51 protein-coding genes and 1 pseudogene (2 of these 52 running past the window's edge) are annotated in these 57,671 nt (G+C 49.7%); 28 read left to right on the top strand and 24 right to left on the bottom strand.

The window, feature by feature from the left end; translation table 11 throughout:
• From dapB to D6024_RS13725, 5 genes are all read right to left on the bottom strand, one after another.
• A protein-coding gene (gene dapB, locus D6024_RS13750) for a 4-hydroxy-tetrahydrodipicolinate reductase (RefSeq protein WP_121355376.1) crosses the window boundary here: on the bottom strand, positions 1–434 show its 5' portion. The gene continues 283 nt to the left of window position 1, outside the view; the window shows 434 of its 717 coding nt (coding positions 1–434); the start codon lies at positions 432–434; its stop codon lies beyond the left edge, outside the window.
• A gap of 196 nt (positions 435–630) precedes the next feature.
• Entirely contained in the window at positions 631–1,302 is a 672-nt protein-coding gene (locus D6024_RS13745; protein ID WP_121355195.1) for a DUF5683 domain-containing protein, read from the bottom strand.
• A complete protein-coding gene (locus D6024_RS13740) occupies positions 1,295–2,206 on the bottom strand; it encodes a ParB/RepB/Spo0J family partition protein (protein ID WP_121355194.1) in 912 nt (303 codons plus the stop codon). The genes D6024_RS13745 and D6024_RS13740 overlap by 8 nt, the downstream gene beginning before the upstream one ends.
• Positions 2,207–3,512: 1,306 nt before the next feature.
• Entirely contained in the window at positions 3,513–3,926 is a 414-nt protein-coding gene (locus tag D6024_RS13730) for a hypothetical protein (RefSeq protein ID WP_162944757.1), read from the bottom strand.
• A 410-nt stretch (positions 3,927–4,336) separates the two neighbouring features.
• Complete coding sequence (locus D6024_RS13725; protein ID WP_240410032.1) at positions 4,337–5,185, bottom strand: alpha/beta fold hydrolase; 849 nt, start codon at positions 5,183–5,185, stop codon at positions 4,337–4,339.
• Positions 5,186–5,713: 528 nt separating this feature from the next.
• Here D6024_RS13725 and D6024_RS27615 point away from each other — a divergent pair.
• The 4 genes and pseudogenes from D6024_RS27615 to D6024_RS13710 all read left to right on the top strand — a co-directional run.
• Entirely contained in the window at positions 5,714–5,986 is a 273-nt protein-coding gene (locus tag D6024_RS27615) for a transposase (RefSeq protein ID WP_394338469.1), read from the top strand.
• The gene (locus tag D6024_RS27435) at positions 5,944–6,078 is read left to right on the top strand and encodes a hypothetical protein (RefSeq protein WP_262670717.1); all 135 of its coding nucleotides are present in this window, start codon (positions 5,944–5,946) and stop codon (positions 6,076–6,078) included. Before D6024_RS27615 ends, D6024_RS27435 begins: the two co-directional genes overlap by 43 nt.
• Before the next feature lie 26 nt (positions 6,079–6,104).
• Positions 6,105–6,347 carry a hypothetical protein gene (locus D6024_RS13715; protein ID WP_121355189.1) on the top strand — a complete coding sequence of 81 codons (243 nt, stop codon included), beginning with the start codon at positions 6,105–6,107 and terminating at the stop codon, positions 6,345–6,347.
• Positions 6,348–6,859: 512 nt separating this feature from the next.
• Positions 6,860–7,027: pseudogene (locus D6024_RS13710) on the top strand (transposase); the annotation flags it as partial.
• A 300-nt stretch (positions 7,028–7,327) separates the two neighbouring features.
• Here the strand turns inward: D6024_RS13710 and D6024_RS13705 are convergent.
• The gene (locus tag D6024_RS13705; RefSeq protein ID WP_121355187.1) at positions 7,328–8,131 is read right to left on the bottom strand and encodes a ParA family protein; all 804 of its coding nucleotides are present in this window, start codon (positions 8,129–8,131) and stop codon (positions 7,328–7,330) included.
• Positions 8,132–8,146: 15 nt separating this feature from the next.
• Positions 8,147–8,824, bottom strand: coding sequence for a metal-dependent hydrolase (locus D6024_RS13700; RefSeq protein ID WP_121355186.1), 678 nt, complete (start codon positions 8,822–8,824; stop codon positions 8,147–8,149).
• A 114-nt stretch (positions 8,825–8,938) separates the two neighbouring features.
• On the opposite strand from D6024_RS13700, the gene D6024_RS13695 reads away from it, so the two are divergent.
• From D6024_RS13695 to porQ, 5 genes are all read left to right on the top strand, one after another.
• Positions 8,939–10,189: a metallophosphoesterase gene (locus tag D6024_RS13695; protein WP_121355185.1), complete on the top strand. Its 1,251-nt coding sequence runs from the start codon at positions 8,939–8,941 to the stop codon at positions 10,187–10,189.
• A 322-nt stretch (positions 10,190–10,511) separates the two neighbouring features.
• Positions 10,512–11,513 (top strand): hypothetical protein, encoded by a 1,002-nt coding sequence (locus tag D6024_RS13690; protein WP_121355184.1) that lies wholly within the window; start codon positions 10,512–10,514, stop codon positions 11,511–11,513.
• A 61-nt stretch (positions 11,514–11,574) separates the two neighbouring features.
• On the top strand, positions 11,575–12,156 hold the full coding sequence (locus tag D6024_RS13685) for a porin family protein (RefSeq protein WP_162944755.1): 582 nt from the start codon (positions 11,575–11,577) through the stop codon (positions 12,154–12,156).
• Between the two features lie 153 nt (positions 12,157–12,309).
• Positions 12,310–14,706: an endopeptidase La gene (gene lon / locus D6024_RS13680; protein WP_240410031.1), complete on the top strand. Its 2,397-nt coding sequence runs from the start codon at positions 12,310–12,312 to the stop codon at positions 14,704–14,706.
• Positions 14,707–14,770: 64 nt separating this feature from the next.
• On the top strand, positions 14,771–15,799 hold the full coding sequence (gene porQ / locus D6024_RS13675) for a type IX secretion system protein PorQ (protein ID WP_162944754.1): 1,029 nt from the start codon (positions 14,771–14,773) through the stop codon (positions 15,797–15,799).
• A gap of 215 nt (positions 15,800–16,014) precedes the next feature.
• Here porQ and D6024_RS13670 read toward each other — a convergent pair whose 3' ends face one another.
• The 7 genes from D6024_RS13670 to D6024_RS13645 form a co-directional block, all read right to left on the bottom strand.
• The gene (locus tag D6024_RS13670; RefSeq protein ID WP_121355180.1) at positions 16,015–16,644 is read right to left on the bottom strand and encodes a PIG-L deacetylase family protein; all 630 of its coding nucleotides are present in this window, start codon (positions 16,642–16,644) and stop codon (positions 16,015–16,017) included.
• Positions 16,645–16,765: 121 nt separating this feature from the next.
• Entirely contained in the window at positions 16,766–18,235 is a 1,470-nt protein-coding gene (locus tag D6024_RS13665) for an alkaline phosphatase family protein (RefSeq protein WP_121355179.1), read from the bottom strand.
• 193 nt (positions 18,236–18,428) lie between these two features.
• Positions 18,429–19,799, bottom strand: a complete 1,371-nt coding sequence (locus D6024_RS13660) for a methyltransferase domain-containing protein (protein WP_121355178.1) — start codon at positions 19,797–19,799, stop codon at positions 18,429–18,431.
• Complete coding sequence (locus tag D6024_RS26730; RefSeq protein ID WP_162944753.1) at positions 19,799–19,960, bottom strand: hypothetical protein; 162 nt, start codon at positions 19,958–19,960, stop codon at positions 19,799–19,801. Before D6024_RS26730 ends, D6024_RS13660 begins: the two co-directional genes overlap by 1 nt.
• Positions 19,957–21,066: a M42 family metallopeptidase gene (locus D6024_RS13655; protein ID WP_121355177.1), complete on the bottom strand. Its 1,110-nt coding sequence runs from the start codon at positions 21,064–21,066 to the stop codon at positions 19,957–19,959. Before D6024_RS13655 ends, D6024_RS26730 begins: the two co-directional genes overlap by 4 nt.
• 12 nt (positions 21,067–21,078) lie before the next feature.
• Entirely contained in the window at positions 21,079–21,921 is an 843-nt protein-coding gene (locus D6024_RS13650; RefSeq protein ID WP_121355176.1) for a UbiA prenyltransferase family protein, read from the bottom strand.
• A gap of 5 nt (positions 21,922–21,926) precedes the next feature.
• Entirely contained in the window at positions 21,927–22,382 is a 456-nt protein-coding gene (locus tag D6024_RS13645) for a hypothetical protein (RefSeq protein WP_121355175.1), read from the bottom strand.
• 26 nt (positions 22,383–22,408) lie between these two features.
• Here D6024_RS13645 and D6024_RS13640 point away from each other — a divergent pair, with 26 nt between their 5' ends.
• The 5 genes from D6024_RS13640 to D6024_RS13620 all read left to right on the top strand — a co-directional run bounded on the left by D6024_RS13640 (position 22,409) and on the right by D6024_RS13620 (position 29,680).
• Positions 22,409–23,404: a LuxE/PaaK family acyltransferase gene (locus tag D6024_RS13640; RefSeq protein WP_240410030.1), complete on the top strand. Its 996-nt coding sequence runs from the start codon at positions 22,409–22,411 to the stop codon at positions 23,402–23,404.
• A gap of 45 nt (positions 23,405–23,449) precedes the next feature.
• Positions 23,450–24,100 (top strand): TMEM175 family protein, encoded by a 651-nt coding sequence (locus D6024_RS13635; RefSeq protein WP_121355174.1) that lies wholly within the window; start codon positions 23,450–23,452, stop codon positions 24,098–24,100.
• Positions 24,101–24,163: 63 nt separating this feature from the next.
• Positions 24,164–27,172 carry a WD40/YVTN/BNR-like repeat-containing protein gene (locus D6024_RS13630; RefSeq protein WP_205573280.1) on the top strand — a complete coding sequence of 1,003 codons (3,009 nt, stop codon included), beginning with the start codon at positions 24,164–24,166 and terminating at the stop codon, positions 27,170–27,172.
• 69 nt (positions 27,173–27,241) lie between these two features.
• Positions 27,242–28,420, top strand: coding sequence for an acyl-CoA dehydrogenase family protein (locus D6024_RS13625; protein WP_121355173.1), 1,179 nt, complete (start codon positions 27,242–27,244; stop codon positions 28,418–28,420).
• A 231-nt stretch (positions 28,421–28,651) separates the two neighbouring features.
• Positions 28,652–29,680, top strand: coding sequence for a dipeptide epimerase (locus tag D6024_RS13620; protein ID WP_121355172.1), 1,029 nt, complete (start codon positions 28,652–28,654; stop codon positions 29,678–29,680).
• Between the two features lie 61 nt (positions 29,681–29,741).
• Here D6024_RS13620 and D6024_RS13615 read toward each other — a convergent pair whose 3' ends face one another.
• Positions 29,742–31,802, bottom strand: a complete 2,061-nt coding sequence (locus D6024_RS13615) for a M13 family metallopeptidase (RefSeq protein WP_121355171.1) — start codon at positions 31,800–31,802, stop codon at positions 29,742–29,744.
• A 117-nt stretch (positions 31,803–31,919) separates the two neighbouring features.
• Between D6024_RS13615 and D6024_RS13610 the strand changes: the two genes are divergently transcribed.
• Both D6024_RS13610 and D6024_RS13605 read left to right on the top strand, forming a co-directional pair.
• The gene (locus D6024_RS13610) at positions 31,920–32,789 is read left to right on the top strand and encodes a DUF6089 family protein (protein ID WP_121355170.1); all 870 of its coding nucleotides are present in this window, start codon (positions 31,920–31,922) and stop codon (positions 32,787–32,789) included.
• Positions 32,790–32,831: 42 nt separating this feature from the next.
• Positions 32,832–34,760, top strand: coding sequence for a menaquinone biosynthesis decarboxylase (locus D6024_RS13605; RefSeq protein ID WP_121355169.1), 1,929 nt, complete (start codon positions 32,832–32,834; stop codon positions 34,758–34,760).
• A gap of 80 nt (positions 34,761–34,840) precedes the next feature.
• On the opposite strand, the gene D6024_RS13600 is transcribed toward D6024_RS13605, so the two are convergent.
• The 3 genes from D6024_RS13600 to D6024_RS13590 all read right to left on the bottom strand — a co-directional run bounded on the left by D6024_RS13600 (position 34,841) and on the right by D6024_RS13590 (position 40,423).
• Positions 34,841–35,164, bottom strand: coding sequence for a cupin domain-containing protein (locus tag D6024_RS13600; RefSeq protein ID WP_121355168.1), 324 nt, complete (start codon positions 35,162–35,164; stop codon positions 34,841–34,843).
• A 224-nt stretch (positions 35,165–35,388) separates the two neighbouring features.
• Positions 35,389–37,101 carry a RagB/SusD family nutrient uptake outer membrane protein gene (locus D6024_RS13595; RefSeq protein WP_121355167.1) on the bottom strand — a complete coding sequence of 571 codons (1,713 nt, stop codon included), beginning with the start codon at positions 37,099–37,101 and terminating at the stop codon, positions 35,389–35,391.
• A gap of 37 nt (positions 37,102–37,138) precedes the next feature.
• Positions 37,139–40,423, bottom strand: coding sequence for a SusC/RagA family TonB-linked outer membrane protein (locus tag D6024_RS13590; protein WP_121355166.1), 3,285 nt, complete (start codon positions 40,421–40,423; stop codon positions 37,139–37,141).
• 358 nt (positions 40,424–40,781) lie between these two features.
• Between D6024_RS13590 and D6024_RS13585 the strand changes: the two genes are divergently transcribed.
• Both D6024_RS13585 and D6024_RS13580 read left to right on the top strand, forming a co-directional pair.
• Positions 40,782–41,819 carry an ATP-grasp domain-containing protein gene (locus D6024_RS13585; RefSeq protein WP_162944752.1) on the top strand — a complete coding sequence of 346 codons (1,038 nt, stop codon included), beginning with the start codon at positions 40,782–40,784 and terminating at the stop codon, positions 41,817–41,819.
• Between the two features lie 58 nt (positions 41,820–41,877).
• A complete protein-coding gene (locus tag D6024_RS13580) occupies positions 41,878–42,810 on the top strand; it encodes a TraB/GumN family protein (RefSeq protein ID WP_121355164.1) in 933 nt (310 codons plus the stop codon).
• A gap of 68 nt (positions 42,811–42,878) precedes the next feature.
• Here the strand turns inward: D6024_RS13580 and D6024_RS13575 are convergent, their stop codons facing one another.
• Positions 42,879–43,295 carry a nucleoside-diphosphate kinase gene (locus tag D6024_RS13575; protein ID WP_121355163.1) on the bottom strand — a complete coding sequence of 139 codons (417 nt, stop codon included), beginning with the start codon at positions 43,293–43,295 and terminating at the stop codon, positions 42,879–42,881.
• A 65-nt stretch (positions 43,296–43,360) separates the two neighbouring features.
• Entirely contained in the window at positions 43,361–45,433 is a 2,073-nt protein-coding gene (locus tag D6024_RS13570; protein WP_121355162.1) for a TonB-dependent receptor, read from the bottom strand.
• Between the two features lie 295 nt (positions 45,434–45,728).
• Here D6024_RS13570 and D6024_RS13565 point away from each other — a divergent pair, with 295 nt between their 5' ends.
• The 4 genes from D6024_RS13565 (at position 45,729) to D6024_RS13550 (ending at position 48,272) form a co-directional block, all read left to right on the top strand.
• Positions 45,729–46,403: a metallophosphatase domain-containing protein gene (locus D6024_RS13565; RefSeq protein ID WP_121355161.1), complete on the top strand. Its 675-nt coding sequence runs from the start codon at positions 45,729–45,731 to the stop codon at positions 46,401–46,403.
• Between the two features lie 99 nt (positions 46,404–46,502).
• Positions 46,503–47,033 carry a YceI family protein gene (locus D6024_RS13560; protein WP_121355160.1) on the top strand — a complete coding sequence of 177 codons (531 nt, stop codon included), beginning with the start codon at positions 46,503–46,505 and terminating at the stop codon, positions 47,031–47,033.
• A 92-nt stretch (positions 47,034–47,125) separates the two neighbouring features.
• The gene (locus D6024_RS13555) at positions 47,126–47,398 is read left to right on the top strand and encodes a short-chain dehydrogenase (protein WP_121355159.1); all 273 of its coding nucleotides are present in this window, start codon (positions 47,126–47,128) and stop codon (positions 47,396–47,398) included.
• A 139-nt stretch (positions 47,399–47,537) separates the two neighbouring features.
• Positions 47,538–48,272: an acyl-CoA desaturase gene (locus D6024_RS13550; protein WP_240410029.1), complete on the top strand. Its 735-nt coding sequence runs from the start codon at positions 47,538–47,540 to the stop codon at positions 48,270–48,272.
• Here the strand turns inward: D6024_RS13550 and D6024_RS13545 are convergent.
• The gene (locus tag D6024_RS13545) at positions 48,259–49,248 is read right to left on the bottom strand and encodes a YpdA family putative bacillithiol disulfide reductase (RefSeq protein ID WP_121355158.1); all 990 of its coding nucleotides are present in this window, start codon (positions 49,246–49,248) and stop codon (positions 48,259–48,261) included. The genes D6024_RS13550 and D6024_RS13545 overlap by 14 nt on opposite strands.
• Positions 49,241–49,993 (bottom strand): YqjF family protein, encoded by a 753-nt coding sequence (locus D6024_RS13540; RefSeq protein WP_121355157.1) that lies wholly within the window; start codon positions 49,991–49,993, stop codon positions 49,241–49,243. The genes D6024_RS13545 and D6024_RS13540 overlap by 8 nt, the downstream gene beginning before the upstream one ends.
• 289 nt (positions 49,994–50,282) lie before the next feature.
• On the opposite strand from D6024_RS13540, the gene rpsO reads away from it, so the two are divergent.
• The 6 genes from rpsO to D6024_RS13510 all read left to right on the top strand — a co-directional run bounded on the left by rpsO (position 50,283) and on the right by D6024_RS13510 (position 56,123).
• Positions 50,283–50,552, top strand: a complete 270-nt coding sequence (gene rpsO / locus D6024_RS13535; RefSeq protein ID WP_121355156.1) for a 30S ribosomal protein S15 — start codon at positions 50,283–50,285, stop codon at positions 50,550–50,552.
• A 141-nt stretch (positions 50,553–50,693) separates the two neighbouring features.
• Positions 50,694–52,973 (top strand): polyribonucleotide nucleotidyltransferase, encoded by a 2,280-nt coding sequence (pnp, locus tag D6024_RS13530; RefSeq protein ID WP_121355155.1) that lies wholly within the window; start codon positions 50,694–50,696, stop codon positions 52,971–52,973.
• 56 nt (positions 52,974–53,029) lie between these two features.
• A complete protein-coding gene (prmA, locus tag D6024_RS13525) occupies positions 53,030–53,836 on the top strand; it encodes a 50S ribosomal protein L11 methyltransferase (protein ID WP_121355154.1) in 807 nt (268 codons plus the stop codon).
• Positions 53,837–53,904: 68 nt separating this feature from the next.
• Positions 53,905–54,564, top strand: coding sequence for a glycerol-3-phosphate 1-O-acyltransferase PlsY (gene plsY, locus D6024_RS13520; protein WP_121355153.1), 660 nt, complete (start codon positions 53,905–53,907; stop codon positions 54,562–54,564).
• 124 nt (positions 54,565–54,688) lie between these two features.
• Positions 54,689–55,507, top strand: coding sequence for a M48 family metallopeptidase (locus D6024_RS13515; protein ID WP_121355152.1), 819 nt, complete (start codon positions 54,689–54,691; stop codon positions 55,505–55,507).
• A 163-nt stretch (positions 55,508–55,670) separates the two neighbouring features.
• Entirely contained in the window at positions 55,671–56,123 is a 453-nt protein-coding gene (locus D6024_RS13510) for a hypothetical protein (protein WP_205573279.1), read from the top strand.
• A gap of 67 nt (positions 56,124–56,190) precedes the next feature.
• On the opposite strand, the gene D6024_RS26725 is transcribed toward D6024_RS13510, so the two are convergent.
• A complete protein-coding gene (locus tag D6024_RS26725) occupies positions 56,191–56,349 on the bottom strand; it encodes a hypothetical protein (protein WP_162944751.1) in 159 nt (52 codons plus the stop codon).
• Positions 56,350–56,601: 252 nt separating this feature from the next.
• A protein-coding gene (locus D6024_RS13505; protein WP_121355151.1) for an elongation factor G crosses the window boundary here: on the bottom strand, positions 56,602–57,671 show its 3' portion. 1,069 nt of this gene lie beyond the right edge of the window; the window shows 1,070 of its 2,139 coding nt (coding positions 1,070–2,139); its start codon lies off the right edge, out of view; it ends in the stop codon at positions 56,602–56,604.

The raw sequence follows: 57,671 nt of genomic DNA, 5'->3' as shown, positions 1-57,671 counted from the left end.
CCGCTGGGCGAATCCAGTTTTTGCGTGTGGTGCACTTCTTTCAGCGCAACCTCGTAACCGGGCTGTGAGGCCATCAGGCGTGCCAGCAGCTTGTTCACCTGGAAAAAGATATTGACGCCGATGCTAAAATTGCTGGCATGCAGGAAGGCGCCACCTTTTTGCAGGCAATAGTCCTTTGCTTCAGGCAGGTGCTGGTTCCAACCCGTAGACCCGCTTACCACCGGCACACCAAAGTCGAGACAGCGCCGCACATTGGCAAAGGCACTTTCGGGTGCGGTAAATTCAATGGCCACATCCGCAGCGGCCATTTTTTCCGCCGTAAAATCCTCGGTGTTGTCGATGTTGATTTTTAGAACAACGGAGTGGCCGCGTTGCAGGGCGATCTCTTCGATCATGTGTCCCATTTTGCCGTAACCGATAAGCGCTATATTCATTGAATCAGTGATTAAGTTGGGAAATGCTGGCACGAAATACTGGATTTTTTTCCAATTGAAAACACGAAGGCAGGCAAATTGCCCGAATGACCTGTCTCCATAGAAAACCCGGTCTTTTATCAAATGGAAGGAAAGAAGTTTAGTTTGAAAGGGAAAAGGCAGGAAACAGAACCGGGAACGATGCGTGCAATTCGTTCTAGTTCGTGTGATTCCTCTTTTTGTTAAACGCCAGGATGAAACTCAACCCCGTGGTACCGGCCATCTGGCTCGGCCCGAACTTGAGCTTGAAACTGAGATCGGGATTTACGTCGAACAGTTTGAGGTGTGCGTCCACTGTCGCGTCCACAACATTCAATCCCCAAAACACGAGGAAGAATAGAACCGAATAGTCAATATTGCTGCGAAACTCATCGCGGTAAAGCCGTAGCGAATTGGCATCGTAATTCAGGTAAATGGGTTTGATCAGCCAATAATCGGTCGAGTCGCGGAACGGTCCCGGCTTGGTTGGATCATACGCCGGCAGGGCTGCTTTGTATTTTGCCTGGTAGGCAAACCGGAGTTCGCGGTAGGTCTTTAAATTATAGATAAATACGGCAGCCGTGGTGCCAAGCGCTCCATACACCAGCGGTATCTTCCAGTATTTTTTATTGTAGGCCTGTCCCCAGCCGGGGATAAGGGCCGAGCGGATCGTTGCCTTCCGCGGTGAAAACTTTTTTCGCAGCGAGTCCGCTTTAGCCTTGTTGGAAAGCGGGGGAGCGTTTTTCACCAGCGTGTCAACGGGAACGGGGCGCTTCGTGGTGTCGGTTTGCGCAAAACAGGCCGCGCAAACCAGGCAACACAAAACCGTATAAAAGGCCCGTTTAGTCAATGGTCACGTTCATTTGATCCAACAACTTGTTCATCTCTTTCAGCGAATAATATTCAAAGGTAATGGCGCCGGTGCCGTCCTTGCTGTGACGCAGCTTCACTTTCGTGCCGAAATGGGAGGCCAGTTTGTCTTCAACTTTTTTATAAGCCGGTGGCAGTGTGTCTGCGGGTTTTTTCTCTTCCTTTTCCTTGTACAGGTTGCGCACCAGGTTTTCCGTTTGCCGCACCGAAAGTCCCTTGGCCTTGATTTCTTCAAAAATATAAAGCTGCTTGTCGATGGTGTCCACGTTGATCAGGGCACGGGCATGACCCATGCTGATCTCGCCGTTGCGCACCGCGATCTGGATATCGGGCGGCAGTTTTAGCAGGCGGATGTAATTGGTCACCGTGCTCCGGTCTTTGCCCATGCGTTCGGCCACCTGCTCCTGCGTGTACGCCAGTTCCTCCATCATGCGTTTGTAGCTGAGGGCAATTTCCATGGCGTTGAGGTCTTCCCGCTGCAGGTTTTCCAGCAGGGCCAGTTCCAGCAGTTCCTGGTCGTTGGCCTGTCGGATAAAAGCCGGGATGTCGTTTAGGCCTGCCAGCCGGGAAGCCCGCCAGCGGCGTTCCCCCGAAATCAGGCGGTATTTGTTGCCGGGAAGTTTCGAAACCGTTACCGGCTGAATGATGTCGTGTGTTTTGATGGACTGCGCCAGTTCCTGCATCGCCGTTTCGTCAAAATCGCGGCGGGGCTGCTTGGGATTGGTCTCGATGCTGTCGAGCGAAATACGGGCAATGCCGGTGGCGGCTTCCACCACCTGCGGTTTCAGGGCACCGGCGGTGTTTTTCAGATCGGTATCGATGTTCTGTAGGAGGGAACGAATTCCTTTTCCGAGTGCGTCTTTATTTTGTTTTGGTGCGGTCATGCGATGGGTTCAATTCAGGGGCTCAAAGGTAATTGTTCAGCGTGGGTTCAACCAACAGTAAACGTTAATAGTTCCACGGGCCGGCCGGGAAGATACAGCCGGCCGGAAAATTTTATTGTAAACCAAAAATGCCGGCGTGGGATCGACCAGGACAAAGGATGAATCTGTTGGTTAGAATAAAAAAGACCGGGTGATGGGTCCGGCCTTTTAAAAGAATGACAGTCGTAAACCGGTTGGCAGTTTTTTTAAAGGTGTCAAAAAATCCAACAAGCCGGATTGGCCGGGAAACAAGGATAATTCAGGTTAGGGAATGGACAGCCTGTTTCTCACAAGACAGCCATCCGGAACGTCAATGAATGAAACGTGTTTCATTTTTCAGCGCCGGCACAGCAGGTTAAAATCCGTTACAAAGATTTCCGCTCAGGTTTACCCGTTCTGAATAGTGATCTTTTTCCAGTGTTTTGGTAAACGAAAACTGCGTGGTGCCCCATTTGGCTTCGACCAGGTAGGTGTGCCCAATCGTGAGTTGTCCTTCTTGAAAGAACAGTGTCTGTAGACAGGAACGGGAGGCCCTTCTTACAGCCGGCAATCGACTGGGAGGGTAGGTGGGAAGGTCGTGTGAACAAAAGCACTTGCCAGGCTATAGCGGTTTTGTGGCGCCGCGGATCTAAAATTGGTACACGGGTGACACGTTCTGCGGAGCCATGTTGGGATTGAACTATGCCAGCTGCGTGGGGGCAAAGTCAACGTGCAATGTACCGTTAACACTGCGTAAACGCCCGTGTGCCTTCTTACCCATCAATGATCCAAATAGGAATTTGAACGCCGGCCCGGACTTTCCGGGCTGTTTCAGGGTTCACCAATTCGGAAACGGCTTAAATCGGAATGGGTACAGGACTCTTGCAATTCTTTACAACGGCACTGCCAGGCGAAAAGTCAGAAATAACATATTTTTTGGGAAAGAGAAGAACCGGATCTTACACAGCCGTTCGACAGCTTCAGGGAATGTGAGCAAATCCAGCCGGGAATTAAACCGGCTAACAAATGCTTGCTGATGGCCGCGGTGTGTTACAACCGCAAACGACTGCTGAAATGGCCAAGTGGAAACCTCAAAATGCAGGAAAAACGCTTCATCAGTTCCTTTTTCTGCTGTGGGTCCTCCTGACACAGCATGGCCAGAACCACCGGTTAGCTCTCGCTGTTGGCAGATGAAGAGGAAACTACTAATTACCCGATTAAAAGGGCCTAAAACAGAATTTTAGAACTTAGTTGTGCAACGGCCACGGTTGTTGGCTGCATGTACACGTCAATAAAGTCTAACTCCCAAGGATAAACAAATTGAGCCAAAGTCTTCCTTTGTCTTGTTGTCGCGGTTGAAAACATTGATGTAGGAAACTTTGCCTGTGAACTTCTGATTGGGAGAAAAGTAAAAGCCCAATGAGGGTTTTATACCCAATTTTGTTTCTCCACCAAGAAAGCTGGGTCCAGCAACAAAGGAGAGATAAACAGTCTTGATGGGGTTATAAGAAGCGCCTGCAAAAAGATTTACCATTCCACCTAAGTCATTGATTGCTGTTGCGTCTGTGTTTAACCGCGAGACTTTGTCGTCTTCCAGATAAGCGTCAGCCGTTAGATCTATGGTTGGCTTGAACTTCGAAGTTTGTCGGAAAAACAATTGAAGACCTAAACCCATTCCCCACGGATTGTTTCCTTTTGTCACATCGTAAAGGGTCTTGTTGTATTGTCCTTGTATGTACAACGAGGATTTCCGTGTCTGCCCAAAAGATTGTGTCAGTAAGAAGCAGAGTATAAATGTTATTCTGAACTTTTGCATAGTCAGTTTTGTATTGCAGCCAATGTTCGAGTATTGCTGCAGATGTGATATTTATTGCTATGTCTGCCCACAACAGCAGCCGACTAATGAATTAAAAGTACAAGGTAGCGATTAAAGGTTGAGGAAAATTCCGTTAAGCCCGGATGCAGTACAGTAGCGATTTACTGGTGATTATCCTTTCGTTCGCCCCATTGCCAGCAATGCTTTTGTTGGTGGTTCGTGCTTCTGCATCAAAGGCTTAGCCAACTTTTCATTCATTCTATAATCGACTTAAGACTCTTTGATGCCAAATACACTTAGTTGTGTTTCAAAAAGTTATTTAAGTAACCTAAAATTGTCTTCGTTTGCATCATTACGCTAACATGTCCCTGCGATGGAACGATGGCCAATTGTGATTTTGGCATCGGTGCCATATCCGCAGCAATACCGCCGCCCAACAACTGATAAGTCTTCATCAATTCAACTTTATCTAAGCCGTCGTTATCGCCTGAAATAAGTAATACCGGAGAAGAAATATGAGCAATATTGCTATCCCCTACATCAAATGTCACATCTGCAAAAGCAATCATCTGCTTCACAAAGCTTCTCCATTTTGTTTTGTCAGGCGCAACCGCATCATATCCTGCTTTTAACGGCGTATTGTCAAAAAATTCGGGCTTAAAATCTTTAAACGAACTATTTATTACAGGTAACCAACCACTACTTTTATAAGTGGAAGAAATTATAACCAGTTTCTTTAACCGCTTGGGAAATTGCACAGCAAACTGATACGCTACGGAACCGCCCATACTATATCCGGCAACATCGGCACTATCGACTTTTAAGTAGTTCATTACTTGTTCTACATCATTTGCCAGAGTCACAATGTCAAGTTTTCGGTCAGAATATGGGCTGTGACCATGACCTTGCATTTCGATGGCTATCACCTTTCGGGTTTTTGATAACGCAGGAATTACTTGTCCCCAGTTCATTTCAATAGTGTAAAAAGCACCGTGCAGCAAAACGATAGGTTTTCCCTGGCCGTATACTTCAAAGTAAACCTTGGTACCGTTAACCGGAGCATAGCCACTACGGGAAGGTTTAATCTTCTGTCCAATTGCCTGAGATGTCGTAAACAGAGAGATTGCAGTCAAAAAGATCGCCATGAGGCAATTATTAAATCTTGCTAAACTTATCATCGTGTTGTTCAACTTTTTATTTATGTGTTAATGATAACAAAGATTAAACTGAACTAGGGATTAATTAAGGTGATTAAACGTCAAGATTAGGGTGAATTGCGATACTTGCACTCTCGACACTAGGCAATAGGAGTAGAAGACCACCAACGGAAAGCGTATCTATGCAGTGGTGGCATTTCCTGTTCCATCAGTTCTGGTTAAAGTTAAAAAGCTGATTTGAAATTCTATTGCTGGTAACATGCACATCTGTCACCATTGCTAAAAGCCTGTGTGCTTGTTGCACAACTCACATTTTGTGAATAAAGATAGTTGTGAAGGGGGGTGAAGTTGTAACTTTTGGTATGCAAGGAAAGAAGGATTACCAGGGAGTTATTTCTCTTGTTTCAGCTCTCCGACAGGGTTCCCGCAGACAATTTCTACCGCCGGTTAAAGAATGTTTTGGATTTTCGATGGTTGTATAAAGTCACCCAACAGTATTACGGAACAGAAGGCCAGATGTCAATTGAGCCGGTGGTGCTCTTCAATCTCATTTTGGTGGGTTACCTGGAAAATCTAAACAGCGACCGCAAGATCTTTGCTCGTGTCCAGATGCGCCTGGACGTTTTGTTTTTCCTCGGCTATGATCTGCCCTGCATTCCACGATCTCCCGCACTCGCGGGCTCTTTGAAGAAGACGTGTTCAAGGCGCTTTCTAAACAGGTGCTTGGCCTCTGTGTACAGAAGGGCATGCTTTTTGGAAAACGGCAGGCCATCGACAGTGCCTTTGTGAAAGCCAATGCTTCCATGGATAGTTTGGTAGAAAAACAGATCATCGAAGACGGGGAACACTACCTCTTGGAACTGCAGCACGATGAATACTGAAAAAAATTGAGCAGCAGGAGAACGTCATGAAAGATGACCGGGACAGCGACACCATCACCCAGACCCGAAACAAAAGTACCCAGGAGCATCATCAGTGGAAAGAAACCGAATACAAAGGCATGCCGAAGGGAAAATCCACTAAGAAATCCACTGATGATGAACAGGAGCAAATGCGGCCAAAGTTTGTTTCCAATCACACGCACTACTCCACCACTGATCGTGACGCAAGGGTGAGCGTTAAACCGGGTAAGCCCGGGCAGTTAAATTAAAGCATGAACCGCGGTTGACATGTCTTCGCTTGTGATCACCAACGTCGAAGCCCACTTTGCTGATCGCAGGCACAGTGAAGTGTTGTGTTGCCGAAGGTGCTAAAGAATACTGTCAGTAATCTGAAAGAACAAGGATTAACGCTGGAGCAAATCGCCTGCGATTCGGGCTATTCTTCGGGCAAAGCCCTGCAAGCGTGCATCGACCAGCACATCGCCGTCTACATCCCAACTTTGGCCACTACAAACCACACAGCGATGGCTCTGTATTTGACGTCGAGAACGATCGCCATACCTGTGAAGCAAATGGAGTTCATCTACCGTACAAGAAAACGTACCAGGACAAGAAGGGCTACTACAAAAAGCAGTACCGCAGCAGTGCCAAAGAGTGTGGGTAATGCCCCTTCAGAACATCGTGTATTGGAGGACGTGCGGATTACAAAAAAATTGCAGAAACCACCTGCAATCCGTTGTATGATGAGATGCACCAGCGCCTGTAAACCCCATACGTAAAGAAGATGAAAAAGCTCCGGCAAGCCACCGTGGAACCGTTCGTGGGAATCCTCATCAACTTCATGAGCCTGCACCGCATCTGGACCCGAGGGCTGAAAAATGCGAACAAGTTTATGCTGGGTACCGCTGCAGCTTATAACCTTAAAAAATGCCTCAACCACGAAGTATGAAAATCAAGGGAAGCAGCCGTAATGATGTTGAAAAAAGCCCAGGTAAGGCTTTGTTTTCTTGTCTGTTGTTATGGCGCTGCATAAATGTGAAGAGCAGAAAAAAAAGCACTCCGAACTCTCTGTTGAAAAGGAAACCTTCACTCTGGAAACTGGAAGCAGCTCCCTCTGCGCTACTTCTCCGCCGCATCAAAAGGTAGTTGTGCAACTGCCACCTCTGTTGGGCGAAAAAGAAAAAGGCCGGAAGTGATAAACAATCCGGCCTGTAGTAATACGGTAAAGTTCAGATCCCGCAACAGCTCATTAAATCTCGATCGTCCGTTCTTCCTGCGGGATGCGGGTCAGGTTATTTTTCTGCAGGATTTCCTTCGCCAGGTTCAGGTAGTTCATCGAGCCCTTGCTGTTGGCATCGTAAAGTATAACAGGCTTGCCAAAGCTGGGTGCCTCGCTCAGGCGACTGTTCCGGTGAACGATCGTGGCAAATACCAGGTCTTCAAAATGACGGCGCACTTCCGCTACCACCTGGTTGCAAAGACGCAGGCGGCCGTCGTACATCGTCATCAGAATACCCTCGATCACCAGTTCCGTATTCAGGCGGCTTTGCACGATCTTGATGGTATTCAGCAGTTTTCCCAACCCTTCCAGCGCAAAGAACTCGCACTGCACCGGCACGATCACCGAGTCGGCAGCCGTCAGGGCATTCACCGTGATCAGGCCCAGGGAAGGAGAGCAGTCGATGATGATAAAATCATAGCTGTCGCGAACGCCCTCGAGGATATTCTTGAGCACCATTTCCCGGTTGGGATAATTGATCATCTCGATCTCCGCACCCACCAGGTCAATATGCGAGGGAATAATGTCAAGGTTGGGAATATCGGTTTTCAGGATCACGTCCTTGCCTTCCGCATTGTTCACCATGCAGTCGTACAGGCTTTGCGTGACGTTTTGCAGGTCGAAGCCAACGCCGGTGGTGCTGTTGGCCTGGGGATCGGCATCAACAAGCAGGGTCCTGAATTCCAGCACCGCGAAACTTGCCGCCAGGTTGATGGCTGTTGTGGTTTTTCCGACTCCGCCTTTTTGATTGGCAACGCCAATAATTCTTGCCATTGAAAAATGTATGTTTTAGAGTTCGATGGTTTCACCAATGGCGGGAAGAAAAAGTTTCAGTCCCGCATCGGTAAAGGCTCGTTTCACTTTCTCGTGATCGATCTTAATATAGCCAAAGGTGTCGTAATGCACACCCACGATGTTTTGACACTGGATCATTTCCGCCGCCAGGATGGCGTCTTCATAACCCATGGTAAAATTGTCGCCGATCGGCAACACCGCGAAATCCAGTTTCGCCCAGCGGGGCACCAGTTGCATGTCCATGGTGAGGGCGGTGTCGCCGCTGTAATAAAAACTCTTTTCCCCGGTGAGAAGAAAACCCATTGGGCTGGCACCGTAATGCCCATCGGGCATGGCCGACGAATGCACCGCATGGGTACAGCGAACAGTGCCAAAATCAAAGGTCCACTTGCCACCCGTATTCATGGGATGGTAGTTTTCCACACCCTGCTGGTTCAGCCAGAGCGCCACTTCAAACGCTCCAACCACTGTCGCGCTGTTTTGTTTGGCCAGCGTCACGCAATCGGCCGTATGGTCCGAGTGGCCGTGCGAAACCAGGATATAATCGGCGTCTACATCTTCCAGCCGGATATGCTTCGCCAGTTCGTTGGGACTGATGAACGGATCGAACAGAATGCTCTTCCCGCCCATCTCCACGGCAAAACAAGACTGGCCATAATAGGTCAACTTCATAGTACTGAATTGAACGAACGCGACAAAAATACAGTTAATGAAGGCATTATCAGAGGATTAACCTGACAATAATTGCCTTGCCCTATCTTTATTTTTCGTTTAGACACGAACTGTATGCGTAATTCCCCGTTTTTGTTTCTCGTGGCCGGCCTGATGATTCTGTTGGATGTCTATTTTTTCCAGGTGGTGAAAATGCTGGCCGGCAGTGCAGCCCCCCGCACCAAAACCATCCTCTACACCGGTTACTGGATCCTTTCGGTCCTGGTGATCGTGCTGCTTTTCGTGCTTCCCTACCTGCAGCTCGACAACCTGCGCAAGGGCCTGCGCAGCACCGTGTTTGCCGTGCTGGTGGGCCTGTTTATTTTCAAACTCTTCGCCTGTGTTTTTTTCCTGGTCGACGACATGCGGCGTGGCATCCAGTGGCTCTGGGGAAAATTCTTTTTTGCCGGCGCCGAAATGGGCGAGCCGCAGGCAAGTCCCCGCATCAGCCGCTCGGTTTTTTTAAGCTGGCTGGGCATCGCCGTGGGCGGCGGCCTGTTCTCCTCCCTGCTTTATGGCTTTAGCAACAAATACAACTACAGGGTAAAGCGGGTTTCGGTTGCTTTTCCCAACCTGCCGGCTGCATTTAAAGGACTGAAAATCGTCCAGCTCTCCGACATCCATTCGGGTTCCTTTACCGACAAGGCAGCCGTGCGGAAGGGAGTGGACAAGGTGATGGCCCTCAAGCCCGACCTCATATTATTTACCGGCGACCTGGTGAACAACAAGGCCGAAGAGATCGTTCCCTACCTCGATGTGTTTGACAAGCTGCAGGCACCGTTGGGTGTGTATTCCATTTTTGGGAACCACGATTATGGCGATTATGTGCAGTGGGACAGCCCGGAGCAAAAGCACCAGAACATCGAAGAACTGAAAGGCATGCATGCAAAAATGGGATGGCGGCTGCTGTGGGACGAACACGTACCCATCGAAAAAGACGGCCAGCAGTTTGCCCTCATCGGCATCCAGAATTATAGCGCCCTGCGCAATTTTGCCCGCTACGGCAACCTCGCCAAGGCCTACGCCGGCGCCGAAAACTATCCCTTCAAAATCCTCATGAGCCACGACCCAACGCACTGGGATTATGAAGTTCGGCCCAAGTATGGCGATATCGACCTGACACTGTCGGGGCATACCCACGGTTTCCAGTTCGGCGTGGAAATACCCGGCTTTCGCTGGAGCCCCGTGCAGTATGTTTACCGGCAATGGGCAGGCTTGTACAAAGAGGGCAGGCAGGTCATTTACGTGAACCGGGGCTACGGTTTCCTTGGCTATCCCGGCCGGGTAGGCATCCTTCCCGAAATCACTCTCCTGGAACTGGCCTGACAACGTCCCGGGCCAATACGACCATTCCGCAAAAAACATTATCGCGTTAAACTTTGGAATTTCTTCCGGGTCTATCGCTTCGCCGACGAATGCGTTCCGACAACGAGGTGTCCGCAAAATTCTTAATTAACCCGTGACGGAGCGGAGGTATATAAAAGAAATGAGGGAAGAACAAGGTGTTAAAAACAAAAAAGAATTGGATAAAAACGTTTTCTTCCTTTTTTTCGTACACATTCAGGTGACCTGTATACACTAACAAGTAGATGACACGTTATCGGGAAGACAAGCGATCCATTCAAATGAAATACCAAAACCGGCAGACATGTTTTTGAAACGGGCCACCCTATTTTTCTTGCTCTTGTGCGCAGGCGTTTGTCATGCGCAAAAGGAAAAAGACTCGCTGTTGCTCGACACGGCCGTTTGGGATTACGACGAGATCTTTTCCGAACTCGATGCCCTGCTTGACTCACTGACGACGCCACGCAATTTTTCACTCATCAACATTTCCGTTGGCAACAGCTATTTCACCTATGTCGGTGGTGATGGCACAACGCAAACAAAGCGCCAGTTCACTTATTCACCTTCGGTTGGCTTTTTTGCCAAAGGCGGGCTTGGCCTCAGCGCCGCGACCACGCTGGTCGACAACGGTAGGTCGTTTTCACCCTACCAGTACTCGGTAACCGGTTCGTACGACTACCTCAAAGTTCGAAAGATCATCACCGGCCTTTCCTATACCCGGTTTTTTACAAAAAAAGACTTGCCGTTTTATACCTCGCCCTTGCAGAACGAAGTGTATGGCTATTTTACGATGCGCAAACTTTGGTTCAAGCCATCGGTGGCGGCCAGCTATGGCTGGGGAAGCCGGGAAGGCAAGCAGGAGCAGGAAACCCAAATCGAAAACATCCTCCTGGCAAGGAAAGGGTATACCCGTGTGAATACAAGAGAGCAGGTGGCCGACTTTAACCTGACAGCATCGGTGCGCCATGATTTTTATTTTTTGGATCTTTTGTTCAACAGGGATTACCTGCGCATTACGCCGCAACTATCCTTTACCAGCGGCACGCAGCAGTTTGGATTCAACCAGACCGCCAGCACCTACGCCGTTCAGCGGGTCACGGGTCGAAATGTTTTGTACAACACACAGGATGTTTCCTTCGACAACAACCTTTATTTCCAGCCCCTGTCGTTGACCGCGTATGTAAAAACGGAATATTCCAGGGGCAAACTTTCCCTGCAGCCGCAGGTTTTGTTTGATTATTATTTTCCCGCAACAAAGAAGGCGTTAACGACTTCCTTTCTTCTCAACGCAAGTTTGTTGTTTTAACATTGGAGGTTGGTTAACAAGTTGCGGCATTATCCTTGAAATGAGTTTAAAAAATCTGTTTATGAAACACAAGTTACCGCTCGTTCTGGCCGTGCTTCTGATTGCACAGGCTTCGTTTGCCCAATTCGGTTTGGGAGTTAAGGCTGGTGCCAACATTACAAAGATTGATGGGAAATCATTTAAAGACGAATTCCGGTATGGGTATCATTTGGGAGCGTTTGCCAACATTGGCCTGGGCGGCCGGTTCAGCCTGCAACCCGAGGTGTTGCTGAACCAGTACAATACAAAAACCGATTCCAGTTTTAAAAACATCTACCAGAATGCACTCAGTGGTGACAATAACATCAAGCTGAGTTACCTGTCTATCCCGCTTGTGTTAAGTTACAAGCTGGGCAGCCTCCTTTCATTACAGGCGGGTCCGCAATTCGGCATCCTGCTCGACCGGAATAAAAATCTGTTGCAGAATGGCAAGGATGCCTTCGACAAAGGCGATTTCTCGATGCTGGGTGGCGCCCAGATCGGTTTGGGCAAGATCAAGGTCACCGGTCGCTATTTCGTTGGCTTGAACAACATCAACGACATCGACAACCAGGATAAATGGAAGAACCAGGGCTTCCAGGTATCACTTGGACTGGGCCTGTAAAAAATATCTCTCCTGAAAATCCCTCCAAACAGGAGGGATTTTCTTTTTCTGCCAATGCGGCACTACTTTCGGGTGTGGCACTACTCTTGGGGTGACGGCTACCTCTTTGTACTTTCGCAGGCCGGTGAAAACCGGCGCACTAAAAAAAGCAACGTGAAGAAATTTTTCAACGCACAGGAAGACCTTGACTTTATCCCCATCATGCCGCTGAACGAATCAGAGAGTGATGGAGCCGAAATAGACGTACCCGAACAACTAAGCCTTTTACCCCTTCGCAATACCGTTTTGTTTCCCGGAGTTGTGCTGCCTATTACGGTAGGCCGCGACAAAAGCATCAAAGCCGTGGGCGATGCCTACCGCGGCGACAAGCTGATTGGTGTGGTGGCGCAGAAAGACAGCAATGTCGAAGATCCGCAGGCCAAAGACCTGGAGAATATCGGCACGGTTGCCAAGATCATCAAGCAGATCCAGATGCCCGATGGCGGTACCACCATCATCATCCAGGGAAAGAGCCGGTTTGCCATCGATACGATCATCGCGGAAGAACCGTATTTCAAGGCAAAGATCTCGCAGCTCAAAGACGATGAAATGTTGCCCGATCCCGATTTCGATGCCTACGTTGCCAACATTAAAGACATTGCCACAGAGATCATCCAGCTTTCGCCCAACATTCCAAGCGAAGCGTCGGTCATCCTTCGCAATATTGAAAACGCCACATTCCTCATTCACTTTGTTTCGAGCAACCTGTCGATCGACATCCGCGAAAAACAGGAATTGCTGCAGTTGAACAACCTGCGTGAGCGGGCAGAGTTGCTGATGCAGTTCCTGCAAAAAGAATTGCAGTTCGCCGAACTGAAAAACAAGGTCACCAACAAGACCCGCACTGAAATTGACAAGCAGCAACGGGAATATTTTCTGCAACAGCAGCTCAAGAGCATCAAGGAAGAACTGGGCGGCGATCACAACGAACGCGAAGTAAAGGACCTGCAGAAAAAATCCGAAACCAAGAAATGGCCGGAGGCAGCACGGGAAGCGTTTAAAAAAGGAATCGAAAAGCTGGAGCGCATGCATCCCACCACGCCGGATTATTCTGTCGTGTACAACCATCTCGACCTGATGCTCGACCTTCCATGGGAAGAATACACCGAAGACGTTTATGATCTGAAAAAGGCCAAAGAGATTCTCGATGCCGATCACTATGGCATGGACAAGATCAAGGAACGAATCCTCGAATACCTTGCCGTGTTGAAGTTGAAAGGCGACATGAAAAGCCCGATCCTTTGTTTTTACGGACCTCCCGGGATCGGCAAAACCTCGCTGGGCCGGAGTATCGCCAATGCAATCGGGCGGAAATATGTACGTTTAAGTCTTGGCGGCATTCACGACGAAAGCGAGGTTCGCGGTCACCGCAAAACCTACATTGGTGCCATGCCGGGCCGCATTATTCAAAACATCCGCAAAGTGAAATCCTCCAACCCGGTGATGATCCTCGACGAGATCGACAAAGTGGGTTCCGATTTCAGGGGCGATCCGAGCAGCGCTTTGCTGGAAGTGCTCGACCCGGAGCAAAACAATACCTTTTACGATAATTATCTCGAGCTGGAATATGACCTGAGCAAAGTGCTCTTTATTGCAACGGCCAACAACCTGCAGTCGATTCAGCCGGCCTTGCGTGATCGCCTTGAAATCATTGAACTCAGTGGTTACGCAGTGGAAGAAAAAATCGAGATCGCCAAGCGTCACCTGATTCCCAAGCAGGTGGAGGCGCACGGTTTGAAATCTTCGAAATTTCGCATTGGCGACAAGGTGCTCGAAAAGATCATCCAGGATTATACAAGGGAGAGCGGCGTGCGGGAACTGGACCGCCATCTTGCATCCATCATGCGCTACCAGGCAAAACAGCTCGCCATGACCGGTGCGCTGAAATCCGTGGTAACCGTTGAAGACATTGAAAAAATCCTGGGCAAGCCCCGCTTCAGCAATGAACTGTACAAACAGGCCGGTATTCCCGGCGTGGCCGTAGGACTTGCCTACACGCAGGTGGGTGGCGATATCCTGTTTATCGAAGCCATTCTGAGCGATGGCAAACCGGACCTGCGCCTGACAGGAAACCTGGGCGACGTGATGAAAGAAAGTGCGGTGACCGCGTTGTCCTACCTCAGTGCCAATGCCAGGAAATTTGGAATCGATCCCTCCCTGTTTGAAAAGAAAGCAGTTCACATTCATGTTCCCGAAGGAGCCGTGCCCAAAGATGGTCCAAGCGCCGGCGTCACGATGCTGACGGCCCTCGCCTCGGCGTTCACCGGCAAAAAAATCAAGCCTTATCTTGGAATGACCGGGGAGATCACGCTGCGTGGCCAGGTGCTTCCCGTGGGCGGCATCAAGGAAAAAGTGCTCGCTGCCAAACGGGCCGGCCTGAAAGACATCATTCTTTGCTGGCAGAATGAAAAAGACATCGAAGAGATCAACCCCGACTACATCAAGGGGCTGCGTTTTCACTATGTCAAAATGATGAAGGAGGTGCTGGAGATCGCCTTGTTGAACTCCTAGCGAAACTTGCACAATTAAGCAAGGGGATTTATCACTAATTTTCTTTTTCATGAATCCTCCGGCATTGATCAGGACTTGTGGGCTTTCCTTTCTCATCGTTTTGGTTTCCCTGAACGGGTGGGGACAAACACTGGGAGGGAAGGCGGCCTACGCATTTCTCAACCTGCCTTCATCACCCATGCAGGCGGCCGCCGGCGGTGTTGCGATCGCTTACCGGGGAGAAGATGTCGGTTGGACTGCCGGAAATCCCTCTTTGTTGTATAAGGGATACAGCCGACAGCTCAATGCGGCGTTTAACGCTTTTCTTGCTGGCACCAAAGGCTATGGGCTAACCGGCGCCTGGTTCTCGGAAAAGTTGCAAACAACCTTCGGCGGCAATGTCCATTACCTTGATTACGGGACCCTGCCCAATACCGATGCGGCAGGCAATCGTTTGGGCGAATTCCGGCCGGTGGATTTTGTGGTGCAGGCATCAGCCGCAAAGCGCTATTTGCAGAAGTGGAGCTATGGACTGACACTAAAATTTATCCAGTCTGCTTATGGGCAATACCGTTCGTCGGCCGTGGCCGCCGATATCGGCGTGACCTACCAGGATTCGGCAAGCCGCCTGTCGGCTGCCGTGGTCGTAAAGAATATGGGCGCCCAGCTAAAGACCTACGCTGGTGAAACGGAAGAATTGCCGTTTGACCTGCAGGCCGGGATTACGAAGCGGTTGGAAAAAGCGCCGTTCGGCTTTTCACTGACAGCGCAACACCTGCAAACCTTTGACATCCTTTACCGCGACACAGCCTTTAACCGCGACAACAACATTTCTTCATCGTCCTCCACTTTCTCGAAGCTGGTCACGCACCTGGTGGTAGCCACGTATGTCTACGTGGGACAATCCATTGAAGCCACGGTTGGGTATAATTTCCTGAAACGGCAACAGCTTGCTGAAGGATCGGAGGGAAGCGGCCTGACTGGATTCTCTGCCGGGATGCGCATTCGTTTTCCACGGCTGCAGGTTGTGTATGCACGTTCCGCTTACCAGAAAGGCGTGGCGGCAAACCAAATCGGCGTCACGTTGTTTCTTGACAGGCTCGTGGGTTTGTAATTGCGCCATTCTTTTTAAAGCAGTTTGTTGATGGCAGATGACCGGAAAGAGAACTCCGTGGTTTACTTCTCGGACTTTTACATCTTGAAAGCTGTTTGCTCGTAGTGAAAAGACGGGTTGTTTTTATATCGTTTTTCTTTTGACTACCTGTTTTGCCTCTAGAGCAAGGCCTTACTGGGATTTCGGGATTGCCGGTTGCTGATTACAAATTGAGTTTATTCGCTCATCAGGCGATAGATTTCGAAAGCCTCCGCAAACAAAGCATTGCATTGCACGCCCCGCACAGTGGCCAATGCAGTGGTAAATTCGGGCTTCATGTAGTGGCGGTGCGCCTGTGAGCGGTAGGATTGCAGTGCGGCCTGTTTGGCGGTAAGGTGGGCTTCATCCAGTTTTTCAAAAAACGTCGGTGCAAAGTCCACATTGTTCCAGGGCAGCTCGTAACCCAGTACAGTACTGTATTTGAATGCCCGCAATCCCTCGGCAAAGATGACCTGGTGATCCTGGTGCACATCGTTGCGTGCCGGCAGGAAAACGGTGTCCGGTGCGAGGTCTTTGTTCAGGCGCACCAGCACGTCAAGAATCTCCTGGCGGGAATCCGGGAAACGGCGTACTTCAAAGTCATGAAACAGCAGATCCTTTATTCCTAAGGCCTGCGTTGCGGATTTGCATTCCCGTGAAAGTGTATCATGCGAAACCCCTTCCGGCAACGACTGTGCGCAGGTGGAGAAGGCCACGTAGGTAACGTTTGTTCCTGCTGCGGCATATTTGGCAATCGTTGCTCCGCAGCCCAACTCACCGTCATCGGTATGCGGCGCGAGGATCAACATGCGTTTCGTGGACAACATGCGGCGAATATAACAGGAAAGCTGTTATACCGTTTTCATTTTGATTACGGGATTTGCTACGGCGCCATGTCTTGTCAGACTTGCGTTCCCCGGATGGCTGATTGCTTATTGCAAATTGGCTTTACTCCTGTATCAGTACCGCGGAGTCTTTCAGCATCGGAAGATGTTGGCCGAAGGCCGAATTGAGTAAAGCTCTGAACTGGTTGACGGCAGGCAGGTCTTTGTAAAATTGTTGGTAGTTGCCATCCGGCAGGTAAACGGCGTTCAGGTTCATGTAATAATATTTCGGATCGGGCAGGCGGGAGGGGTGGAACTCACGAAAGCCATGATCGCCCATGAGAAGGATGATGGGCGGTTGCGTTGCGTTTTTAAAAATAGCATCAATGAGACGGAGAAACAGGCCGTTGCCGTACTGCAGGTACTCCAGGTAGGCCTGTTGGTCGAACTCATAGCCGGCTTTAAAATAAGACAGCGGTCTTTCCCTGCCGTTCTGATCGTAATAATACGGGTAATGCGGCAGCAGGAGGTGGGTGTAAATAAAACGAGGCTGTTGGCTGCGTTGCCCGATTTCATCCCGAAGAAGACCCAGGACCTTGTCGTTGCATTTTTTTGTATAAAACGTATAACTCGCAATAGCACTTTGCAGGTTCAACGTTGTCACGAGGTGATAGCCGAGGTCGCGTTGCAGACGTTGCAAAAAGGTTTGCGAGCGAACGAGGTCTTTCCCAAGAAGCAGGTAGTTCTGGCGGGCCTGCGTGGGCTCGTCGGCAAGATTAAAGATGGATGCATTCTTAATGGCATAGCCGTTTTCGCGGAAAAAAGCGACCACCGGGTTGCGATTGATGTAGCCGGCACACAGATCGCGGTCATGCTTATCCGAATTGTATCCGCGAACACCGGGCAGGTAGTTCATCTGGAGCAGCGACGACATGGCAAAAGGTGTATAGTTGTAGTTGCTGTGGCTTCCTTCAACCACGTGAAAACCGCGGTTGCGCAATTGCGAGAGAAAGGCGCCGTTGTTGAAATGCAGCGCATCGGCGAGGGCCAGCGAATCGGAATAACTATCGGCGATGATCAGGTACACATCGGGTTTGCGACAGGTGGTGCAGGCGGGCAGGCCGCTTTTAGGCGGCGCCTGACTTCCGGAAAAAAAAGAGGGCACCTCGATCAAAAGAAGCAAGAGGAAACAGCCATTCAAATACGCAAAAAGGCGGTGAAAAGAATTGTGTGTTTTTTTGAGCCACCACACAAAAACAACTGTCAGTAGCAAGAGAAGGGGAAGGAGCACACTGTATTTGGCCAGGAAAAAAGTTGGCGAAATTTTTTTCAGCCCGTCATGGAAGGGCCCAAAGAACAATTCGAGAAACATCAGGCCAAAGGCAAACAAGGCTGCCTTGACCATTTTACTATAGATGAGAAGACCGAAGAGAAAAACAAGAATGGTTCCCATCCAGTATTCGCCCAGCAAAACAGCAAAGTCCATCGCCGTTACCGATGCATGGTTCTGGTTGTATCCATGTGCCACGAAGAACAGCGCCATCAGGGCAAGAAAAAAAGGCTGGGACTGAATTTTTTTAAGAAACGGCGCCATTCAAATTGAACTGTTTGTGAGCTCGCAAAATAAGCGGATGTTTTTGAATTCGATTGCCCGTTCATTCCGGAAGGCTGCGAAGGGAAAACTGTCATCAGTATGAATCAAGAGGCTGTGGAGATTGATATTTATAACCAGCTGTCAGCTATCCCCCGTGATCTCTAAACCTTTCCAGCCGAAAAAGCGCTTGACACTACCTGGCTTTGAAAAGGAGTAAACTGCGTCCCGACGACCCGATTGCCTCTTCGCGAACCAGGTCAAAACGGGTTGAAAAGCTGTGGAGGAAATTCTCCCTGCTGTACCAGTCGTACACGTCCGGCTTATGCCGCAGCATCAGTTGCACCTTTTCATCTTCTTTCGGAACAAATTCTAGGAGCAGCGTTTTACCCAACGAGGCAAAGAAGGTTGCGATCTTTTCGAAGTCGATGTTTTTCCCAATGGCCAGGTGGTGGATCACGGCAAGGGCCAGCACAAGATCGCTGCCTGCCCGTTCCAAAAAGGAAGCCCGCTCCTGGTTGTTTACACCAATGGCCGGGCTGGGATTGCCCAGGTCGACCAGCAGCGGGTACAGGTTGCCAACGTTACGCTGCTTCATTTTTTTGTAAAGGTTATTGATGGAGAAATGGTCGAAATCGGCGCTGATGGTACGGATGCCTTTTTCGGCGAGAAGAAACGAAAACTCCCCTTCGTTGGCGCCGACATCAACGGCAGAATTCACCGTCAGTCCGGGCAGCCATTCCTCGATGATCTTTTTTTTCTGTTGCACATAATCGTCTCGCTGCATGGCTTCTTCATAGTACGCCGACCAGACGCCGGACGGACTGTCCAGGTGAAACGAATTGACGGCCGTCCGCAGGCTTTTGAGAAGTTGCAGCATTTTGCTTTTCGAAAAACGGACTTGCTTTTCCGGGTTTCCAACGGCTTTTTGGGAAAGGTTTGCCTGCAAATGCAAATTCAGGTACACGTGCAGGTTCCATCGACTCCTGCCCGGTAAGAATTTTTTCGTCAACGGTAGCGGAATGCCATCAGGCCAGGCAAGCTGCAACGGCTGCAATGGTTCTTTCAAATAATGCATCAGGGCCAGGGGAGCAAGAAAATGTTCGCAGAACTGCCGGTAAGCGACCCAGGGCTTTTGTTCATTATAGGGTTCAAACGACAACGTATCGATGAATTGCATGCGGCCTTTGTGTAATTGCACATTGTAAGCCGATGCGTCTTTCAGGTGCATGCGATAGGCAATGGCTTCCCGCGCTGCTTCGAGAGTCGTTAGCGCCGCGTCCTTCAGCATATCGAAACTCCATTCGTACGGATAGGAAATGAAGGGGAGAAACGCCGGCTTCAGTGTTTGATGCCAGTCGCTGCTGCCTGTCAGGTTCCGGTTAACCGGCTCATACGGCGTTAAAATTCCTTTGCTGACCAGATGCGCAGAAAGCCCACCGGAATGAAATTGATCAAATGCTTTCCCAAAGCTGCGGTTCACCTGGCGGTAAAGAGTTCCCTCGTGCCAAAACAAAAATCCCGAGGGATCGCGGTAGGACGAAGGGTGAGGCTGAAACGGGACCATCAATCTGCTTTGGGTTTCTTACCGAAAAAGCGACTAAAAAAATGCCGCACGGAAAACACAATGCTCTTGAAGAAAAACGCGACGCCCAATACACCGGCTACGATCGCCTGTATCAGGTAACTTCCGCTTCCGGGGTCGATATAAAGCAAATGCTGGATCATTCGAAATAACTCAGGTTTGTTTTGGGCGTTAAGGTCAGCAGCGTTTCATACATCAAACGGATCGTTTGCTCAATATCGCGGCGGTGAAGCATTTCCACAGTCGTATGCATGTAACGCAGGGGGATCGAGATCAGTACGGAAGGGCAGCCGTCGTTGGCATAGGCAAACGAATCGGTATCGGTGCCGGTGCTGCGGGAAACCGTGCGTAACTGCACAGGGATGCCGGCTTTGGCGGCTACGTCTTCTACTACCTGCAACAGTTTATTGTGTACGGCCGGTCCAAAAGAAAGCGACGGCCCTTTGCCGCAGGATGTATCACCTTCGATCATTTTATTGATCATCGGCGTTGTCGTGTCGTGCGTAACATCGGTGATGATGGCGACGTTCGGTTTAATGCGGCGGGCAATCATTTCGGCACCGCGAAGCCCGATCTCTTCCTGCACGGCGTTGACCACGTAGAGGCCGAACGGGAGCTTTTTCTTGCTTTCGCTCAGCAGGCGGGCCACTTCGGCAATCATAAAGCCACCGATGCGGTTGTCAAAGGCACGGCCGATGAAATAGTCGTAAGCCAGTTCGTCGAAGCCGTCCTGGTAGGTCACCACGCTGCCCACGCGGATGCCAAGATCTTCCACTTCTTTTTTATTGCGGGCTCCGCAGTCGAGAAAGAGATTTTCCACTTTTGCCACAGGCTCTTTGTCTTGGTTGGAGATCCGGGTATGAATGGCCGGCCAGCCAAAGACGGCCTTTACAAATCCCTTTTTCCCGTGGATAAAAACCCGCTGGCCCGGTGCGATCTGGTGATCCACCCCACCATTGCGTTTCAGGTAAATCAATCCTTCGTTGTTGATGTAGTTGACAAACCAACTGATCTCGTCCACGTGTGCTTCAATCACCACTTTGAAGGGGGCATCGGGGTTGATGACACCCACCGCGGTTCCGTAGGGATCGGTAAAGATGTTGTCGACAAAGGGTTTGACATAATTGATCCAGAGGCGTTGTCCATTCGACTCAAATCCAACCGGTGAAGGCGTGTTGATGTAGTTTTTGAAAAACGCAAGCGATTCTTCCGTCAATGCTGAACTGCTGCTCTTCTTTGCTTTTGCCATGCGCTGAAAAAATTATCGGGCAAATTTAGCCAAAATGAGTATTGGAGCAGAAAGCGCCATCAGTCCATCCAGCAAAAAATAATATAAATAATCCGATTTGCTCTGTTTGGACGACTGGTAAAGCAGGGCCATGATCAGCGCAGGCAAAAGCAAAATGACCACATCCAGCGGTGCAAGCCAGCGGGTCAGCAGGTAGCTGGTAATCGCCGTCACGGCTGTAGAAAACCAGAACAACCGGTCGATTCCCGCTGCACTGAAATAAGTGATCAGGCTCCTGATACCGGCCCTGCGGTCACTTTCCACATCGCGGCGGTCGAAGACGATGCAAATGGCATAGAGAAAGAAAAAACGGTTGACGACATACCAGACATGCACAGCCGATAAACTCTTCAGGCTGATCACCAGCGGCAGAAAAGATGTGACATGCGTCCAGGCAGCTGCCAGGTAGATTGTTTTGCCAACGGCAATCCGCCTTAGCCAGGTGAAAAGCGGGTGCTGGATCATGGGCGCCGAGTACAGGAAAGTGAAAAATGCGGTCAGGGCCAGCCAGACCCAGTGCTTTAGCAGGAGGATGCAGCACACGCCGGCACCGACGGCCCCAATGAGGGCCAAAACTAGATGCAGGTTGCGGTTGCTCAGGTTCCAGCGCATTTTGTATGAGGTTGCGGGAACATCGGGTGGCGTCAGGAACCAGTGAAAGTTGTAACTGCAAACCGATCCAAAAAAAACAAAGGCATAGAGGGGAAGAGAAAAAGACACATCGAACAGCAGGCTGGCCTGGTATACCATCAGCACTGCGCAGGTGGCAATGAATAAGCTGGTAAAAACAAAAAAATCGAATATCTTCTTTAGCAAAACAGCTAAAACTTTTTCAGCGTGATCCTGTCAGATTCTACGTATTCGCTCCTGTTACCGGCATTGTCCCGCACAATCAGACCAACAGAAAATTCCCGGTCGAAGTCACGCTCCAGTTCCTGGTAAAGCGCAAATTCCGGCAACAATTTTCCATATGAAATGGAAATGCGTAGCTCGATCTTGTCTTTTACGGGAGAGCCCAAGCCTTTCAGGCTAACCTTGGCCGAACTGTCGGTGCTGAGCAGGGTAGAACCATTGAATTTCTTGCGCACCACAATGACAGAATCCTGCAGGTCGCCTTCCTTGTCTGTGACGGTGGCAAAGACCTGGATAATGTCGCCGTTCCTGGCTTCGGAGGGACCGATCGAATTGATCTTGACAGTCGGTACAGTTTTGAATTTATCTTTGCTGCAGGCGCCCAGTGCAAGGGCCAAAACGGATACAAACAGAATTCTTTTCATAATGATAGTCCCTTCAAATTTACAGGATGATGCCTGAAATACCTAAACCGCACAACCTGGAAGATGAGGTATTCCGCATCACTAACGAAAAACAGTTCCGGCAAATTGCACTGGAAGTCTTTCGGCGCCAGTATTTTCATACGGCGATTTACCGGTCTTATTGCGATGCCCTTGGCCAATCGCCGGAAACCGTTTCCGCGATAGAGGCCATTCCCTTCCTGCCGATCTCGTTTTTCAAGTCCCACGTCGTCAAAAATGGGGACTTTGATCCGGTGACTGTATTTCAAAGCAGCGGTACGACAGGCTTGACCACCAGCCGCCACTACATCAAAGACCTCTCGCTTTATGAAAAAAGTTTCCTCGACTGCTTCGAACGGTTTTATGGTAAGCCTGAAAAGTTTTGCATCCTGGGACTTTTGCCTTCCTACCTCGAACAGGGATCGTCGTCGCTGGTCTACATGGTGGATACCCTGATTAAAAAAAGCGGCCACCCGCAAAGCGGTTTTTATCTCTACGACCACGACAAACTGCAGGCAACCCTATCGCAACTCGAAGAAAGTGGGCAGCCATCCATCCTGTTTGGAGTAACCTATGCCTTGCTCGATTTTGCGGCCACCCACGCACTGCCCTTGAAAAATACCATCGTGATTGAAACCGGCGGAATGAAAGGCCGGAAAAAAGAACTGACCAAGGCTGAATTGTACCAGGAATTGAAAACTGCATTTTCGCTTTCACATGTACATGCCGAATACGGGATGACCGAGCTTCTTTCGCAAGCCTACGCAATCGACGGAATTTACCGTAGCCCGGCGTGGATGCGCATTATCCTGCGCGACGAGACCGACCCGTTTTGTCTTGGCGGCACGTCCGGTGCCATCAACGTGATTGACCTGGCCAACCTGCATTCGTGCAGCTTTATTGCCACGGAAGACCTTGGAAAACTACACGCAGACGGCAGCTTCGAAGTGCTGGGACGAATGGATCATACAGACATCCGCGGCTGCAGCCAGCTTGCACTATAAAAGGCTGGCGCAAGTTTTTTACATGTTCCTGTAAGCGTTTAGCCAATGAAACTGGGAACTGCCAGGGTGGAGACTTTCAGCGACAGCGTCATGTCAATCGTTATCACCATTATGGTGCTGACATTCAAATTGCCCGACTTCAGCAAGACGGGCACTTCGTGGACCGTGCGCCACCATCTCTACCAAATCCTCCCCGCAATTCTCAGTTATAGTTTCAGCTTTATGATGGTTGGTATTTTCTGGATCAATCACCACCACCTGTTTCACCTGCTAAAGCGGACAGATGAATCCCTGTTGGGGCAAAACCTGCTTTTTCTTTTTTGCATGAGTTTTATCCCGCTGGCTTCTGCTTTTGTCGGCGCCGATCCGTTGGTGGATGAATCGGTGGCTTTCTACGGGCTGGTGATGATGCTCACAACACTGATGTTTGCCATCATGCGCTCCTATACCATCCGTAAAAAACTGATGCACCGTGATGAAAACAAGGAACTGACATCGAAGATCTACCGCGTTTCCATCAAGGCGCGAACCAAATCGTATATCGGTGTGATTGCTTACCTGTTTTCCATTCCGCTGGCTTACGTCAATGTGTACCTGGCTTTTGCCTGTTTTGTCATTCCACCCATCATGTTCTTTATCCCCGACGGGATCGATGACGAAGCGCTGTCTGAAAAAATCGTGGAGAAAAACCGTTAAACCGGGTAAGCCGATTCGTCTAAGGGCATTCTTGTTTACTTTAGCCTTCCTCAAAACAAAGCTATGTATCCGAAAAGGCTGGCGCTATTCTCTTTTTTGTTTTTGTCTTTCACTGTTTCAGAAGCCCAACTCAACCCTTCCTATTTTTCACATCTGCATTGGCGCATGATCGGTCCGTTCCGTGGCGGAAGAACGGTGGGTGCTACCGGCGTGCCGCAGCAACCCAATGTTTTTTACATGGGCGTCAACAACGGCGGAATCTGGAAAACGACAGATTATGGCTACACCTGGAATCCCCTGTTTGATGACCAATCCACGGGTTCGATCGGGGATGTCGTCGTAGCGCCGTCCAACCCGGATATCCTCTACGCCGGCAGCGGCGAGGGACTGCAGCGTCCGGACCTTTCGGTCGGTAACGGGATCTACCGGTCGGGCGATGCCGGTAAAACCTGGACCCACCTGGGCTTGCAAAGTGGTCAGCAGATCCCCAGGATCGCCGTGGACCCAAAAGACCCGAACCGCCTTTTCGTCGCCGTGCTGGGTCACCCGTACGGACCCAATGAAGAAAGGGGGATTTACCGGTCGACGGACGGCGGGCAACATTTTGAAAAGGTTTTGTACACTAGCGAAAATGTCGGTGGCGATGATGTGGCGATTGATCCAACGGACCCGCAAACTGTCTATGCTACGATGTGGGAAGCACGCCAGGGTCCCTGGGAAAATGGTGCCTTTGGCGGCACACACGGCGGTGTGTACAAATCAACCGATGGCGGCACTACCTGGAAAAAAATAATGAAGGGCTTGCCGGAAAACCTGGTGCAGGCGCACATTACCCTTGCGCCTTCGTCTCCCAAAACTGTCTATGTCGTTTTCAGTACAACGCAGCCAAACAGTTACGGAACCGGCAGCGGCATGGGCCTGTACCGGTCAGATGATGGCGGTGAAAACTGGAGCAATGTGAAAGGCGATGGCCGGCCCGAAGCCAAGATCGGTGGCGGCGATCTGCCGGTGATCAAAGTTGATCCGCAAAACAAGGAAACCCTGTACAGCGCCAGCATTGTGCTGTGGCGGTCGACCGATGGCGGCAAAAACTGGACGGGCATAAAAGGAGCGCCGGGCGGCGACGATTACCAAAATATCTGGATCAATCCCCTGCATCCCGAAATCTTCATCGTAACCGGCGACCAGGGCGCCGCGGTCACCGTCAACAGCGGGCAAACATTCTCCTCATGGTACAACCAGCCCACGGCACAGATGTATCATGTCGCCGCTGATAATTCTTTTCCCTACAACATTTATGGTGGGCAGCAGGAGAGTGGTTCCGTGGGCATTGCATCCAGGGGGAACGACGGCTACATCGGCCTGCGGGAGTGGCACCCGGTAGGCGTGGAAGAATACGGTTATGCGGCTCCTGACCCGCTCGATCCCAACATTATCTACGGCGGTAAAATCACGAAATACGATAGGCGTACGGGGCAAACGAAAAACATTTCACCCGAAGCGGTGCGCAGCGGAAAATACCGTTTTGTCAGAACCGAGCCGGTCCTCTTTTCACCGGTCGATCCGAAGACCCTGTTCTTTGCCGGGAATGTGTTGTTTAAAACGAGGGACGGCGGCAACAACTGGCAGGTCATTAGTCCCGACCTGAGCCGGGAAAGCTGGGATGTGCCATCCAGCGTAGGGAGCTATGCCACGCCGGCGCTGAAATCAATGCCGAGGCGGGGTGTGATCTATTCCGTGGCACCCTCGTTTAAAGATGTCAACACCATCTGGTGCGGGACGGATGATGGATTGATTCACCTTACAAAGGATGGTGGTAAAACATGGAAAAATGTGACGCCGCCCGATATTACCTCCTGGAATAAAATTTCGATGATTGATGCCGGCCATTTTGATGTGGCCACGGCCTATGTATCTGTGAGCAAAATCCGCCTGGATGACCTGCACCCATCAATTTTCAAAACACATGACGGCGGAAAATCCTGGCAGAAAATTGTAACGGGTTTGCCCAATGAACCCATCAACGCCGTGCGGGAAGACCCGAAGCAGAAAGGATTGCTGTATGCCGCCAGTGAAGCGGCGGTCTATGTTTCGTTTGATGACGGCGGGCACTGGCAAAGCCTGCGCCTGAACATGCCCGCATCGTCGGTGCGTGATCTTATTGTCAAGGACGATGACCTGGTGGTCGCAACGCACGGAAGAGGGATTTGGATCTTGGACAACGTGACTGCCTTACGGCAACTTGCAGCAAAGCGGTCGCCGTTAGCGCTCTATGCACCGCAAACGGCCTACCGGGTTCGCTGGAGCACCTACACCGATACGCCCATGCCACCCGAAGAAGCTGCAGGCGAAAATCCGCCCGACGGCGCCATGATCGAGTATTATTTGCCGGAAGAAGCAAAGAGTGTTTCCCTCGAAATTTTCGACCAGAAAGGAACGCTTTTACGGCGATACAGTTCTTCCGATACGCTTTATGATATCAGTTCGGTTTATGTACCGCTTTACTGGCTGCGGCCGCAGGCAATTCTTTCAAATGAAAAAGGTGTGCACCGGTTTCTATGGGACATGCATTATACGCCGATGAACCTGCCGCCATCTTACCCGATTTCAGCGGTTTACCGGAACACCGCGCCGGAGCCAACATCGCCCTGGGTGATGCCGGGAACATACACGGTAAAACTGGCGGTTGATGGAAAAACAACATCCCAGCCAATCACGATAAAAATGGACCCGCGGGTAAAAACAAGCACAAAAGAGTTGCAATTGCAACACGATCTTTCGGTGAACATTTATACGTTGCGCAGGATGTTGCAGCAACTGCAAACCAACATGGCTTCCGCTTTGGCCACTGCCAAAAATGACAACGCCAAAAAAGGCCTGCAGTTATTGATGGAGGGTTCTCCCGGCAAGCCTTCACCGGCACAATTGGATGGAAGTCTGGGTGCCTTGCTGGAAGTACTGCAGGGAAGTGATACGCCACCAACACAACCATCCATTTCTGCCGTAAAAACAGTGACAGCGCAAGTGGAGGCTTTGCAAAAGCAATGGCAAGCGATGAAGTCTTCATTATAAAACGTTCTCGTTATGGAATAACGCTAAACACAAAACGTCAAACTCCAAACCTCTCTTATCTTTGCCGCCATGGCTACAGACCTCTTTCAGTCACCGGATTATTTTGGTGTCGACGAATTGCTGACCGATGAACAAAAGCTGATTCGTGAGACCGTCAGGAATTATGTGAAAAAAGAAATTTCACCCATCATCGAAGACTATGCGCAACGGGCAGAATTCCCGCAGCAGATTGTCGGGCAATTGGGCGAACTGGGTTGCTTCGGGCCTACCGTTCCGGTCGAATACGGCGGTGGCGGTCTCGATTACATCAGTTATGGCCTCATGATGCAGGAGCTGGAAAGAGGGGATAGTGGTGTGCGATCAACGGCTTCGGTTCAGGGTTCGCTGGTGATGTTCCCGATCTACCAATACGGAAACGAAGAGCAGCGGAAAAAATATTTGCCCAAACTGGCAATCGGTGAGTGGCTTGGTTGTTTCGGACTGACAGAACCCGATCACGGCAGCAATCCTGCCGGCATGCTCACCAATTTTCGCGATGCAGGCGACCACGTAATTCTCAATGGAAGTAAAATGTGGATCTCGAATGCGCCGTATGCGCAGGTTGCGGTGGTGTGGGCCAAAGACGAGAATGGAGAAATAAGAGGATTGGTTGTGGAAAGGGGAATGGAAGGATTCAGCACACCAACCACGCATGGCAAATGGAGTCTCCGCGCCAGCGCCACAGGTGAGCTGGTGTTCGACAACGTGAAAGTGCCGAAAGAAAATATTCTGCCCAACGTGAAAGGATTGAAAGGTCCCTTGGGTTGTTTGACAAAAGCCCGTTACGGAATTTCCTGGGGTGCCTTGGGAGCGGCAATGGATTGTTACGATACGGCCCTTCGTTACAGCAAAGAACGAATCCAGTTTGACAAGCCGATTGGCGCTTTTCAGTTGCAACAGAAAAAGCTGGCAGAAATGATCACCGAGATCACCAAAGCGCAGTTGCTGGTTTGGCGTCTTGGCAGCCTGATGAACGAAGGAAGGGCTACGCCGCAACAGGTTTCGATGGCCAAGCGCAATTCCTGCGAGATCGCCGCTACCATCGCCCGTGATGCGCGGCAAATGCTGGGCGGCATGGGGATCACCGGAGAATACAGCATAATGCGGCACATGATGAACTTGGAAAGCGTAATCACCTACGAAGGAACGCACGATGTGCACCTGCTGATCACAGGGATGGATGTTACAGGTTTCAATGCGTTCAAATAATCCCCTGTCCCCTGAGGGGAGACCCAGGTCGGGGAAGTCTGTCCGACTTGCGACTGTTCTTTATTTCAAACTGATTTCTTCGTATGACCGACAGATGGATTTGAATTGATCTTCTGTAGAGTCGCATTCTTCAACATTTGGTCATTCGACCGAAAAAAATTATTCATCAGAAATGTCAAAAAATAAAAAGGGAAACGTTGGCCTGGGTCTCCCCTTCAGGAGGACAGGGGGATGAAAGTCTATTATCGCACCTACGATCTTGCGTTTCGGTACCCGTTTACCATTTCCAACGGTAGAACAAAAACACACCAGCCGACCTTCATCGTGCAACTGGAGCACCTGGGACGTGTTGGGTTTGGCGAAGCCCCGGCCATTACCTACTACAATATTCCGGTAGAAAAAATGGTCGAGGACCTGGAGCGAAAAAAACAGTTCACGGAAAAATTTGCCTTCACCGAGCCCGAACGTTACTGGCACTATCTCCACCATTTGTTTCCCACCAACCCGTTTCTGGTTTGTGCGCTGGACATTGCCGGCTGGGACCTGTATGGTAAATTCAAGGGCAAGCCGCTTTGCCAACTTTGGGAGGGAAATACCGGCAAGCAAACCGTCACCGATTACACCATCGGAATCGATACCATCGAAAAGATGGTGGAAAAGATGATCGAGAAACCCTGGCCGGTTTACAAGATCAAGCTTGGTACGGACAACGACGTGGCGATCATTGAATCCTTGCGCAGGCACACCAACAGTGTGTTTCGCATCGATGCCAATGCAGGCTGGAAGAAGGAAGAAGCCCTGGAAAAAATCCAGGCCTTCAAAGACCTTGGCGTGGAATACATTGAGCAGCCCCTTGCCAAAGACGATTGGGAGGGAATGAAATGGCTTTATGCAAATTCGCCATTGCCACTTTATGCCGATGAAAGCTGCGTTGCCGAACACGATGTGGACAAGTGCAGCGGCCATTTTCACGGCATCAATATCAAACTGACGAAGTGCAGCGGGCTGACACCGGCGTTGCGCATGATCCGCCGTGCACGGGAACTGAACATGGGCGTGATGGTTGGGAGCATGAATGAATCGACGATCGGCTCTGCCGCCATTGCGCACCTGCAATCGCAAATCGACTTTCTCGATGCCGACGGTCCGCTACTGTTAAAAGAAGATCTTGCAACCGGTCTGCACTACGAAAACGGAAACGTGGCAACATCCGGCGATCCCGGCCTGGGCATTCGCTTTACCGATCTTTACCAGAAATAAAAAAGGCCCGTCACCGGGCCTTTTTTATTTCTCAATCTGTTTTGTCTTTTACCAATTCAGCTTACCAAATACGAACCCGCACGCTGTCGGGACGGAACATCGGCGTGCCTGGCTGAATGTTGAACGTAGTATAGAATTCATCCACGTCCGCAAACGGGCCATTGACCCGGTATTTGGCAGGTGCGTGTACATCCGTTAACAGCCGGTTGCGCAATTGCTCATCGCGGATCTGTCCCAGCCATCCCAATGAATAGCCAAGGAAATAGCGTTGCATGGGCGTATAGCCTTTCAGCTTTTCGCCTTTTTTATATTGCTCCGTCGTCTTAAAGGCTTCAATGCCCAGCAAAATCCCACCCAGGTCGGCAATATTTTCGCCCAGCGTTGCCTTTCCATTGATGTGATAACCCGGCAAAGGCTCGTAGCCGTTAAACTGCTTCACCATCACGTCCGCTCTTTTTTTAAATTCTTCCTCATCCTTTTTTGTCCACCAGCTTTTCAGGTTTCCTTTTTCATCAAACTGGCGGCCTTCGTCGTCGAAGCCGTGGGTGATCTCGTGGCCAATGGTGCTGGCGCCGCCGTATCCGTACACTGTGGCATCGTCCAGTTCCTCGTCACGATAGCCCGGAACCGTGAAGATTCCCGCGGGCAAAACGATTTCGTTGTTCGAGGGATTATAGTAGGCATTGTAGGTTTGCGGCGTCATGTCCCACTCGTCCCTGTCTACCGGTTTTCCGAGTTTGTTCATGTTGTAATTGTGCCACCAGAGATTGGCATTGATGCTGTTTTGCACAAAGCTTTCCCGCCCGATCTGCATCGCAGAAAAATCCTTCCACTTGTCGGGGTAGCCAACTTTCTTTTTCATGGCAGCCAGCTTTACAAAGGCTTTCTGTTTGGTGCTGTCGCTCATCCAGGTCAGCTGCCCGATGCGGTGGTGCAAAGCCGTGCGGATGGCCTCCACCATGTCGGCATACCGTTTCTTGGCCGTTTCGCTGAAATATTCTTTTACGTATAACTGGCCGAGCATTTCGCCCATGCTGGCCTCCATGGCCCCGATCACCCGCTTCCACCGGGGACGTCTTTCTTTTGCCCCGCTGAACAGTTTGTTGAAGTTGAACGATGCCTGGCCGTATTGATCGGGAAGGGACCCGGAAAAATCGGAAAGCAAATTGAATTTCAATTCGCTTTTCCAGACGTCGATAGGAGTTGATTTCAAAACGGCATTTAGGGTCTTAAAAAACTCCGGCTGACCAACGATAACCGAGTCGACATTCTTGACACCGGTGACTGACAGGAACTTGCGCCAGTCAACATTTCCGGAAAGTTTCGGCAGGTCGGCAATTGCCATTTTGTTGTAATTGCGATAGGGGTCACGCAGGTCTTCCAGTTTACGGGAGCTTTGCGCCAGTTTGGTTTCCAGGGCCAGGATATCGCCGGCTTCTTTTGCCGCCTTGGTACTGTCTTCGCCGGAATAGGTCAGGATTTGCGTAATGTAGTGCAGGTATTGCTGCCGGATATTTTTTGTTGGCGAATCGTTTTTGAAATAATATTCCCGTTCCGGCAGGCCCAGGCCGCCCTGCCAAAGTTTATACGACATCAGGTCGCTGTTCTTGTCGTCCTGCGCAACAAAGTCGGCAAACAGTGTAGACGAGCCGATGTTTTTCAGTTCGGCCGAAGTGGCAACCAGGGAGTTTACATCGGTAATGGCGTTGATCTTATCGAGATAAGGCTGCAAGGGTTTTAAACCCGCCTGCTCCACTTTTGCACTGTCCATGGCAACAGCCCAGTAGTCGCCGATCTTTTGCTGGTTGGTGCCCTGCGCCGCTTGCGAGGCTGCCGCCTTTTCGCTGATGCTGCGCAGGCGGGACAGGTTTTCTTCGATAACCAGGTTGCCAATGCCCCACGAGCCCTGGTCGGCTGGGATGGGGTTGGCTTTGATCCAGCCGCCGTTGGCATATAAAAAGAAGTCCTGGGCGGGGGAAACCGCCGTATCCATGTTCTTTGCCAATACGTCGGCTTTGTTTTTTTCGACAGAGTCGGGACCCGTGCCGGTTACGGATTTGACCTCGTTATTACAGGCAGTCAGCCCGCCGGCAAGCAGGAAGAGAAGTGCGATTTTTTGCATTGTTCTGGATTAAGGGTTAAATGTAGCGACAAATGCTGCACGATCGAAGCCGTTCATAAAACCGGGACCGGAGCGGAATCGGCCTTAAATTTGTTGACAATCTGCAAAACCGTCTTCATGAAGAAAGTCGTTTTCTTTTCCTTTCTCTTTTTGTCGCAGGCTGCATTTGCCCAGTTTCACATGGGTGTTTTTCTTGGAGGGGCCAACTATATCGGTGATTTGAACGACAAACCCTACAAACGCACCAAAGGCGCATTCGGTCTTTCGCTCAATTATGAAGTGTCGGACCGTGTGATGTTGCGCACGGGTTTTAACCTCGGGAAGGTCGAAGGCGGTGATCAATTCAGCGGATCGACGTTTCAAAAAGAAAACCGCAACCTGAGTTTTCAATCGGCTATTTCCGAGTTCAACCTGATCGGGGAACTCACGGCTTTCAACTTAAATAATATTCGCTGGTCGCCCTATGCATTCGCCGGTATAGCGGTTTATCATTTTAATCCGTATATCAAAGATTCTTCGGGTGCCAAGATTTTTCTCAAACCCCTGAGCACGGAAGGGGAGGGACTCACAGCTTATCCCGACCGCAAACCCTATTCCCTGACGCAATTTGCCATTCCCTTTGGCGGTGGTATCAAATACAACATCAACGATGACGTCCGCCTCGGACTGGAGGTTGGTTTCCGCCGTCTTTTTACCGATTACCTGGACGACGTGAGCAGCACCTTCGTGGATGAACAAACCCTTCTTGCCGAGCGGGGTTCGCGTGCCGTGCAGTATTCGTACCGCGGCGACGAAGTGCCCGGCGAGTACCCGCTTTACCCAGATAACGGTTATCCCGCCAAGGATGTGCAGCGTGGAAACGTAAAAACGAAAGACTGGTATTATTTCACGGGCCTGCACCTGACCTTCCGGCTGGGCGGCGGTTATGGCAAAACCGAGGCATCCGGAAAAAAGAGCCGCTACGGTTGTCCCACTGTGCCCATGTAAACATTTTGCTAACGTTGTGTGTTCCTACTTTTGCAAACACACATGGCATACAAAAATCAGCAGCAGTTTATCGATTTACTGGAGCGTGAAGGCGAATTGGTTCGTATCAGAGAATACGTAAATCCCCACCTCGAAATTTCCGAGATCACGGATCGCATCAGCAAAACCGCCGGCGGCGGCAAAGCCCTTCTTTTCGAAAACACGGGTTACGACTTTCCTGTTCTCATGAACGCATACGGCAGCGAACGCAGGATGTGCCTTGCACTCGGCGTGCAGCACCTGGACGACGTGGCAAAAGAAATCGAAACCCTTTTTCACCTGCTGTCTTCTCCCAAGGAAAGCATCGTGGATAAGCTGAAGCTTCTGCCAAAACTCGGGCAGTTTGCTTCGTGGATGCCCAGGGTGCGCAGCGGACGCGGTGAATGCCAGCAAGTGGTTTGGCAGGGAGCCGAAGCGGATATCACAAAGCTGCCGGTGATCACGTGCTGGCCCAAAGACGGTGGTCCCTTTGTAACGCTGCCGGTGATCCATACAAAAGATCCCGTGACTGCCTCCCGCAACGTGGGCATGTACCGGATGCAGGTTTTTGGTCCGGATCTAACAGGCATGCACTGGCACAAACACAAGGTGTCGGCAAAACATTTTTCCGAATACAAAAAGCTGGGTAAGAAAATGCCGGTGGCCGTGGCATTGGGTGGCGACCCGGCCTATGCCTATTCCGCGACAGCACCGCTACCGGAAAATGTGGATGAATACATGCTGGCCGGTTTTCTCCGCAAGAAAAAAGTGGAGCTGGTAAAGTGTATCACGCAGCCCGAAATCGAAGTTCCTGCCGACGCGGATTTCGTGATTGAAGGCTATGTTGACCCGGCCGATGAACTGATCTGGGAGGGGCCGTTTGGCGACCATACCGGTTATTACTCGCTACCGGATTGGTATCCCCGTTTTCACATTACCTGCATCACGCACAAAAAAAATGCGGTTTATCCGGCCACCATCGTGGGCATTCCGCCGCAGGAAGACGCCTGGCTGGGAAAGGCCACGGAACGCATTTTCCTGGCACCGATGAAAATGACCATGGTGCCCGAGATCATCGATATGGACATGCCTGTAGAAGGCGTTTTTCACAACCTGGTGATTGCGCAGATCCGGAAGGAGTACGCCGGGCAGGGGCAAAAAGTGATGAATGCCATGTGGGGCGCCGGCCAGATGATGTTCAATAAGATCCTGGTAATGGCCGACCAGGATGTGCGGATACAAGACTACGAGGAGCTGTCGACCTATGTTTTCAAAAACCTGAATCCGGCCGCGGATATTTATTTTTCGCAGGGACCGATGGATGTGCTGGATCACAGTTGCAGTAAGCTGGGTTTTGGCGGAAAGATGTGTATCGACGGAACCCGGAAGTTCGAAGAAGAAATGGACCAAAACTGGCAGTTGGCAGTTAGCAGTTCGCAGGCAGAGATTGAAAAAGCTGTAAAGCAGTTCGAAGAAATCAAGGACATCAACACGTCTTTGTTGAAGAAAGACATACCGGTTTTGATCCTGTCGGTTGAAAAAAACCGCAAAGGGCATGTTCGGGAATTGCACCTGCAATTGTGCAACCTTGCCGAACTGGAAGGAATCAAACTCATTCTATATGTGGAGCATACGGTCAGCGCAAATGACCTGGCGGTTGCCCTCTGGCGATTTTGCAACAACCTCGATCCCAAACGGGACGCCGTTCTGGCGCAGCGGCCTTCTGCAAAAGAAGAAGGAAAAACCTTTGCCTGTATGGGATTAGACGGAACGATCAAATCGAAAGAATTTGACAATTTCCAACGCGACTGGCCCAACATCATCGTGATGAACGATGAAACCATTAAGGCTGTGGATGAAAAATGGAGCCGTCTTGGTTTGGGCGACTTCCTGCCGTCCCCGTCGCTGAAATTCAAAAGCCAGATCTATGGTGAAGAGGCGGTCGTGGCGTGAGGACGTGAGATGTGAGAGGTGAGACGTGAAACAAGAGGGAACTTTACGGTTATGAGTTTTCCTGGCTCACATTCACGCAATTAAAATTTGTAATCCTCGCGTTCCGGGTGAAAGACATCCAGCAGCTGGCAATCGGTGAGTGCCCGGCCGCCATGCTCGACGTGTGGCGGAATGACGGCTACGAGTCCCGGCGTGAGCACTTTTGTTTCACCGGCCACGGTTAATTCAAACTCACCGCTCAGCACATGGGCCACCTGTTCGTGCGGATGGGAATGTAGCGGAATGGCATGGCCGGCTTCTACGGTCCAGTAAACGAAGGTCATGGTGCCGGTATGAATGGTGCGTGCATGGTAGCCCCTGACGATTTCCTTCGATGGCAAAGTTTCGATTTGAACAAACGACATCCTGCAAAATAGCAAGCATTTTGAATTTATCGCTGTCGAAAAATATGGTGCGTTAAAACAAAGAAGCCGGTGATTACCGGCTTCTTTGTTCAGATGAAATTGTCTATACGAAACTGCTATCCTAGCAGAACAACCTGCGTCATTTCTTCCTCCTGTCCTCCGTTATCCTTCATCGCCCTTCCAATAAATCCTTTCAAATGTAAAAGCAGTTTGGTATTCCAAAATCAGTAACCCGGGTTCTGTTGCAGGTCGTTGCCCATCTTCTTGGCGATCTCAATGACCGGGTTGGGAATTGGGTAGTATTCATTTTTGTTTTTAATGAAACCGCCCGAGGCCTTCAAATAGCCTCTCCGGTCTTTTTCTTTGGCCAGGTAAGCGTTCAACACGTCAGCGGCGATTCCCCAACGTACCAGGTCGAAGAAGCGGTGGCCTTCCATGGCTAGTTCCAGTCTTCTTTCAAACCGTACAGCCTTTCTGGCCGTAGCCTGGTCGGCAAAGGGGACTGCATAGTCTTTTATCAGGTAATTGGCCGGTGCACCCGTTACCATGCTACCCGGGTTGGCTGCCCGTGCACGAATGCGGTTGATGTACTGCCTTGCCTTTTCCAGCGATCCTACTTCGATCTCCGCTTCAGCTGCCATGAGCAGGACGTCGGCAAAGCGAATGATGTTGTAGTTCTTGGCCGTTTGCCTGAAGTTGTTCACGTTGGTGAAGTTTCCGAGGTCGGTGTTTTTCGACACGTGTTTTTTGGGACTGTACGGACCGGCATAAGCCTGGTCGCGAATCCAGCTTCGACCGGGGTGCTGGCCATAATCCCAGTACGGCACACCGCGGCGGCCTACCGACCAGTCGAGCCGTGGATCAAGCGGTGTTGTGGCATCATTGGTAAACGGACTGTTTGAGGTAATTCCCTCGTCATTTTTCAGGTTGTCGTTGTTGTATGAATCATCCAGGAACGGCAACCCGTCCGCCGTGGTCTTGTAGGCATTGACGAGATTTTGCGAAGGCTGGTAAAACCCGCAACAACCCCATACACCGCCGTAAGGATAAGCCAGTTCGTAGGATGTTTCGGCAGAACCCGTAACGGTGCCGCTGGCCTGTGTTTGCTGGGAAAAAACCGCTTCGGCAGAGTTTTCATAGCCAATGTCGAAATTCTTCCAGTACTGGTCCTGCAGGTCGTATTTTTTGCCGTTGGAAGTTTGTCCCTGGGCAATGATCACATCATACAGAGTTTTTGCCTCGTTGAACTTCTTTTCATACATATAAACCTTTGCGAGGTATGCTGCAGCTGCCCACTTATTGGCACTGCCCACCAGCGCCTGGGTTTCCGGCAGGTTGTCGTAAGCGAATTTGAGGTCGGCTTCGATCTTTGGCCAGATATCCGTTTTGTTATCGTACTTGGTGGTAGCTTCGTCGATGTACGGTACTTTGTTCCACATCCGTTTGGCTTCGAAATGGAAATGGCCCCTGAGGAATCTTGCCTGGGCAACATAATTTTTCTTTTCATCATCAGTGATGCCCGGGATTTTGCCCGAGAAGTTAATGACGTCGTTTGCCCGTGAAATGCCTTCGTAGAGCGATAGCCACTTAAACCGGAAATAGGTATTGGCTGCCTGCGATGCATAAATTTCAATTTCCGTCATCTGGGGCTGGTCACCGGCATCGGTGCCTTTGTAGGCATCGTCCGATGCCACATCGCCGTAAACCCAGTTGGTGGCACCCACCATCCAGCCGCTGGCGCCGGGAATACCCTGGCCGTCCAGCATGCCGTAAGTCCCGATCAACAGGCCGTCAATTCCTTTTTTACTCAGTAACTGGTCGCTGGAATAACGTCCGAAGGGCTGAGGGTCCAGATAGGATTTTTTGCAGGCTACAAGGCTGAACACGCAGAGTGCCATAAAACCAATTGCCTTTTTATACTTGAATGCCGTTTGCATATTTTTCGTTTTGCTTTTTAAGAATTAATGTCTTGGATTAGAAGCCGACGTTGATGCCGAAGATGAATTGTTTTGGTGTAGGATAATTGCCGGCATCCACACCCAGGTTCCTGTCGGCAAAGCGACGTGTATAGTCGTTCCGGCCTGTGTTGATGGTTGTGATCTCGGGGTCAAGGCCGGTGTACTTGGTGATGGTGAAAAGGTTTTGTGCCTGTGCATAAAACCGGATGCGGTCAATGCTGTAGCGTTTCAAGAGGTTTTGCGGCAGCGTGTAACCCAGTTGAATATTGCGCAACCGCAAATAACCACCCGGTTCGATATAATAGTCGACCGGCAGCGTTCCGCTGGTGGCGTCGTTGCTGGAAATTTGTGGCAGAAGGGCATTCTTGTTTTGCGGTGTCCAGCTTTCGTACAAAACGCGGCGGGTACGGTTACCCTGGAAGGTGTTGAAGTCTGTCCAGTAACGGGTATAGTTGGCGATCTGTCCGCCGGCCTTCCAATACAGGAAGCCTGAAAAATCAAAACCTTTGAAAGCAATATTGGCATTGAATCCCATCACAAAATCCGGGTGCGGGTTACCGATAAAGGTGCGGTCTTCCGGTGTGATCCGGCCATCGGGTTTGCCTGCCGGTCCGGAGATGTCTTTGTATTTCCATCCGCCAATCAGCTTTCCTTTCTGGTCGAGCGAGGCCAGTTCGGCATCATCATCAAAAAAGCCGTCGACGACGTAGCCGTAAAAGCTGGAAATGGGCATCCCGACAACCGATCGGTTGAACGGATCGATACGGGTGCGGTCTCCTTCAAAAAAAGGATCGGCGAGATCGAGCACTTTGTTCCTGTAGAGCGAAAAATTGGTGCTGAAGTCGTAGCGAAGGTCTCTGGATGCCGTGCCCCGATAAGAAAGCGTCAGGTCGATGCCTTTGTTATCCATGGAGCCGATGTTGATCGGCTGCCGTGCCACGCTGCCGCCGTACAGACTTGGATCCAACTCCCTTTCATAAACAAGGTTGGTGGTTTTGCGGTCGTACACATCCAGCGAGATAGCCATTTTGTTGTTCAGCAAGGTGGCGTCAAAACCCAGGTTGGCGGTCCTGGTTTCTTCCCATTTGATATCCGGATTGGCGATCGTTTGATGGCGAACGCCGGGCATGAAGTTGGTGTTGCTGCCGTTCAGCGGGTAAGAGGCATCGTTGTTGATCGTGAAGAAATTAAAGAAGCCGAGTGAGCTGATATTGTCGTTACCGAGGATACCGTAACCAAAGCGCAGCTTAAAATCGTTGAGGGCTTTGATATTCTGGAAGAACGGTTCTTCGGAAACCCGCCAGCCCAGGCTGAAGGCCGGGAAGTTGCCGTACTTGTTTTTGGGGCCAAAGGCATCAGACGATCCATCGCGGCGGAAAGAACCGGAAAACAGGTATTTGTTCATCAGCGAATAGTTCACCTGGGCGATGATCGGCGAGTATTTGCGGCTTCTGAATTCGCTGCTTGTACCAAACGGCGTTGGGCTGAGCGTAGATCCCAGTTGCCAGAAATTACGATCGAGGTTGAAGAAGTCGTTGGCATTGCCCGAAACACTCCGTCCCTGGTTTTGAACAACCTCGGTACCCACCATGGCTTTCACTTCATGAATGTTTTTGAACACCTTGTTATAGTTTAAGGTATTGTACCAGGTTAGCTGGTATCCATAGTTCTGGCCTTCTGCGAACGTGGCGATATTGCTGCGGCCTTCCGCGCTTTCAAAATACCCCGTTACAAAAGCATAGTTGCTGCCGTTGCCGAAGTCCATACCCAGGTTCGACCGGAAGGTGAAGTCCCGAAGGAAATTCACCTCGGCAAATACACTTCCGATTATGCCTAACCGTTTTTCCTTGGCATCCTTTCTTCGGTCGAGGATCGAGTAGGGGTTGTGTGCGTTTCCGAGGTTGGCTCCGCGGGTGCCTGCATAGTTTCCTGCAATATCGAAAACCGGAACAATGGGTTGCATCCGGTAGGCCATTGAGATAGGGTTGCCTTCATCCTGGTTGGTGAAGCCCTGTACGCCATTCCTGTCGGTCAGGTTCAACTGAACATTTTCACCGATGCGAATGGCGTTTTTGATCGTGAAGCTGGTGTTGGCCCGAAGGGCATAGCGCTTATACCGGGTGGTGTAAACAATCCCTTTCTGGTCAAAATAGTCGGCGCCAAAAAGGTAGTTGGCGCTCTCCGATCCACCGGATACACTGAGCTGGTGGTTTTGCATGGGCGCATCCTGCAGCACGGCGCCGATCCAGTCTGTGCCTTGCTTGTTGGCCGGTACAATCAGGTAGGTTCCCGTGCCATTCACATCAAAGGGATCGTACCGGTACCTGGAAGGATCAGCAGCTGGATCGCCGGTAAAAATGGCGCCGCTTTTTCCGCCTGTCAGGCCACCGCCGGCATAAATGTAATCGGGGATGATGGGTTTGTCGCTGACACCTGTCGGTCCCGCATACTGCCCGTGTTTAAAACGACCCTGCGCATCCAGCAGCCCGGCATTTTTTTGCAGTAAGAAGAGATATTGTCCGTATTCTTCCGTGTTCAGCAGGTCCAAACGTTTTTTAAAGGTTTGGGTACCGTAGTAGCTGTCATAGGTCACTTTGGGTTTGCCCTGTTTGCCCTTTTTCGTGGTAATGATGATCACACCCCCAGCGGCTGCCGAACCATAGATGGATGCTGCAGATGCATCCTTCAACACCTGCATGGTTTCAATGTCGTTTGGATTTAGCTCCGTAATGGATCCTACCCGGGCACCATCCACCACATAAAGTGGCTCGTTGTTGCCAAAGGTGCTGTAGCCATGAATGCGGACGTTGGAACCTGCCCCGGGTATCCCGGACGTCCCCACTGTTACACCGGCCGCCTTACCCTGCAGAAGACTCTGCACGTTGGCACCGGGATTAGCCACCAGTTCTTTCACGTTGACTACCGCTACCGAACCGGTGATGTCTTTCTTTGCCTGTGACGTGTAACCGGTTACCACCACCTCATTCAGAGTGGAGCCGTTTTCGCTAAGCGAAATGTCAACGGAAGATTTTCCTGCCAGCGCAATTTCGCGGCTCGAGTAGCCAATAAAGCTCACGACCAGGATACTTTGGTCGCTCGGAACACTGATGGTATAACGGCCTTGCAGGTCGGTCGTCGTACCATTCTTGGTTCCTTTTACTAGGACGGAAGCGCCGGCGATTGGCAGGTTCGCGGCAGTCGTAACAGTCCCAGAAACAGTTTTTTGTGCGTTTGCCCAAAAGGCAAGCAAAAAAAGAAGCAACGAGGCCACTCCTCGTAATTGGTTTTGTTTCGCAAGCATAACGTTCGTTTTAACGATTTTTAAGGAGAATTAACAATTATTAACAAAAGATAATCGTTATAAAACCCTAAGCAAATTTTTGCAATACCCTTTTTGGGGTAACTGGTTAATGTGAACATTGCCGACGTGTGTTCGTTTCGGTGTTGCATGTTGGAAAATAGACAGTTAGTTTACCCAAGGTTCAAAATCGTGTAGGCATCAATGTGGAAAACTTTTTTGCCTGAATAATCTGCTAATAGGCAAAGCCCGCTGCAATTTTATCGCAAAGTGTTCCCTCACTTGATTTCAATGTAGGCAGTATATTCCTCCTCTCACTTCAGTACTTTCGTGGTACATTGGTAACGCAATGCTTTAGGTTTTGGAAAGGTCTATTCATCTTTTAATGACCGGCGCCGGCGCACCGGGTGCACCGGGCATCATCAAATGCCTGACCCGGTATCCTGCCATCCGCCTCTTTGTCGGGGACGCTGATCCCAATGCACTTGGGCGGCATCTACACGCCCCTTTTTTTCAGAATCCTCCGGCAAATGATCCAGGTTTTGCAGGCCACATTTTGGCTCTCTGTCAGAAAGAGGGGATACAGATTGTTATGCCGTTGGTGACAAAAGAATTGTTTCCTTTTTCACAACAGAAAGCCCGCTTCGCGGACGCCGGCATTAAGGTTCTGGTGTCATCGTACGATGCCATTCGCGTGGCCAATGACAAGGCGGCCTGCTACCGTTTTTTACGGGACAGGGGAGTGGCTGTTCCGAATTTTTTCGTTGCCAAAACAATTGAAGATTTCATTCATGCCGCATTTGAATTGGGCCACCCGCATGAACCTTTTTGTTTTAAGCCCTGTGTTGCCAACGGCAGCCGCGGCTTTCGTATTATTTCGGATAGCATCAATGAGTCGGAACAGCTTTTTCAACAAAAGCCTTATACACCCTACATCACGTACACCCATGCGTTGAAAATTCTTGCATCCCAGCCCTTTCCGCAACTTGTGGTTACGGAATATTTGCCGGGTGACGAGTATTCGGTGGATTGCCTGGCTAACCAGGGAGAGGCGGTATTGGTGGTACCGCGGCTGCGGCAAAAAACCATCAATGGCATTAGTGTGCAGGGAACTTTTGTTCGGGACGAAGCAATTATCGCCTACTGCACAAAAATCATCGCAGAAATTGGTTTGCATGGAAACATTGGCATCCAGGTACGTCGTGCAAAGGACGGACGGCCGCTGTTGCTGGAGATTAATCCGCGTGTGCAGGGTACTATTGTCGCGGCACTCGGCGCCGGCGTGAATCTTCCCTTGCTGGCGGTCAAACAGGAATTGGGCCTGCCTATTCAGCCGGATGAAATGGAGGTGAAGTGGGGAACCGCGTTTACCCGGCACTGGACTGAAATTTTTTACTGAGCTTGTTAAAAACAAGCCGGCTTTTCCGGATCTGTTTTTCCTTCTGTAAATTGCCTGTATGAAAAGAACCTTGTGGCTGACAGCACTGATTGTGTTTGCCGGCTTGTTTGCCTCCGGACAAAACGGAAAAGCACCTGGACCGGCCGCACTGAGTAACACGCTTCTTTGGCGTATCAGCGGCAAGGGACTTCAAAAACCGTCTTATCTCTTTGGCACGATGCATCTTCTTTGTGCCGACGACATCGCCCTGAGCGATAGCCTGAAGATGGCTATCAGCCGGGCCGACAATGTTTACCTCGAACTGGACATGAACAACATGTTTGAAATGCTGGGCGCCATGCAGCACATGAGCATGAAAGGCGACACCACGCTGGCCGACCTGTTGACCCAGGAAGAATATAAAAAGGTAAAGGCTTACTTCCACGAAAACGCCAGCATGCTGCCGTTTGAGATGCTGCAAACCTACAAGCCCTTGCTTACCGCGTCGATGGTTGCCGAACAGCAGTCGACGGCCTGTGACCACATGATCTCGATGGAGCAATTGATTATGGAAGAAGCCAAAAGCAGTGATGTGGCCATCAAAGGACTGGAGACAATGGATTTTCAACTGGAAATTTTCGATAAGATCCCTTACAAACTGCAGGCGAAGCAGCTTTACCAGGTGATCAACCATATTAACGATAAAGGCGGTGAAGATGAAATGCAGATCCTGACAAATGCCTATCGCCGGCAGCAACTCGAAAAGTTGGAAGAGATTACGAAAAAAGAAGACATGGGCATGTCGTCATTCATTGATTTGCTTTTGTACAACCGCAATGCTAACTGGGCAAAGAAGCTTCATCAACTGATGCAGGATAAATCGCTGGTGGTGGCGGTGGGAGCCGGGCATTTGCCGGGTGCCAAAGGCGTGATCAATCTCCTGCGAACAGCCGGTTACAAGGTTGAGCCGGTGGCCAATGAAATGATCAGGAAAAAAGTAAAGGAGATTTAAGGGATTAGATATTGGATATTGGGATATTTTTCGATGCAAAAAGGTCAATATCCCAATATCCAACTGGTTTAATACTGCTCCAAGCCGCTGAAGAAAAAGTCGCCTTCTATCTTCGCATTCTCGTCGCTGTCGCTTCCGTGAACGGCGTTTTCACCGACAGAAGTTGCAAACAGTTTGCGAATCGTTCCTTCGTCTGCTTTGGAAGGGTCAGTCGCACCGATCAGGGTTCTGAAATCGGCTACAGCATTTTCCTTCTCCAGGATCGCGGCAATGATAGCACCACTGCTCATGAATTCGGTCAGTTCACCGTAAAAAGGTCTTTCTTTATGTACTGCATAAAACTCCCCGGCTTTTTCTTGTGAAAGTTTAGTCTGCTTCAGGGCTACAACACGAAACCCGGCTTTGATGATCTTGTCCAGGATGGCACCTGCGTGTCCGTTGCGCATTGCGTCTGGCTTGATCATAGTAAATGTTCTGTTACTCATAGCTCAAAAATTTGAAGCGCAAAAATAGGCAGAGCGGCGAAAATCAAAATCAAATTATGAAATGGTCACTCGGCTGGTGCTAGTTGCACGATCAGCGAGGCATAAAAATTCCGCCCGGCTGCTGCATTGTAATATCGGCCCCCAAAGCCGTTAATGTCGTTGCCCAGGCTGTAATGCTGGTCCAGCAAATTGTCGGCGCCAACAACCAATTTAAATTGGGTGCGGTTGCCAACATGCTTTTCCAAACCGAATTTCGCTCCAAGAAGATGATACGCATTCGCGTAATCGCTGTTGGCGTCATTCAGCGGGATTTTACTGCTGTAGTAATAAGTAAGATTCGCCAGCAGGCCATTTTTTGCAAAGACTTCCACGCCAGTAGATACCGTGTTGGGAGCTATACCGGGCAAGGCTTTACCGGAAAAATCAACTGCCAGTTGCTTAAAGTCCTTGTAATGGAAATCATGATAGGTGTGGTTCAGCCAGACGGAGCCTTTCCGGAAAAATGAAGCTTTTTGGAAAAACGAATAGGCAAGGCTGGTTTCAACACCTTTTTGCGATGTCTTGCCGGCATTCACAAAATAATCGCCACCGCCGGCATCTCTCCGCTGCACGATGGTGTTTTGCAGCCTGAAATAAAATGCATTGATGTCAAATGTCAGGTCGGAAAGAATTGTTCCCCGTGCGCCAAGGTCATAATTGACGCCTTCTTCGGCTTGCAGCGAGAAATTGATATCACTGCCGCTCGGCAACAGTTCAGCCGATGTCGGTGGCGAAAAACCTTTCGAGACGCTGGAATACAGGGTCAGGTTTGTCCATTTTCTGGCAATTGCCAGTCGGGGAGTCAATTGGTTGTTGAGTGTGCGGTTCATCACCCTGCCAGGTGTCGGTGCCGAACGGCGGAAGCGCAGCGTAGAACCGTTCAGCGACGCTCCGGCAGTGACTTCCAAGCTACCAAAAGAGGCGTTGGCTTGCAGAAACGCAAATGACTGGCGGGTGTGGATTTCATCATCGGACTGCAGGCTGTCGGGTTCCCCGCCAACATTCTTGAACACGGCAGACGTGGAAAAATTTTGTTGCAGTTCGCCACCAAAAAGCACGTTCAGCAAGGTTTGTGCAATTTGTTTTTTCACCGAGAAAACCGTTCTGCCTCCAACATGCGGTTCCATTGTCTTGCCAAAGTTGCGAATGGTTGGGTTGCGCAATTCGGTAAATGCACCATAAGCCGAAGATAGATTTGAAAGGGAGGACGTGAGCTGTTGAGTCAGGCTTGCGCCGGCCAAAAAAGTTTTTTGCGAAATGGACGCCTTCGCCTGTTCGGCGCTGGGAAATCCTGCTCCCCGCGGGCGGAAGGCTTTTGGATTGGCAGTGTATTCCGCTTTTGTTAAGGCACCCGGGGTTTCGTAAAAAAGGTCGCTGTATAAAACCGTTGTTTTGATAGCCTGTTTTTCGCTGGAGCGATAGTTCCCGGTCCAGCTCAATACATCTCGTTTCATTTTGGAATGATAGCGGTAACCATCACTTACCTGGTGTTGAAAGCCAATGCGGCTTTTGTTATCAGTTTTGCCGGCGGTTACCGAAGCATAGGCATTGCGCAGCCCAAAACTGCCCGCCGAATATTCGCCAGATAAATTGGCACGTTCGCCGGCAGTTGTGCTTTCAATCAGTAACACTCCACCCGTTCCCGCACCATAAAGGCTGCTGCCCGGGCCCTTTAAAATTTCTATTGAACCAACGTTGTAATAACCCAACCCATTCAGGTAGGTATTTCCACCGGGATCGGTAAAAGGAATGTCGTTCACATACACCTTCACATTACGAACACCAAACGGAGAGCGAAGAGAACTGCCCCTGATATTGAACCGGTAACTGCCCGGCGACCGTTCTTCCATGCGTACCCCCGCAACTGTGTTCACGGCCTGAACGACTGAAGCAGAGCCGAAACGATTCAGGGTTTGTTGATTGACAAAACCGACAGCAGCCGGAACGTCCTTAAGTTTCCTTGCTTGGCCATAGGCTTTGACTTCCACCGTTGACAATGGATTCTTTGTTGTATCGGCCTCCTGGCAAAAGGCAACGGAACTGAAGCAGGAAAATGCAATGAAAACACTGGCAGCGGCTGGTCGTATCTGGCGGTTCATCTTCAAAGTAACAGGGACAAAAATGGATGGACAAAAAAATCATTTCGGACAAGGATTTTTTACGTCAATTGGTAACGGAATTCGGCCGGTGTGAAGGAGCGGTCATTGTAGACAGGAAGGATGGAAAAATTATTCCGAAACCGGCCTGTCGCTTTCGAAAGAATGGGAATACGGGTCGATAGTGACCCGGACCTGCTGCAACGATGAAACGGTTGCAATGAACCATAAGAATTGCAGCAACCTGCCGTTGGCAGGACTTTTTAGGTAATACGGACAAACAAAGTTCCGGGCAGAATTGAAGTTTGTAGCTATTTCCGACACGCATTGCAGGCACCGCAGCCTGAGGATTCCCAAAGGGGATGTGTTACTGCATGCCGGTGATATTGGTTACCGCAGCACACGGGAAGAAGTGATCGATTTTCTGGACTGGTTGGGAAAACAACCTCACCTGTACAAAATCTTTATTGCCGGCAACCATGATTTTTTCTTTGAACGGGAAAAGCTTTCGGTTATTCAGAAAATGTTACCCGACGGTGTGCACTACCTGAAAGACGAAGCTGTCGTTCTGAACGGTATTAAAGTTTGGGGGTCGCCATACACACCCTGGAATTACCGGTGGGCATTCAACAAGCGGAGGGGGGAACCATTGGAAAAGCAATGGCGCAACATCCCGCACGACACCGATGTTTTATTAACACACGGCCCTGTTTATGGGATCCTCGACACCATTTACAATGACCAGCACGCCGGTGACAAGGACTTGCTGAACCGGGTGCTGGCAGTCAAACCAAAGGCCCACGTTTTTGGACACATTCATGAATCGTACGGTTCGGTTAAGCGACAGGGCATTCAATTTGTGAATGCATGTTTGTTAAATGAAGCGTATGAATTGGCCAACAAGCCCCTGGTTTTTGAGGTTGCGGCCCGCCCTTCGGCGAAAGCCGCGTCTGGCGAAGTAGAGGAGGCGTGACCAGAAAGGGTCAAGTCAATTGTACAATATCACATGGAGTCTGGAAAATATTTTATCAATGTTTAAACATTGAGTAGATTTGACAATTAAACTTACGTTATGGCAATTACTTGGAAAGTAGATCCCTCGCACTCGGAAGTGCAGTTTAAAGTGAAGCATTTGATGATTACAACCGTCACCGGTTATTTTAAATCCTTCGACCTTGAAGTGGTAACGGAAAACGACGACTTCTCAACGGCGTCCAAAATTGAGTTTACGGCGGATATTGGTTCCATCGATACGAACAACCAGCAGCGGGATACCCACCTGAAATCGGCCGATTTTTTTGATGCGGAGAATTTTGGCCAGTTGAAATTTACAGGCCGCAACTACAAAACAGATGGCGAAGAAGGCACGCTGGCAGGCGACCTTTCGATCCGCGGCACAACGAAACCCGTAACAGTGATCGTTGAATTTGGCGGGATCGTGGTAGACCCTTATGGCCAAACCAAAGCTGGATTTACTGTTAGCGGTAAAATCAGCCGGAAGGAGTTTGGTCTGACCTGGAATGCGGTTACGGAAGCGGGCCAGGTTGTTGTAAGCGATGACATCCGCATTCATTGCGAAATTCAACTGGTGAAACAAGCGTAAACAAAGGCTGGAAGCGGCGTTCCGGCGTCGCTTTTGCTTTTTAACAGTTCCAATTTTTAAAAAACAGTTCGAGACCATTACCTTAGCCCGCTATGACAGTAGAACAAATCCAGCAGTTTTTAGACAGGGAAACCGTTCCGCAAGGCAAGATCATTCGCTTTGAAATGAAGAAACGCAACCCTGTCCGTGGTTTGATTGTGAAAGGCAAAGACTACAATGAGCTGAAGGAAAAGAATTTTTGGCGTATTGTCACCCAGACTCACCTGGTCGAATACAGCAAGACCCAGAATATTAATTTGGCCAAAATTTTCAGTGGAACCGACTTTGCCAAGCTTTCGCTGGTCAGCAATAAAGCCGAAGACTAAGTTTTTTCCGGATTTTACTCGTCGCAACAGTGCAAGTTGTATCTGTTCCTACCTATTTTTGCGCTTTCTGTAAACCAAAGATCGGCGATGGACTAAAGTTTTAAAGTCTTTTAGCCTGTTCCCGCATCAACGTTTTAACATGATCGCAATTCTCGTATTTTTCATTTTACACTGGTACCTGTCGCTGTTTGCCCAAACGTTTTTCCACCATCGCTATGCTGCGCACCGGGCGTTTACCATGAGTAGCGGATGGGAACGTTTTTTCTTCGGCTATTCCTATGTCATGCAGGGCTCTTCGTATATGAGTCCCAGGGTGTATGCTATTCTGCATCGCATTCATCATGCGTATACCGACACAGAACATGATCCCCATTCGCCTTCTTTTGACAAAAACGTGGTCAGTATGATGTGGCGGACATCGGTGACCTATGTGCAGATCATGAAAAATCGCGTTCCGCTGGAGGAGCGTTTTTTAAAAAACGTTCCGCAGGTAAACTGGCTCGACTGGTGGGGAAATACCTGGTATTCCCGCATCCTTTGGTCGGCGGCTTACACCTGGTTTTATGTCGCTTTTGCACCTTCGGCATGGTGGTATCTGTTAATCCCCGTGCACATTTTGATGGGGCCGATCCATGGTGTGATCATCAACTGGTTTGCGCACAAATACGGTGATACCAATTTTCCCACCGACAATACATCGAAAAACCTTTTCAAGCTTGATCTTTTAATGCTGGGAGAAGGGTATCACAACAACCATCACAAGTATCCAAGCCGCAGCAATTTTGCCGCGAAGAGAGGCGAATTTGATCCTGTGTATCCGGTGATCCGTTTGCTTAACCGCTTGAAAGTGATACGGATTATCAATCCTGCCTGATTTTTTGTGCGATATCAGCTACGATCTTTTCGGCATGTTCTCTTGAATTTTCAATAAAAAGCCGGTGGGTGTTCATGCCCCCGCAAATTACGCCGGCTAGGTAGATGCCCGGTACGTTGGTTTCGTGTGTGTCTTCGCTATACGTAGGCTTGCGTACCTCATCCGGGCTTAATTCAATTCCCATATTCTGGAGGAAAGGAAGGTTAGGCTGGTAGCCGGTAAGGGAGAGCACCCAGTCGTTTTCCAGGATAAGGTTGCCCTCCGGGGTCTGTACCACGATTTCTTTATCCCGGATCTCCGTAACCATTGAATTAAAGTAGGCTTTGATCGAGCCTTCGGCGATGCGGTTGTCAATGTCGGGCCGTACCCAGTATTTCACCCGTTTGCCAATTTCCGGTCCGCGAACAATCATTGTGACATCGGCCCCTTTGCGCCAGGTTTCCAGAGCGGCGTCGACGGCTGAATTTTGGGCGCCAATCACGGCCACTTTTTGAAAGGCATAATAATGCGGATCGTCGTAGTAGTGTTTGACTTTCGGCAATTCCTCGCCGGGTATGTTGAGGAGATAGGGGATGTCGTAAAAACCGGTGGCAACAATAAGGCTGCCGGCTGAATAGAATCCTTTGTTGGTTTTAACACGAAACCGGGTCGTTTCATCTTCTTCGTACCTGGAAACCTCCGTGACCTTTTCGAAAAGGTGGATGTGAACCTTGTTATCCTGCGCTACCCGTCGGTAATATTCCAGGGCCTCGGTTCGTCGAGGTTTGGGGTTGTTGGAAATAAACGGCACACCGCCAATTTCCAGTCGCTCGGACGTGGAAAAAAAGGTCATGTTCACCGGGTAATTGTACAGGGAGTTCGCCAGCGGGCCTTTTTCTAAAATCAGGTAGTCGATACCGGCTTTTTTTGCTTCAAGTGCACAGGCAAGGCCAATGGGGCCGCCGCCAATGATGATAATGGGATACTGTTTATCCAACCTTTGGAAGTTTTGATGAAGATACGGTTGCAAAAATTTTCGTGCCCTTCATAACAGAGACCGGAGAGCCGTCCGCCAGGAAAACGCTGACAGGTTTTCGGGCCAACGCCTCGGCAAACGGCCGTCCATACAGCATTTCGGCATCGCAGTTTACTGCATAGTCGGTAACGTTGTACACCTTCCATTTCGGATGCGCCACCTCGTAAGTACCTGCGCAATTTGGATTAACCTGCGTGTAGCCCCAGTAATGTTCGGTAATGAATTCTGCTTCGGAACCTTGCAGAATCGGCGTAGCCATTTTTTCCGCGACAACCTTTAAAAAATTCCACTCCCGCCTTACTTCCCATTCATACTTTACTTCAAATCCTTCGTTGGTCATTTTCCATTCGTGCTTCATGCGATGGGTTGCGTACGTTTCGCCATAGAAAGTATTGGCCACAAAAGCGATGGCCCGTCTGGGTACGATTTCTTTGATGAAAACTACCCCTCTTTTCCAGCCACCGTTTTCTTTGAAACGGACATAAAACCGAAGGTTCACTTCTTCGAACGTGCGGTGAAGCGGGATCGGGAGGCCGCGTACTTTGGTATTTGCGAACAAGAAGCCCACAAGGCTCACATAATGCGTGTCCCCGAAACTGTCCAGTTCAGTTCTGCAGGGCAGGTAAGGTTTCAGAATTTCCGGATCAACCGCATAATTCGCCAGAATCAGGTTTTGCCATTCGGCCGTAAGAAAAGGTTTGGGCATGCTATAAAGGTAAAAGAGGAATGGCCGGCAAATAAATCATCAATTACAGCAATAGCAAGATTGCGGGCAATCGCCAGTTGTTTACTGCGCTGTAAAAAAATACCAGCAGATTATTCAATTTGGCCTCGCCAACCTAACTGAAAGACACTAAAGTTGTTAAGCCTGATTTAACATTTCAAAAAGACGGACCAAGTTCATTGCCGTTTCCTCCTGATGCCTTACTTTTGCCGCCAAAATAAGTAAAACAAAAAACCGGCATCCAACCGGGATGCCTACAAAATTGTTAACGATGTCATTAGCCAAAGAAAAAAAAGCGAGCATTTTTACACAGTTTGGTGGAGCCGCAACAAACACCGGTTCAATTGAAGGTCAGATTGCTCTTTTGACTGAACGTATCTCTCAAATCTCTGCACACCTGCAGCAGAACAAAAAAGATTTCTCCACCCATCGTGGTCTCATGCAATTGGTTGGTAAACGCCGCCGCTTGCTCAATTACCTGCAGAAGCACAACCTGCAAGGTTACCGCCAGTTGATTGAAAAATTAGGTATCAGGAAATAAGCAGCATATTCAGCAGAAACCCTTCCGCAACCGGAAGGGCTTTTTGCTTTACGTGCTTATTTTTCTTACCAACCCTTACTTCATCTGTTTGCGTTCCGGAGAGTCTTGCCTCCAGGCGACAAACACCAAACTTCAACAAACATGTTGACGCAAAAATTCTCCAAAACATTCGATTTAGGCGACGGCCGCGAAGTGACCATTGAAACCGGTCGACTGGCCCGCCAGGCCGATGGTGCCGTCACGGTGCGCATGGGCAACAGCATTTTATTGGCAACGGTAGTTGCAACAAGGGAGCCGAAAGAAGGACAGGATTTTTTTCCATTGAGCGTTGATTACATGGAAAAAATGGCGGCTGCCGGCCGCATTCCCGGTTCGTTTTTCAAACGGGAAGGTCGCTTGAGTGAATCCGAAATTTTGATTTCCCGCTTAATTGACCGCGCCTTACGTCCACTTTTCCCCGAAGATTATTTATGCGAAGTGCAGGTCATTGTGACCCTCATTTCATCCGACGAACAAATATTGCCCGATGCCATGGCCTGTTTGGCCGCCTCGGCTGCCCTGGCTGTTTCGGACATTCCCATTAAAGAAGTGATTTCCGAGGTCAGGGTTTGTAAGATCAATGGTGAATTCAAAATCAATCCGACCCGCAATGAAATTGAAAGCGCTGAACTCGATTTCATTATCGCCGCCACCCAGGATAATATCATGATGGTGGAAGGTGAAGCAAAAGAGTGCAGCGAAGATGACCTGGTAAGAGCCCTGGAAGTAGCGCATGAGGCCATTCGCATCCAGATCAAAGCGCAGCATGAACTGCGGGAGATGGTGGGAGTAACTACCAAGCGTGACTATCCGAAACCCGTAACGAATGAAGCCATTCAAAAACGCGTTTACGAGTTGGGTACCGAGAAGATGAAGCAATTGTCGAAAGGCAATTTGCCCAAGCAGGAAAGGAAAGATGCGTATAAGGCCATTTCTGAAGAAATTCTGGCAGCACTGGCAAAAGACGAAAACCTGCCGGAAGGTGAAAAAGTTGCGACGGAAACAGAAAAGCTGGTAAAAAAATACCTGGCCGATCTGCAGTACGACGTTGTCCGGGATATGATCCTGAACGATCGTGTTCGCCTTGACGGACGTGGCCTGGAAGATATCCGTCCGCTGGACATGGAAGTGGATGTATTGCCAACGCCGCACGGTGCATCCTTGTTTACGAGAGGAGAAACGCAGTCCTTAACGACTGTAACCCTCGGTACGCCGCTGGATGAACTGCTTGTAGAAACAGCCGGCAAATCCTTTGATTCGAAATTTTACCTGCACTATAATTTCCCGCCATTCTCAACCGGCGAGGTGAAGTTTTTACGTGGCGCCAGCCGCCGCGAAATCGGTCACGGAAAACTGGCTGAGCGTTCCCTGAAGCAGATGATGCCGAACGACGAGTATCCCTATACTGTTCGGGTGGTAAGTGATGTGTTGGAAAGCAATGGCTCATCTTCGATGGCGACCGTTTGCGCCGGTTCGCTTGCCCTAATGGACGCAGGTGTGCCTGTTCCAAAACACGTTGCCGGTGTGGCCATGGGCTTAATTACCCAGGAAGGAAAGTACGCCGTACTGACCGACATCCTTGGTGACGAAGATCACCTGGGTGATATGGATTTTAAAGTTACCGGTACAAGAGAAGGGATCTGCGGTATCCAGATGGATATCAAAGTCGACGGTCTTAGCATGGAGATCATGCGCAATGCACTGGAGCAAGCCCGCCGTGGTCGGATGCACATCCTGGATGCCATGTATAACTGCATCGCCCAAGCCCGCAGCGAAGTGAAGCCGCATGCACCTCGCATGGTGAAGATGTTTATCGACCGTGAGTTCATTGGTGCGGTAATCGGACCTGGTGGTAAAGTGATCCAGGAGATCCAGCGTGAGACCGGTACGACCATCAACATCGAAGAAAAGAACAACATGGGTGAGGTCAGCATCTTTGGTACCGACAAAGAAAAAGTTGAGAAAGCACACAACTGGGTAAAAGGCATCGTTTCTGTTCCGACCGTCGGCGACGAATACGAAGCGACTGTTAAGTCGATCATGCCCTATGGCGCTTTTGTTGAGTTCCTGCCTGGCAAACAAGGTTTGCTGCACATTTCAGAAGTTAGTTGGAAGCGACTTGACACGCTGGAAGGTGTTCTGAACGAAGGCGACAAGGTAAAAGTGAAACTGACAGGCACCGATCCGAAAACTGGTAAGTTCAAATTGTCCAGGAAAGTGTTGTTGCCCAAACCCGAAGGTCAGCAGGGTGGTGGAGAAAGAGAAGGTCGCGAGAACCGCGACAGACCTCGCCTTGAACGTAACCAGGGTGGCAATGGCCAGCGAAGGGATGACAACCGTGAACAACGGCCGCAGGAAAACCCGGAACAGGAAAACCTGTAATCACAAACAATAAAACTTTACAGGCTGTCGCAAGACAGCCTTTTTATTTTTGCATCATGAAGCACGTGCAAATCGATATCATCGCCAATGACTACCAGCAAGAAGAATTAATTGCCTTGCTGGATGATTTTCATCCAACCGGTTTCGAGCAAACAGACGAAAAGCTAAAGGCCTATTTTGAAGCCATCGATTTTGACCAGGACGATATTTTAAAAATCTTGGAAGGATACCAATTCAACGTATCCGAAGTGGCGGAGCAAAACTGGAACGCGGTGTGGGAACAAAATTTTCAACCGGTTGTGGTGGAGGATTTCTGCGCCGTTCGTGCCCATTTTCATGACCCGATCGTCAAGGTGCAACACGAGATCATTATCACTCCCAAAATGAGCTTTGGCACCGGTCATCATGCGACGACCTACATGATGATGCAGCAGATGCGAGATCTCGATTTCCGTGACAAATCTGTTTTTGACTTCGGTACAGGAACGGGCATCCTTTCTATACTCGCCGAAAAGCTGGGTGCCGCAAAGGTAACAGCCATTGATGTGGACGACTGGAGTATTGAAAATGCAAAAGAGAATTTCGAACGGAATGGCTGCAGCAAAATTTCTGTTTCGTTGTCTTCTAACCTGCCCAAAGAGACATTCGATATCATCCTGGCCAATATCAACCGAAATGTGATTTTGGGTTACATGGAACAGTTGGCCGCTATCATCAAGAAAAACGGTTTGGTGTTGTTCAGTGGTTTACTGGCGGCCGATGAAAACGACATTACAAAAGCGACTGAACAATTTGGTCTGCAGTTGCAGAAAAGAGGAGAGCGGGGCGGCTGGGTGTCGCTGTTGTTTGTTAACATCAGGTGACAGGTGACTTAAATTAACATGAAAACACCACCTGATTAATTATCTTTGCCTTCCAATTCCTTTTGCACATGAATGAAATTTTCCTGATCGTCATCGCTTATCTGATGGGCAGCATTCCAACTGCTGTTTGGACAAGTAAGGCTTTTTTTGGAATTGATATTCGTGATTATGGCAGCGGGAATTCCGGCGCCACCAATACCTACCGTGTACTCGGTGCAAAATGGGGCACATTTGTTATGATCGTGGATATGCTGAAGGCACTGGTTGCTGTAAAGCTTGCCTTCTTTTTACCTTACGAAGTCCACGGTGATTTTTACCTTGTGAACATGCAATTGGGTCTGGGACTAGCCGCAGTAGTGGGGCATATTTTTCCTGTCTGGGCTGAGTTCCGTGGCGGAAAGGGTGTTGCCTCCTTATTTGGAATGGTGTTGGGCATTCAACCGAATGTCGCCATTTGTTGTGTGGGCATTTTTATTCTTGTGCTTTATGCCACCCGGTGGGTATCATTGAGTTCAATCCTCGCCAGTCTTGCTTTCCCGGTTTTTATTCTTTTTATCTTCAATGAGCCGGAAACACTTTACCGGGTTTTCGCTATCGTCGTGGCTTTATTGGTGATTTTAACACACCAGAAAAACATTGGCCGTATACTTAAAGGCAATGAAAACCGCCTCCCGATTTTAAAGCACCGCGACCGTCGTCGTCAAAAATCCGAAAAGGAAAACGACTAGGGATTCTTCATGGTTGATTTCATATTGTAATTCGCTCCATTTAACAGTTCCTGTAGAGTCTGCTAACCGGATTTCTATTTGTTTTGGTATAATCATTGAATTGACTAACCGTAAAACTTTTGAAATGGTACGGAAAATTTTGACCCTATTTTTAGCAGGTGCTTTTGTTGTGGGATGTTCCACCAACAAAATAACCGGAAGATCACAACTTCATTTGCTGCCTGAAAGCGAGTTGCAGAGCATGGGCGCCCAGCAATATCAGCAGTTTCTATCCGAGAACAAGGTTGTCAGTCCATCGGGAGACCGCGATGCGGAAATGGTACGCCGCGTTGGTCAACGACTTGCCAGCGCCGTAACCCAATATTTTGCATCCAAAGGTCTTCAGGACCAGTTGCAGGGATACAAGTGGGAATACAATCTGGTGGCAGACAACCAGGCTAACGCCTGGTGTATGCCTGGCGGAAAAATCGTTGTTTATACGGGCCTTCTCCCCTATACCCGTAACGAGGCTGCATTGGCAATTGTTCTGGGCCATGAAATTACCCATGCTGTTTTCCAACATGGAAATGCCCGGATGAGTCAACAAATGGTAGCGCAAGGACTTGGCAGTGCATTGTCGGTAGCGCTTTCCAGCCGGCCGCAGCAAACACAAAATATCTTCCTGCAGGCTTTTGGTGTCGGTTCGACTCTTGGCATTTTGAAGTTTTCGCGCAATGATGAAAGTGAAGCCGATCATTATGGGCTGATCTGGGCAGCGCTTGCGGGCTATAATCCACAGGAAGCAATTCCTTTTTGGCAGCGTATGGCACAGGCGCAGGCGAATTCGCAAAAACCGCCGGCCTTTCTTAGCGATCACCCGACAGATGACCAGCGCATAGCCGATATCCAGAAGTGGATGCCTGAAGCTTTGAAGTACTATAAGCCAGGCACAGCACGACGTTAATAAACGTTAAACGAACAGGAAATCCCGCTGAAACCCACGTTCGGCGGGATTTTTCATTAAATTATGTTTGGACGCGGGGGTGGAATGTACTATCTTTGCACAACATTTCAGAAAAAAGTTCTTTTCTTTTCTATTTCTTGTTTGTTAACCAATAAATCTACGTATGTCTCAAACAATTTTAGACAAGCTCGCTCTAAAAAACGAAAAAAACATTTTAATCCAGGGACTACCCTCATCAATAGAAAAGCAATTTGCAAAGCTCTCTTTCGCTAAAAATCTGACCCCACTTTTAAAATCCCGTAAGCTTGATTTCGCACTCATTTTCGCTGTTAGTGAAAGTCAGTTGAACAACATCCTGGCAGATATTGTTCCGGCACTGAAAGAAGAAACAAGGCTCTGGGTGGCTCATCCAAAAACAACTTCCAAGATCAGCACGGATCTTAACCGTGATAGCAGTTGGAGCCGGTTGTATGGCATGGGTTATGAAACCCTGGAAACCGTTTCACTGGACCACGTTTGGCAGGCCATTAGCTTCAACAAGTGTGAAGTGGTGATTGAAGAAACAGTTGAGGAAGTAAAAGTTCCCCGTAAAACGAAAAAGGCGGTTGCTGCATAAGCGCCCTGTAATAAAAGAAATGACCACCAAGCGGTGGTCATTTTTATTTTCGGTACATGCGATGTTCTTAGTTGTCGAGATTGGAAAGAAAAAAGCCTTCCTTGTGCAAAACGGTTTGAGCCGGAATGGGAGTGAGGAGACTGTCTTTCAGCAATTTTTCTACCAGGCGCAATTGCTGCTCCTGGTCGTTTGATTGAGCAATAAGCTTCCAACTTTCAATTTTCATAAGAGCACGCTGACTGGTTTTCGTCACGTGGCGATCCAGCCATTCGCACCTCTCGGCAAGGTACAATTGATGATTTCGAAAATAGGCATGCATAGGTAGAAGATTGGTTTGTGTTGTTTATCGGAACAAATTAAACTGAAAAAGTTTAAAAACATAATCCTAAATGTGTTTTACCGACACTTTGTAGGCCAAGTAAGAGAAAAGCCTGATGAACCCTCACCAGGCTTCGCTTAATCGGGCAATCCCACTCTCTTAGGCCACTGCCTCTTCGGCGGATTTGTTGTATTCCTCTGCAAGTTTCCGCTGCAACTCATAGCTGACGGGCTGATAGCTGTCGAAAGACATCTTAAACTTTGCTCTCCCCTGGGTAATAGAGCGAAGAGAGGAGCAGAAATCGTGCATCTCGGCAAGAGGCACTTTTGCAATTACCTTTTGGAAGTGACCTTCGGTATCGATGCCTTCGACCATCCCCCTGCGGCTTTGAAGATCGCCCATCACCGCACCGGTTAACTCTTCCGGGCAAAGCACTTCTACCGTATGAATTGGTTCGAGTACCTGGGGGTCGGCTTTTTGAAACGCATCTTTGAACGCCATGATACCGGCTATTTTAAAGGAGATATCATTGCTGTCCACCGGATGCATCTTCCCATCGTAAACGCAGACTCTCACGTCGCGAACATAAGAACCGGTCAAAGGCCCTTCGTGCATCTTTTCCATTACCCCTTTTAAAATGGAAGGAAGGAAACGAACATCGATGGCTCCCCCGACAATGCAGTTGTAGAAAACCAGTTTTCCACCCCAGTCGAGGTCAAAACTATCCCTGCCGCGTACGTTCAGGCCTACGGGTTCGGGCATGCCTTCATAAAACGGCTCGATTCGCATGTATACTTCACCAAACTGGCCTGCGCCACCTGATTGTTTTTTGTGCCGGTAGTTGGCTTCAGCCGTTTTACGGATTGTTTCGCGATAGGCAATTCTTGGCTTGCCAAATTTCACCGGCACCTTGTGCAGGTTTTCAATTTTCCATTTCGCTACCGCCAGGTGCATATCACCCTGGCAATGGAGGAGTGTCTGCTTTAATTCCTTTGATACTTCAACGACCAGCGTCGGGTCTTCTTCCCGTAACTGGTGAAGAGCCTGGGCCAGTTTTTCCTCTTCGCCCTTGTTGACCGGTTCAATGCAGTACGTCACATTGGACGAAGGGAATTCGATTGGCGGCAGTTCGTAATTTTTTCCTTTGACGTGAAGGGTGTTATTGACGTGGGTATTACGCAATTTCAAAGTCGCGCCAATGTCACCGGCTGTCAGTTCCTGAACGGGAA

This window comes from Flavisolibacter nicotianae (assembly GCF_003628535.1).
Lineage (GTDB): Bacteria > Bacteroidota > Bacteroidia > Chitinophagales > Chitinophagaceae > Flavisolibacter > Flavisolibacter nicotianae.
This window is presented reverse-complemented; position numbering and strand designations above follow the sequence as displayed.

What these genes read in the sequence shown, in the direction of transcription:
- D6024_RS13515 (WP_121355152.1), top strand. Translation starts at nt 54,689, where the DNA reads ATGGTACGGAAAATTTTGACCCTATTTTTAGCAGGTGCTTTTGTTGTG.
- D6024_RS13560 (WP_121355160.1), top strand. Translation starts at nt 46,503, where the DNA reads ATGGCAATTACTTGGAAAGTAGATCCCTCGCACTCGGAAGTGCAGTTT.
- D6024_RS13725 (WP_240410032.1), bottom strand. Translation starts at nt 5,185, where the DNA reads ATGGCGATCTTTTTGACTGCAATCTCTCTGTTTACGACATCTCAGGCA.
- D6024_RS13600 (WP_121355168.1), bottom strand. Translation starts at nt 35,164, where the DNA reads ATGTCGTTTGTTCAAATCGAAACTTTGCCATCGAAGGAAATCGTCAGG.
- D6024_RS13595 (WP_121355167.1), bottom strand. Translation starts at nt 37,101, where the DNA reads ATGCAAACGGCATTCAAGTATAAAAAGGCAATTGGTTTTATGGCACTC.
- D6024_RS27615 (WP_394338469.1), top strand. Translation starts at nt 5,714, where the DNA reads ATGTCAATTGAGCCGGTGGTGCTCTTCAATCTCATTTTGGTGGGTTAC.
- D6024_RS13630 (WP_205573280.1), top strand. Translation starts at nt 24,164, where the DNA reads ATGTATCCGAAAAGGCTGGCGCTATTCTCTTTTTTGTTTTTGTCTTTC.
- D6024_RS13740 (WP_121355194.1), bottom strand. Translation starts at nt 2,206, where the DNA reads ATGACCGCACCAAAACAAAATAAAGACGCACTCGGAAAAGGAATTCGT.
- D6024_RS13580 (WP_121355164.1), top strand. Translation starts at nt 41,878, where the DNA reads ATGAAAAGAACCTTGTGGCTGACAGCACTGATTGTGTTTGCCGGCTTG.
- D6024_RS13655 (WP_121355177.1), bottom strand. Translation starts at nt 21,066, where the DNA reads ATGGCAAAAGCAAAGAAGAGCAGCAGTTCAGCATTGACGGAAGAATCG.
- D6024_RS13660 (WP_121355178.1), bottom strand. Translation starts at nt 19,799, where the DNA reads ATGGTCCCGTTTCAGCCTCACCCTTCGTCCTACCGCGATCCCTCGGGA.
- D6024_RS13700 (WP_121355186.1), bottom strand. Translation starts at nt 8,824, where the DNA reads ATGAAGTTGACCTATTATGGCCAGTCTTGTTTTGCCGTGGAGATGGGC.
- rpsO (WP_121355156.1), top strand. Translation starts at nt 50,283, where the DNA reads ATGTCATTAGCCAAAGAAAAAAAAGCGAGCATTTTTACACAGTTTGGT.
- D6024_RS13575 (WP_121355163.1), bottom strand. Translation starts at nt 43,295, where the DNA reads ATGAGTAACAGAACATTTACTATGATCAAGCCAGACGCAATGCGCAAC.
- pnp (WP_121355155.1), top strand. Translation starts at nt 50,694, where the DNA reads ATGTTGACGCAAAAATTCTCCAAAACATTCGATTTAGGCGACGGCCGC.
- D6024_RS13665 (WP_121355179.1), bottom strand. Translation starts at nt 18,235, where the DNA reads ATGGCGCCGTTTCTTAAAAAAATTCAGTCCCAGCCTTTTTTTCTTGCC.
- D6024_RS13555 (WP_121355159.1), top strand. Translation starts at nt 47,126, where the DNA reads ATGACAGTAGAACAAATCCAGCAGTTTTTAGACAGGGAAACCGTTCCG.
- D6024_RS13640 (WP_240410030.1), top strand. Translation starts at nt 22,409, where the DNA reads ATGATGCCTGAAATACCTAAACCGCACAACCTGGAAGATGAGGTATTC.
- D6024_RS13625 (WP_121355173.1), top strand. Translation starts at nt 27,242, where the DNA reads ATGGCTACAGACCTCTTTCAGTCACCGGATTATTTTGGTGTCGACGAA.
- D6024_RS13690 (WP_121355184.1), top strand. Translation starts at nt 10,512, where the DNA reads ATGTTTTTGAAACGGGCCACCCTATTTTTCTTGCTCTTGTGCGCAGGC.
- plsY (WP_121355153.1), top strand. Translation starts at nt 53,905, where the DNA reads ATGAATGAAATTTTCCTGATCGTCATCGCTTATCTGATGGGCAGCATT.
- D6024_RS13610 (WP_121355170.1), top strand. Translation starts at nt 31,920, where the DNA reads ATGAAGAAAGTCGTTTTCTTTTCCTTTCTCTTTTTGTCGCAGGCTGCA.
- D6024_RS26725 (WP_162944751.1), bottom strand. Translation starts at nt 56,349, where the DNA reads ATGAAAATTGAAAGTTGGAAGCTTATTGCTCAATCAAACGACCAGGAG.
- D6024_RS13510 (WP_205573279.1), top strand. Translation starts at nt 55,671, where the DNA reads ATGTCTCAAACAATTTTAGACAAGCTCGCTCTAAAAAACGAAAAAAAC.
- D6024_RS27435 (WP_262670717.1), top strand. Translation starts at nt 5,944, where the DNA reads ATGCTTTTTGGAAAACGGCAGGCCATCGACAGTGCCTTTGTGAAAGCC.
- D6024_RS13645 (WP_121355175.1), bottom strand. Translation starts at nt 22,382, where the DNA reads ATGAAAAGAATTCTGTTTGTATCCGTTTTGGCCCTTGCACTGGGCGCC.
- D6024_RS13670 (WP_121355180.1), bottom strand. Translation starts at nt 16,644, where the DNA reads ATGTTGTCCACGAAACGCATGTTGATCCTCGCGCCGCATACCGATGAC.
- D6024_RS13540 (WP_121355157.1), bottom strand. Translation starts at nt 49,993, where the DNA reads ATGCCCAAACCTTTTCTTACGGCCGAATGGCAAAACCTGATTCTGGCG.
- D6024_RS13695 (WP_121355185.1), top strand. Translation starts at nt 8,939, where the DNA reads ATGCGTAATTCCCCGTTTTTGTTTCTCGTGGCCGGCCTGATGATTCTG.
- D6024_RS13685 (WP_162944755.1), top strand. Translation starts at nt 11,575, where the DNA reads ATGAAACACAAGTTACCGCTCGTTCTGGCCGTGCTTCTGATTGCACAG.
- prmA (WP_121355154.1), top strand. Translation starts at nt 53,030, where the DNA reads ATGAAGCACGTGCAAATCGATATCATCGCCAATGACTACCAGCAAGAA.
- D6024_RS13570 (WP_121355162.1), bottom strand. Translation starts at nt 45,433, where the DNA reads ATGAACCGCCAGATACGACCAGCCGCTGCCAGTGTTTTCATTGCATTT.
- D6024_RS13705 (WP_121355187.1), bottom strand. Translation starts at nt 8,131, where the DNA reads ATGGCAAGAATTATTGGCGTTGCCAATCAAAAAGGCGGAGTCGGAAAA.
- D6024_RS13715 (WP_121355189.1), top strand. Translation starts at nt 6,105, where the DNA reads ATGAAAGATGACCGGGACAGCGACACCATCACCCAGACCCGAAACAAA.
- D6024_RS26730 (WP_162944753.1), bottom strand. Translation starts at nt 19,960, where the DNA reads ATGATCCAGCATTTGCTTTATATCGACCCCGGAAGCGGAAGTTACCTG.
- D6024_RS13620 (WP_121355172.1), top strand. Translation starts at nt 28,652, where the DNA reads ATGAAAGTCTATTATCGCACCTACGATCTTGCGTTTCGGTACCCGTTT.
- D6024_RS13615 (WP_121355171.1), bottom strand. Translation starts at nt 31,802, where the DNA reads ATGCAAAAAATCGCACTTCTCTTCCTGCTTGCCGGCGGGCTGACTGCC.
- D6024_RS13605 (WP_121355169.1), top strand. Translation starts at nt 32,832, where the DNA reads ATGGCATACAAAAATCAGCAGCAGTTTATCGATTTACTGGAGCGTGAA.
- D6024_RS13590 (WP_121355166.1), bottom strand. Translation starts at nt 40,423, where the DNA reads ATGCTTGCGAAACAAAACCAATTACGAGGAGTGGCCTCGTTGCTTCTT.
- D6024_RS13550 (WP_240410029.1), top strand. Translation starts at nt 47,538, where the DNA reads ATGATCGCAATTCTCGTATTTTTCATTTTACACTGGTACCTGTCGCTG.
- D6024_RS13635 (WP_121355174.1), top strand. Translation starts at nt 23,450, where the DNA reads ATGAAACTGGGAACTGCCAGGGTGGAGACTTTCAGCGACAGCGTCATG.